We start from the raw sequence: 57,671 nt of genomic DNA, 5'->3' as shown, positions 1-57,671 counted from the left end.
TCCAGGAAACCAAGGCCCAGGTCGAACAACTCAAAGCCGACGCCTTCTGGCCGACAGACTATCATTGCTTTTACCATGACGCCGAGAAAAAAGGCTATAGCGGCGTCGCCATCTACTGCAAAAAAAAGCCCTGCGCGATCAACGAGGGCATCGGCTGGAAAAAGCTGGATGCCGAGGGCCGTTACATCGAAGCACAATTCGACAATTTAAGCGTTATCTCCCTATACCTGCCTTCCGGCTCTTCCGGCGAAGAAAGACAGGCGATTAAATTCAACGTACTGGATTATTTGCTGCCTTATTTACAGGAAATCGGTCGAAATGGCCGCGACTACATCATTTGCGGCGATTGGAATATCGCTCACAAGGAGATCGACCTGAAGAACTGGCGAGGCAACCGAAAAAATTCAGGTTTCCTGCCGGAAGAGCGGGCTTGGCTGGATCGCTTATTCGACGACAAACTCTGGTTCGACGCTTTCCGCCTGATCAACCAGGAAGCAGAACAATATACGTGGTGGTCCAACCGCGGTCAGGCTTGGAGCAAGAATGTCGGTTGGCGCATCGATTACCAGGTGATCAACAAGACGCTGAGGGACAAAATCCGCTCGACGTCGATCTATAAGAATGAACGCTTTTCCGATCACGCCCCGTTGATCATCGATTATGACTATCCGTTCTAGCAACCCGCTGTAACGCCAACAGGGTGGCGGCCAGAATGATCGCAGGCAAACCGACCACGGCGGCATAGATGAAGAACGATTCATAGCCGTATTGCTCCACCACCCGCCCGGACAGGCCGCCCAGCAATTTTGCCGGCAAGGTCATCAGAGAGCTGAACAAGGCGTATTGAGTCGCGGTATAAGTACTGTTGGTCATGCTCGACAAATAGGCGATAAAAACCGCCGAGGCGATCCCGCCACTCAAGTTATCGGCGCTGATCACGCCGGCCAGCAGCATCAAACTAGGCTCACTCACGGCCAGCAACGCAAACAACAGATTGGTCGACGCCACCATCACCGCCCCCAACAACAAAGGTCGCATGATGCCAAAACGCACGACCAGCACTCCGCCTAATGAGGCGCCCAAAATGGTCATGACAAAACCGAACAGCTTGCTGATTTCGGCAATTTCTTTTTTGCTGAATCCCAAATCCAGATAAAACGGATTCGCCATCACCCCCATGGTAATGTCGCTCAACCGGTAAGTCGCGATCAAACACAATATCAACAAGCCTGTTTTGCCATTACGGACAAAAAATTCGACAAACGGACTGACGACGGCATCCGAAAACCAGGCGATCAGCTTCATCGGCCCGCCAATCTTCCTATCGACACCCAGCGCAGACTCGACACTTCCTTCTATCGCCTCGGCTTGCTGATCACTTCGATGCTCGGGCTCGGCGACCAGCAAGGTTGCGACGATCCCGACCGACATCGCTGAGGCCATCGCATAATAAGCCGTCCGCCAATCACTGAAGTCGGCAATATAGAACGCACCCGCGCCAGCCACCAACAGCGCCACGCGATAACCGAACACATAAGCCGCCGCCATCGCGCCCTGATATTCGGGCACGGCCGCCTCAATCCGGTAAGCATCGACGACGATATCCTGAATGGAGGAACAAAACGCCACGGCAACCGCCAGCAAGGCGATTTGCTGCAGTTGCTGATGCACATCGGAGCTGCCCATGCCGACCAAACCCAATGCGATCCCCAGCTGCGCAATCAGCATCCAGCCACGCCTTTTACCCAGCAAACGAGTCAATCCAGGCAGCGCCATGCGGTCGATCACCGGCGCCCAGAACACCTTGGTGGAATAGGTGACCCCGACCCAGCTGAAATAACCGATGACGGAAAGAGCGATGCCTTCATCGCGCAACCAGGCCGACAGGGTGGAAAAAACCAATAAAAAAGGAAGACCGGCGGAAAAGCCGAGGAAGATCATACCCAGCACGCGTGGCTGGACATAGACGGAGAAAGCCTGACGCCAACCGCGATTTCGCTTGGCCATCAGGCTTCTCCTATAGGCTTCGCAATCAATAGCGAAATAACCGAACTACCCGTTAACCAGGTAGTGAACAAAGATACTGGCGGCATAACCACCCGCAATCGCCGGAGTCCACTTCAAATGACTGAAGAAGGTGTATTTATGTTTCGACTGCCCCATCAAGGCGACGCCGGCCGCCGAACCAATCGACAACATCGAACCACCGACGCCGGCGGTCAACGTCACCAACAACCATTGATAGAGGTCCATGTCCAGGTTCATGCTCAGCACCGCGAACATCACCGGAATATTATCAACGATTGCCGACAATATGCCGACCAGGATATTGGCGCCGGTTTGACCCAGACCGTCGTACATCGCGCCGGACAACAATTCCAGATAGCCGATATAACCCAGGCCGCCGACGGCGAACACCACGCCGAAAAAGAAGAACAGCGTATCCCATTCCGCATCACGCACCTTATTGAAAATATCGAAGGGGTCGTTCTCATCGGAATGATACAACAGCTTCAATCTAAAACCGTAAATCAACAGGAATGACAAGCCCGTCATCATGCCCATGAAAGGCGGCAGATGCAGGAACTGCTTGAAGCTGACCGCGGTCACGATAGTCAATAAAAACAAAGCGCAGACTTGAATCGCGCCTGGTTTCATTTGCACCGCTTCCTCATGAGTGGCTTCAGGACGCTCGTCGGGGACCGCCATGTACATGAAGACCGCCGGCACCAGATAGTTAACGGCGGAAGGCACGAACAATTTAAAGAAGTCGAAAAACTCCGCATAGCCGGCTTGCCAGACCATCAGCGTCGTGATATCGCCGAACGGACTGAAGGCGCCGCCGGCATTGGCCGCGACCACCAGATTGACAAAACCGATGGTGACGAATTTTTCATTGTTCTTGCCCACCGCCATCACGACCGCGCCGACCAACAATGCCGAGGTCAGGTTATCGGCAACGGCGGACAGGAAGAAGGTGATCACCCCGGTAATCCAAAACAACTTCCGATAACCAAATTGTTTCCTGACCAGCCAGGAACGCAGCGCCTCAAACACATCGCGTTCAGCCATGGCGTTGATATAAGTCATCGCCACCAGCAGGAACAGCATCAATTCGGCATACTCTTTCAAATTGAATTCGAAGGCCTCATGCACCGCTTCGACCGAAACCCCCGCATTGCTGGCCAACACGGCGGCATGGGCCCAAATAATCCCGGCCACCAGGATGACCGGTTTGGATTTGCGCAGACCGGTAAATTCTTCCGCCATGACAAAGCCATAGGCGATGATGAAAATCAGCACGGTGTAAATGCCCCTTTCCGTGCCGGTCAGCCCCAGATTGGCGAATTCCGCGGCCATAGCCATTTCCGGCACCACAAAAAGACCCATAAAGATCAATAATAAGCGCGACAAAGCAACCCCCTACCCTTAATAAAGTTAAAAATTATTATCTACAGCAAATCAAAACAACCGCGTATGGTATCCCATCTAATTAACTTTGTCATTTAATCGCGTCCGGTATATCATGGGCGGCAAAAATCTAACTCGCTACCCATAGCGCACAACGCCCATGTATCAGTATAACGACAACGATCAAACACTCATTGAAGAACGCGTCGCCCAGTTCAGGGGGCAAACCGAACGGTATTTAAAAGGCGAAATCGGCGAAGATGAATTCCGCGCCTTACGCTTGATGAACGGCCTTTATATCCAGACACACGCTCCGATGTTGCGAGTCGCGATTCCCTACGGCCTCTTGTCTTCCAAACAGGTGCGCAAACTGGCCAGCATCGCCCGCGACTATGACAAGGGTTACTGCCACTTCTCGACCCGTCAAAACGTTCAATACAATTGGCCGGAATTAAAGAAGGTCCCGGACATCCTGGCCGAACTGGCGACCGTGCAAATGCATGCCATCCAGACCAGCGGTAACTGCATGCGCAACACCACCACCGACCATCTGGCCGGCGCCTGCCCCGACGAACTGGAAGACCCTCGCCCGTACTGCGAGATCATTCGTCAATGGACCATTTTGCACCCCGAATTCGCCTATTTACCGCGCAAATTCAAGATCGCCGTCAGCGCCTCGCAACAAGACCGCGCCGCCACGCAATTCCACGATATTGGCGTACATATCGTCAAAAATGCCGAAGGCGAGACCGGGTTCAGAATTTTGGTTGGCGGCGGACTCGGCCGAACACCGGTGATCGGTCAGGAAATCAAACCGTTCCTGGAAAAGAAACACTTATTATCCTACCTGGAAGCAATCGTCCGCGTTTACAACCTGCACGGTCGACGCGACAACAAATACAAAGCCAGAATCAAGATCCTGGTGCGGGAAACCGGGCTCGACAAATTCGCCGAGCAGGTCGAACAAGAATGGCGGCAAATACGGGCTGATCTGGAATTAAACGAAGACCGCATTCGCGCGATGCAGGCGCAATTTCAAGCCCCCGCTTACGAAGAGAACGCAGCCGAGGACCTAAGTTTCGAGACCTATCGACAACAAGATCCGGCATTTGCTCGCTGGGTCGAACATAACACGGTCGGCCACAAGATAGCGGGATACCGTAACGTCTTCATTTCCCTGAAAGCGCCGGATTCACCTCCGGGCGACATTACCGCCAACCAACTCGATGCCGTGGCCGACTTAGCAGACCAATACAGTTTCGGACAAATCCGGACCACGCACCGACAAAACCTGGTCTTGGCCGACGTCAGACAAGCCGACCTGTTTGAGCTATGGCAACAATTGGACGCGCTGACCCTGGCGACGCCGAATATCGGCACCGCGACCGACATGATTTGCTGTCCAGGCTTGGATTTCTGCGCATTGGCTAACGCCGGCTCTATCGGCGTCGCCAAGGAAATCAACGCAGCCTTAGACGACCTCGATTACCTGCACGATATCGGCGAAATCAAAATCAACATGTCCGGCTGCATGAACGGCTGCGCCCACCAAAGCGTCGGCCATATCGGCATACTCGGCGTCGATAAAAAAGGCGTGGAATGGTATCAAATCACACTGGGCGGCTCATCGGAAAATGAGGCCGCCATCGGTGAACGCCTAGGCCCCGCCGTCGCTAAAGACCAAATTACCCCGGCGATCACGTCAATTCTTGACGTTTACCTCAAGCAACGCGCCGATGACGAGGAAAACTTCTTACAAACCGTCAAGCGCATCGGTCTCACCCCATTTAAAGAACAAGTCTATGCAAATCATTAAAGACAAACAGATTACTGATAACACCTGGACTTTTGTCGCCGACGATGATGCGCTGAGCAATGGCGACATCAGCGTCACATTGACCCGCTGGAAAAAGGACAAGGAGCGGATTTTAAAGCGCGAGGGAAAAATCGGCATACGCTTGGCTACTAGCGATGAGGTCGCGGATCTTGCCGAAGACCTGGACAAAATCAACCTAATCGAGCTGGAGTTTCCGGTCTTTACCGACGGCCGCGCATTTTCCCAAGCACGACTGTTGAGAGGGCGCTATCACTACCAGGGTGAAATTCGGGCAATCGGCGGCTTCATGGCCGACCAGGCTTTTTATCTGAGCAGAGTCGGCGTCAACGCCTTCCAACTGGACAACGCCGAAGCACTGAATACCGCACTATCCACGCTGAATGATTTCTCGGTGCACTACCAAGCCTCAAGCAACTAAATCAGCATCGGCCGGGAGTGATCAAGCCCCGGCCCCACCCACACATTCCCATTCGCTTGTACTCAGTCATGTTATATATGACGGGTGCGGCAGGCGCCAGCAATTTCCAGTTTGAGTATTTTTACTGCGTTTAACCTGAATTCGGGTTAAAAAGCCCACCTGTATCAGGTAGCTCCTCCAGAACTACCTGATACTCCCGAACTGAGGCTAGTTAAGGATGCTGAGACCTTTTAATAAGGTCAAAGCCTCATGCAAGGGGTAATCACGAATCTCTTCGCTCTTTTCACCCTCGCCATCCCCCTTGCTTTTATCAGCATCATCTTTGCCATTGCCGTTGGCCAGATGGTGCGACAAATCGGCTTCCTTGATCGGTTCAAACTTCGCTTTTTCCATCGATTCCAGCTTAACCCTAGCTAGCTTAACATCCGGCTCGATGCCTTCGGCCTGAATCGAACGTCCCGAAGGCGTGTAATAACGCGCCGTGGTTAATTTCACCGCCGTGCCATTGCTGGTCGGCAAGATGGTTTGCACGGAGCCCTTGCCAAAGGACTTTTCGCCCATGATGATCGCTCGTTTATGATCCTGCAAAGCGCCCGCGACGATTTCCGAGGCCGAGGCCGAACCGGCGTTAATCAACACCACGATCGGCGCGCCGGCAATGATATCATCGGGCGAGGCATTAAAGCGCATTTCCGAATTTTTAATCCGGCCCTCGGTGAAGACGATCAAACCTTCTTCAAGAAAGCTGTCACTGACTTCTACGGCCGCATTCAACACGCCGCCGGGATTGTTTCTCAAGTCGAGCACCACCCCTTTCAACTCACCGCCGTTCTCCTTTTTCAACTCGGCCACCGCATCCAGCAAATTCTGCCCGGTTCGAGACTGAAAACTGCTGATGCGCAAGTATCCATAGTCTTGTTCCAGGAGCTTGCTTTTGACGCTTTTCACCTTGATGATGGCGCGAGTGATCGTAACGACCAGCGGCGAAGTCTCTCCTTCCCTGATCACGGTCAACACGATATCGCTGCCGGGCTCGCCGCGCATGATCTTGACCGCATCGACCAGGGTCATGCCCTTAACAGGCTGATCATCCAGCTTTACGATCAAATCCCCAGCCTGCATGCCGGCCCGTTGCGCTGGCGTGTCATCAATCGGCGCAACAACCTTGATGAAGCCGTTTTCCATCGTCACTTCGATGCCTAAGCCGCCAAATTGGCCGGTCGTCCCTTCTTTCAACTCCTGGTACTGCTCACCGGTAAGATAAGCCGAGTGAGGATCCAGCTCGGCCAGCATCCCTCGAATCGCGCCTTCCAGTAATTTCTTGTCGGTCACCGACTCGACATAATCCTGCTTAATGCGTCCAAACACCTCGGTAAATGTACGCAACTCCTCGAAAGGCAGGCTCTGCACATCCTTCGGCAATGCAGCGTCCTCTCTCTCCGCCATGACACTGCCACAAGTGCTGAGAAAAACACCGAGCAAAAAGCCGAGAGTCAGGATTAATAAATTTTTCTTTCTTAACATGTGTATAAAACTCCAACTACCTGATTTCCGAAACAGATAAACCTACTATTTCAGGTCAATTAACATAACGAGCCTTGCCAATAAACAAACTTCAAACTTCGTAACTATTCAGCTTGATACTGAGAAAATATTTCTTTTACTATCAATTGCTTGCGGAAGAAGTGTATGCGACAGGGATGTCGCATCCAAGCCTATAGGGACATATTTACGGCGTCTTCTGGAGCAAGTAACTGATAGTAAAAGCATTTTTATACTGAATAGTTACCAAACTTCTTATCCAACTCTATCCTTATGTATTTTTCTACACCATCTGAGCGGGTCGACGGGTTTGCCTTTTCTTCTGATGCCAAAATACAACGCGGGATGCGACCGCCCACCGCTACTACCGACCGACGCAATCACCTCACCCGCTTCGACCCAATCGCCTTCAGCCTTGTACAAACTCTGATTGAAAGCATATAAGGTCATATAGCCTTTGCCATGGTCAATAATAGTCAACAAGCCATAACCTCGCAACCAGTCGGCATAAACGACTCGCCCGCGAGTCACCGCATGAATATCGGCGCCTTCTTTGGCATTGATCAAGACGCCATCCCAGCGGCTTTCGGAACGCCGACTGCCGAACTTCTTGACCATTCTACCTTTTAACGGCCACGGCAACCGACCTTTTAATTGGGCAAAAGGCTTATCCGGCGTCCCTTGAAAAATGGTATCGCTGCTGCGGCGTTGCAATGCGGCAATCAACTGCTGCAATTCCTTTTCATTGCTTTTCAGTCGTTCCAGCTGCGATTTCTTGGTCGAATACTGCCGCTCCATCTGCACCAACAATGTTTCACGTTCCGATCTGACCTTCTGCAGCTCGCTTTGTTCACGCTGACGCTGGCGCAAGGCGGTGTTCAACGCCTCCGTTTCCTGCCGTTTTTGCTGCTCCAACTGCTTTAAAGCACGATAATTTTTTTCCACCGCCTCAAGCTTGCGCAGCCTAGCCTTATTCAGATAATCATAATAAACCATGATGCGACTGGATAAGGCCGGATCCTGTTGATTCAAGATAACCTTCAAGCGCTCCCGCCCCCCCATCGCATGGGCCGACCGAATCTGGCTTTCCAACTCGCCTTTCTGACCATCGATCGCCTTTTGCGTGAGCGCCATTTTCCGGCCGATGTCCTGCAAGGCCTTACGCTGACGACCGATGTTATCTTGTAAGATTTTCACGGTGCGAGCAACTTCGCCATACTGAACCTCCAGCGCTTGCAATTGCCTGAGCAAGCGCTCTTTTTCACGCTTAAGACCGCCGATATCGGCATCGACCTGCTTGATCTGTCGCTGGAGCTGATTTAACTGTCTTTCTTTGCTTGCCGAAGCCTGCTCTCCCCAGCAGACAGAGCAGGTCATCAGCAATCCGGCAAAAAAAATCAGACCGCCACTTTTTGTCATTTTCAGTCGGCGATTAAAGAGCGGCCCGTCATTTCGACGGGTTGTTTCAGATTCATAATCGCCAACATCGTAGGGGCTAAATCCGATAAACCGCCGCCTTCCAGCAACGGTTTGCTACCGCCGACATGCACTAAAGGCACTTTGTTAGTCGTGTGCGCGGTATGCGGTTGTCCGGTCTTCTCATTAACCATCAATTCGATATTGCCATGATCGGCGGTTAGCAACATCTGACCCTTCACCGAATTCAAGGCGTCGACAACTTGCTGCAGCGATGCATCGATCGTTTCAACAGCCTTGACCGCGGCCTCCAGATTGCCGGTATGACCGACCATATCACAGTTGGCGTAATTACAAATAATCACGTCATACTGATCGCCCTTAACGGCTCCGACCAGATGCTCGGTCACTTCAGGCGCACTCATTTCAGGTTGCATATCGTAGGTTTTGACTTTAGGCGACGGCACCAAAATACGCTCTTCGCCTTCAAAAGGCTCGTCCCTGCCGCCGTTGAGAAAGAAGGTCACATGCGCGTATTTTTCCGTCTCGGCCAGCCGTAATTGTTTCATACCTTGGTTCGACAAGGTCTCGCCCAAACCATTTTTTACCTCGGCCGGCGGAAAGGCGACAGGATAGTCAAAATCCTGGTGATATTCGGTCAGCGTTGCATAATAGCCGCGATGAGGCTCACATCCCCTGTCAAAGCCATCGAACCCCGGCTCGGTCAGGGCGCGAGAGATTTCTCTGGCGCGATCGGCCCGGTAGTTCATAAACACGACAGAGTCTTCCGGTTCGATCACGGTAACCTGACCTTGTGTATCCAATATCGCAGTCGGATAAACGAATTCGTCGGTTTCATCACGCTGATAAGCCGCCGCCAGACCCTCTTCAGCGGAATGGAAACGGAATTCCGTTTCGCCTCTCGCCATCAGCTTATGAGCCGCTTCGACACGCTCCCAGCGATTGTCGCGGTCCATCGCATAAAAACGACCGATTAAAGAAACGATTCTGCCGGCGCCAAGCTCGGCGAACTTTTCTTCGACCAGTTTGATCGAGGCGGCGGCACTCTTCGGCGCCACATCTCGGCCGTCCAAGAAGGCGTGTAGATAGATTTTTTTCAGACCGCGCTTGGCCGCCAACTCCAGCATCGCCAGAATTTGCCCCTCGTGACTGTGAACGCCGCCTGGCGATAACAGACACAAGACATGCAGAGCCTTATCTTTCTCCAGCGCGCGGTCGACGGCCTGGCATAACACCTCGTTTTCGAAGAAATCACCATCGAGAATGGCTTGATTCACGCGGGACAAATCCTGACGGATTAAGCGTCCACTGCCTATATGCAAGTGTCCGACTTCCGAATTTCCCATTTGCTGATCGGGTAAGCCAACCACGTCTCCCGAACAATCCAATAACGTCATTGGACTGCTTTTCTTCATCTCATCCCAACAGGGCGTATTCGCCATGGCAATGGCGTTATTTGTTTCTTCCTCCCTATAGCCAAAGCCATCAAGAATCAATAACACTAAAGGTTTAGGTCGACTTACCATTGTATCTAATCTCCAAAATTAAATTCGCCAATCTACTATGCTTGGCTTAACATAAACAAAAATAAAAAAACTCGGATATATTCAAAGCGTTTGGCCGACAGTGTTGAAAAACCGTCACAACGCCCACCTCAGACAACGACTAAGCATCGTCTTTACACGACTGACTGGAAGCTCACATCGCCAGAGAGTAGGCGCCGTTAGCCGCAACACTCTGTTTATAAAGTCATTGAATAATAACCATTACTTTGATACATTTTAACATTTTAAATTCGACAATTTGACGAAAGGATTTGTTTTAATGTAATTATTATACAATACATTAGTATTGTCGTAGCTTATGTAGCAGCAATTCCCAGCTCCCAGTTTGGCGTTCAAGAAGGGTATGGGATGTGTTTGGCGAGGATGTCGGCAGCAAGGATGCTGCCGTCAAGCCTCCAGGGATGGGTTTACCCAGCACCTAAATTATCCTGGAATGTAAAATATAGTCCAGTAGACATGGAATTTAGGTGCTGGGTGAACGGCGCTCCTCGACAGACACACCCCATGCCCTAAACACCGCTAAAACGTTCAAACTGGGAATTGCTGCTTATGTAGCCAAATTGAACGAGTTTCTAATCAGTACGGTGAAACTCACCTCCTTTTACCCTTACGGTCAAGTCCTTCCATGGAAATAGAAGAAGAAAATATTCTTTATAATGATGCCGAAATACATCGTGCGGCCCGTTGCTTAAAAGCAATGTCTCACCCTTTGCGCTTAAAAATCCTCTGCGTCTTAGGTAGCAATTCAATCAGCGTACAAGACATCGTCGAACAGGTTGGCACCAGCCAAAGCAACATTTCCCAGCATCTAGCCATACTCAGGGAAAAAGACATCCTAGGCTACAAAAAAGAAGCCAATCGCGTTTACTACTTTATCGACGACGAACGCATGCTGAAACTGATCCGCATGATGCGAGAAGTTTTCTGCACCAACTGCTAATAACCCTTTTTTTACTTTAATTTTGCGACAACATTGCAATGGATCAATATCTAGAATTTATTTCCAATCATTACCTGCTAGTTCTGGCTCTTGCCGCCGTAACTTTCCTGCTGATTCAGGATTTTGTGGAACACTCATTCAACAAATTCACCGGCATCTCTCCGATGATTGCGGTCACCAAGATGAACAGCGACGAAACGAAAATCGTCGACGTCAGAGAACCTCATGAATTCATCAAAGGCCATATAGAAGACGCCATCAACATACCGCTAGGCAAATTTGACGATCAATTAGACACGCTGCAGCCATTTAAAAACAATCCGATCATCGTTGTTTGCCAAAGCGGCACTCGCTCAGTGCCCGCCTGCAAGACCTTAGTCAAATCTGGCTTTGAGCAGGTCTTCAACATCACCGGCGGCATGCAGTCCTGGGAAGACAACAAACTTCCGACCAAAAGCACCAGCAAGAACAAGAATTAAGCCTTATTACATGACTCCGCCTCTGCATCTAACCGAGCAGCTAAGGCGCACGCTTTTAACCATCACTGACGACAATCACGACAACATAATGGCCGAAACAAACAAACCCGAAGAAAAACAGTTTTCTATCCAAAAAATCTATACCAAGGACATTTCTTTCGAAACGCCTAACGCCCCTAAAGTCTTCACCAGCAAATGGGAACCAACCGTCGATTTTAATTTGGGCACCAATGTCGAAAAGCTGGAAGAGAGTGTTTACGAGGTATCATTGACCGTTACCGTGACGGTCAAAACCACCGATACCACGGCTTATCTGGTTGAAGTCACCCAAGCCGGCATCTTTTCAATGGACGGCTTCAGTGACCAGGAAATGGGGCCGATGGTTGGTAGCTTCTGCCCCAATATATTGTTTCCATATGCCCGCGAAGTCGTCTCGGATCTGGTCAGCAAAGGCGGCTATCCGCAATTACTGTTGGCGCCGGTCAATTTCGACGCCTTATACGCCCAGCATCTGCAACAAGCCCAACAGCAAGAAGGCAACTCGGAAACATTAAACTGATAACAGATGACCACCTCGATCAGCATCCTGGGCGCCGGCTCCTGGGGCACGGCATTGGCAATACAGGCGGCCAGAAACGACTGCAGCACCCTACTTTGGGGCCATGACTCGGCGAAAATTAAAAAAATCGAACAGGATAAAAAGAATCAGCGCTATTTACCCGACATCGACTTTCCCGAATTATTGCATGTCACCGACAACCTGGAGCAGGCCGTGCGCTTCAGCTCGATTATCCTGATCGCCGTGCCCAGTCATGTCTTTAAGGATACGCTGATCAAAATCGCGCCCTTTTTAAGCCGCGACAGCAAAATTGCCTGGGCGACGAAAGGTTTCGACCCGGAAGACGGTTCGCTGCTGCATGCGGTGGTTGGCCAAGTCCTGGGCAACCATGTCGCGACTGCCGTGATGTCCGGCCCGACCTTCGCCGGCGAAGTCGCGGCGAAATTACCCACCGCGATTACCATCGCCTCGGCATCACCGCTGTTCGCGATGCAATTGACGGAGATCTATCATAATCAGTATTTCAGAACCTATACCAGTTCAGACATTATCGGCGTTCAAGTCGGCGGCGCAGTTAAAAATGTGCTGGCGATTGCCGCCGGCATCGCCGATGGCCTAGGATTTGGCGCCAACACTCGAGCGGCGCTGATTACTCGAGGGCTGACCGAAATCATGCGACTAGGCACACAATTGGGCGGCCAGCACGACACGTTCATGGGGCTGGCGGGATTAGGCGACCTGATTCTAACATGCACCGATAATCAATCGAGAAACCGACGCTTCGGTCTTGCTCTAGGCCAGGGCAAAAGCAAACAACAGGCGGTAACCGAAATCGGGCAGGAAATCGAAGGAGTATCGGCCGCCCGGGAAACCTACCAGCTGTCGCAAAAACTCGACATAGACATGCCGATCACCGAACAAACCTACCGGGTGCTTTATGAAAATCTCGATCCTCGTAAAGCCGTCCAGAACCTGCTTAACCGTGACCAAAAAGCCGAAGTTTAACATTCTCCTTTGCAGGGTTACAGGCCTTTGCCGGCCGCCGCCTCCCGCCTTCTGAACCACCATACTCCTTCAGTAGCGTCATCGATTCCATGCGATTTCCTCAATGAATATTGCTATTCCGGGGCCAAATAACTTGCATGTTTAGATTATTCTACTAATATAAATATTGCTTATTTTTTATCTAGTTACACGACTAAACTAAAGTATTAATTGAAAAACCATCTCGGAGGTAAGTCATGCTCCATATCATCGACCATTTTCCAATCAAGCATGAAACGTTGGCCAAAACCTCGATCGGCGACACCGTCATTTTTACCGACAATGCCGTCTATGCGGTCAAGCAAGACGATATCGATCAGAATTTGGCGCGGAAGACGTTCGCCCATATCAACTTATGCGTCCGCAAAGCCGATCTACTATTAAGAAACATCTCCAATCGGGAATTATTTAAAGGCGTGGCGGTGCTCGATGACGTTGATTACCGGAATGTCCTATCCGAAGAACCCGCCATCAGGTCATTGAACTAACTGGGTAACTATTCAGCTTGATACTGAGTAACTATTTCTTTTACTATCAATTGCTTGCGGAAGAAGCGTATGCGACAGGGATGTCGCATCCAAGCCTATAGGGATATATTCACCCAGCACCTAAATTCCATAGGCTAATGGCTGCGATAAATCATCTTCGTTTATTTAGGTGCTGGGTGAACGGCGTCTTCTGGAGCAAGCAACTGATAGTAAAAGCATTTTTTTACTGAATAGTTACCTAACGGGTAGCGAAGGAGCAAATGCCTGAGCAAGAAACTCAGTCTATTTGCTCCTTAAAGTAATCAGGCCGCATCCTTGACGCTTAGATTATGTTTCAACCAATCGATCCAGACGGCAAAATTTTCGCCACGAGTCGCCGATAACGGCATCACCTGGATATCCGGATTGACCTGCTTCGCGTAAGCTAGGCAGCGCTCGACATCGAAGTCGACATAAGGCAGCAGATCGATCTTATTAAGCAGCATCAAGTCCGCCGCATGGAACATGTCGGGGTATTTCAGGGGTTTGTCATCCCCTTCGGTCACCGACAACACGACGACTTTATGCGCCTCGCCAAGGTCAAATGAAGACGGACAGACCAAGTTGCCGACATTTTCTATCGCCAACAGGCTGTTGTCTTCGACATTTAACGCCTTCACCGCATGACCAATGCCATGCGCATCGAGATGACAGGCGCGTCCGGTATTGATCTGCAGAGCCGGGACTCCGGACGCCCTGATACGATCGGCATCATGTTCGGTTTGCTGATCACCTTCGATAACGGCGATGCGATAGTCGTTTTTTAAAGCTTTAATCGTCTCGACCAACAACGTGGTTTTGCCAGCGCCCGGACTGGAAACCAGATTCAGAACAAAAATACCATGCCGTTGAAAATAGGCCCGATTCTGTTCGGCATAACGATTGTTTTTACTCAACAGATCCTGTTCGACCCTTACCAGGCGCTCCGTCTCATGCTCGTCATGATGGTGATGCTCGTGACCATGATGAGAATGTTGCGCATGATTTTGTTCGGGCTGACCACAGCCACAGATTCCACACATAACGTTGACCTCTCTATTTATCGATAATAGACCGTGACCGCATTCTTATACAACCAGCAAGTCTTTAATTTTCATATCCGCGCCTTCAATAACGTTAACGAATGGATGAGCACAGTGGCGACACGGCTCGTGCAAACTTTCCAACGACATCCGCTTGTTGCAATTCTGGCAGACGCCTATGCCTTCGCTCACGCTAATGACCAATACCGCATCTTCGGCCAGCGTATCTTTCATTACGACATCGAAGGCAAACCTTAAAGCCTCCGGCTCGACACAGGACAATTTGCCTATATCAAGCGTGACCTGTCTAACCCGACTAAAATGTTGGCGACGAGCCTGCTGCTGCAGGATCTCGCGCATCTCCTCAAGCAGCGATATTTCGTGCATACTCAACCTGCCGCAACCAATCGAGCAAGTCGTTCTGCTTCAGCAGTTGTTCGGAAAAACGGCAAGCCTGCTGTAAATTAGCCTGAGCCTGAACGCTCAACGCCTCGCCTAGCTCAAACGCTACTCCCTGTATGCTCAATAAAAAAGCAGGCGGCGGCGTTTGTCCGGTGATCGACTGATAGACATGCAGCACCGCCGTCGGGCTCAGCGCATGACTGCTGTAACTTTCATCCTTGCATGGGCTAAGACGAGAAAAAACGAAAGCCTGCTCCTGGTTGACCGCCGCATCGACAAACAACACCCGCTGCCTTCCTTGCAGATCCAAGGCATGCTCAATCTGAAGTTGAAAATCGTCGAGGATTTCTATCGTCGATAGATCCATATTACGTTCGATAAATTCCAGCAGCAACGGACCTAGCGCATCGTCACCGCGACTTAAGTTACCGTAGCCGAATAGTAAGACCGGTTTCGTCATCAAAGCCCCTGCTCCAACTCGCCATCGCTGTGCTTGACCAGGCGATCTAGCAATTGCCCCTGCGCATCGACCAGCTCCAATTGCAGCGGCATTTTGCCGACTGCATGGGTAGCGCAGGATAAACAAGGGTCATAGGCCCGTATCGCCACTTCTAAATTATTCAACAAGGGCTCGGTCAGCGTCTGACCGGACAGGTATTCGGCGGCGACCTGGCGCACCGATTCGTTCATGCCCGTGTTGTTGCTGGTGGTCGAAACGATTAGATTGGCTTTCGTGACGATGTCATTGTCGTCGACCTGGTAATGGTGAAACAGTGTGCCGCGCGGCGCTTCGATGACACCGATGCCTTCGTAGCGTTTTTCCCCTTGATGACACAAATCGGACGACAGGATGTCGGCGTCATTGAGCAGCGTCTTGATGCTTTCCGCGCAATGCAAGGCCTCGATCAGTCGAGCCCAGTGAAAAGCCAGCGTGCTATGCACCATCGCCTCGCCGCCATGTTGCTTGAATTCGAGCCGTTCGGCTTCGGCCAACGGCGTATCGATAAAATCACAATTATTGACCCGCGCCAGCGGCCCAACTCGATACCACCCCTGTTCCTTGCCCAGCGCCGTCAGATAGGGAAACTTCATGTAAGTCCAAGATTTGACTTCCTCGTGGATATGCTGGTTATATTGGCAATAGTCGACATGATCGAAGATGGTTTCGCCTTGCTCGTTTTTTGCCCGCAAGCCGCCGTGATAGAGCTCTAGCGCGCCGTTCGGTTTGGTCAAGCCCATATAATTGCTGCGTATCGTCGCGAATTCATCATAATAAGGCAGATTGGAACGATGCACCTTCTTAACTAAGGTCACCGATCCCTGCGCCCATTCGATTATTTGCTCGACATCCGTCAGCAGATAGTCGCGTTCCTGCTTGGTCAATGCCTTGTTCATCCCGCCGGCGATCGCGCCACTGCCGTGTATGCGCTTGCCGGACACCATACGGATCACTTCCTGGCCGTATTTGCGCAGCTTAACGCCTTGCAAACCGATCTCGGGATATTCGGCCAGCACAGCGACAATATTGCGCTTAGCGATATCGCTGTCGAAGCCGAACAACAGATCAGGACTGGACAAGTGAAAAAAATGCAGGGCATGGGATTGCAGCACCTGACCGAAATGCAGCAAACGGCGCAGTTTGTCGGCGGCCGGCGGCAGATTTTCCGGATCGATGCCGACCAGCTGATCGATGGCCTTAGCCGCCGCCAGATGATGACTGACCGGACAAATACCGCAGAGGCGCTGCACCATGACCGGCAGTTCCCAATAAGGTCGCCCCTGAATAAATTTCTCAAAACCGCGAAACTCGACGATATGCAGTCGCGCTTGCTTGACCCGGTTATCATCATCCAGCAACAAGGTCACCTTGCCGTGCCCTTCCACCCGAGAAACCGGATCGACGACGACCCGCTTCAGGTTTTCTGTTTGCTCTGCTGTTTCTAAGTGTTCGTACATAGTCGTTCCCGTTGAGTATAGGCGAATGAGACGGCGCCCTGCTTAATCGTAATGCACCAGCTCATAAGGTAGTTTCGGTTGACGTCCTTCCAACAGATCGGTGAAAAACGTCCAAAACACATCGGCCGAGGGAGGACAGCCGGGTAAGAAATAATCGACTTTAACGACCTCATGAATCGGATGAACCTGATCGAGCAGCAACGGCAATTCCGGATCGCTAGGGATTTGCGCATTTTCGATACCGATGCCGTCTATATAAGCCTCTTTCAGACAATCTTCCAACGCCATGTAATTGCGTATCGCCGGCAGCCCGCCATTGATCGCGCAGGCGCCGACTGCGACCAGAATCTTGCAGTTCTTGCGAAACTCTCTCAGCACATGGACATTTTCCGAATTGCAGACCCCGCCTTCGATCAAGCCGATATCACAGTTCGTGCAATGTTCGATATCGGTAATCGGAGAACGATCGAATTCGACCAAGTCGACTAGCTGCAACATGCGCTCATCGATATCCAGCAACGACATGTGACAGCCGAAACACCCGGCCAACGATGTGGTCGCGACTCTGATTTTATCTGCCATGGCTTTCACTCTCCTGCTCTAACGCCACCTCATCAATCTGATGATGATCATAGATACGCTGCCCGATCGGCACCCGAAAACCTTGCCGTTTAATCAGGATGGCTCCGGTGGGACAGATGTGTACGGCGCTATCGTTGACATCGATATCGCTGTCTTTCAGTTGGCCGCTGCTGGAGTTGACGACCAGGCGCTTATTGATCCCTCGCCCGCTGATCGCGAAGACATTCTTGCCGTCTTTTTCCCGGCTGGCCCGTACACACAGATTACAGAAAATGCACCGATTGTGGTCGATCAGAATATCGGGATGGGAGGCATCCATTTCCCGTCGGGCATAAAAATGGGGAAAATGATTATCCAGCATGTTCAAATAATAACCGACCGCCTGTAACTGACAATTACCGGTCTTTTCGCAACCGGGACAGAAATGATTGCCTTCGACGAACAGCATTTGCGTGATCCTCTGTCTGTCCTCCTGCAGTTCCTGACTTTGACTGATGATGTCCTGACCTTCCAAGGCCGGAAAAGTGCAGGCCGTGCAATTTCGCCCGTTCACCTGCACCGAACACAACTTGCAACTGCCATGTGGGGTGTAATCGGGATGATGACAAAGATGCGGAATATAGACGTCGGCGGCGCTAGCCGCCTCCATGATCGTTTGCCCTTCCTCAAAAGGAATTTCTTTACCATCTATGCGGATCGTCTTACTCATGTTATTCCTCCACCTGAGTCAAATGCGCGCCGGCGTCATCGCGATTGGCCATGCGCCTCGCCACCTCCAAGGCCCCATCGAGATCGAAGCCGGGCTCGTAGCTGATTTTTTTCAACTGCCTCTGATACAGTTCAGGATAGCGTTGCAACGTCGTCAATACCGGATTCGCGGCGGTTTGCCCCAAACCGCAATGGCTGTAATTTTTGACTAACTGGCATAGCTCCTCCAAGGCCGCTACATCGCCCGCCGACCCATGACCGTCTACAATCTTGTCCAGCTGTTTTTTCAACAACGACGTACCGACCCGACAAGGCGTGCAGAAACCACAGCTTTCATGGGCAAAAAAATGAGTGAAATTCTTAACCACGTCGAGCACATGCCGGCTGTTATTGAACACGATGAATGAGCCGCCGGTCGCCAAATCTTCAAACGCCAGTTGACGTTCCAATTCCTGATCGGAAATGAAACTGCCGGAAGGCCCGCCGACCTGCACGCCTTGCACATCGACGGCGCCGCAATCGCTCAATATCTGCTTGATCGCGACCCCAAACGGATACTCATAGATGCCGGGCTTAGCGCAATCGCCACTGATGCTCAATATCTTGCTGCCGGCCGACCGCTCGGTGCCCGCTCCTTTGAACCAGTCCCCGCCGTTGACCGCGATCGCCGCAGCCGCCATGAAGGTTTCCACATTATTGACTACGGTCGGCTTATGCAAATATCCTTGCGTAACCGGATAGGGCGGACGGTTACGAGGAATGCCGCATTTTCCTTCCAGTGATTCGATCAACGCCGACTCCTCACCACAAATATAAGCGCCCGCACCCATACAGATCTCGATATCGAAGTTCAGCTCCTGGCCGAGAATATTCTGCCCCAGCAATCCGTCATCACGACGCTGCTGCAGGATCTTCTGTAATTTGTCCTCCAGGTGCCGATATTCGCCACGCAAATATAAATATCCTTGTTCGGCGCCAATCAATGCGGCACATAGCGTCATGCCTTCAAACACCTGGTCGGCATAGCTGTTCAGTAACACCCGATCCTTAAAGGTTCCCGGCTCGCCTTCATCGGCATTACAAACGACATAGCGGCGATCGCTCTGTGCCTCGGCGCAAAATCGCCATTTCATCGCGGTGCTGAAGCCGGCGCCTCCCCGCCCACGTAGACCGGATTTTTCGATTTCCGTCAGCGTCTCCTTTAGCCCCCTGGCCAAGGCCCGGGTTAATCCTGAGCCAGGCGCTATGGCCTGTTGCAACAGCAAACCGGGTCTCTGTATGTTATCGCTGACCTGAAAAAATTCCGCCGGCCATTCGGAAAGCGGCACCGCTTGCTCTATCAAGACCGCCATATCATCGATCTTAGGCCGATCCAGGCGGGTCAGCGCATAGCCATTGATCAATCCGGCCGGACCCTGGTCACACATGCCGGTACAAGAGGTATTGTTCAAACTGACCAGACCATCGCCGCGAACTGTGCCCACATCGACCTTCAACACCTTGGACAGATAGGACATGATGTTGGCTTTATCGAGCATCCAATCGGTGATCGAATCACTGATCAAGATGTCATAGCGACCCTGAGGCTGTCGATGGAAAAAACTATAAAACTCCACGACGGCGATGATTTCGGTTCGACTAATCTTTAACTGCTCGGCAATGATGTCTATGGCCTGTTCGGGAATATGGCGATACCGATCCTGCACCGCCCGAAGAATTCGCAACAGCCTGACGGGTTGACGTTCGGCCGACTCAAGCACCATATCAAGAAATTGTTTCATATCGCCCCTTGCACCGTGATATTGATTAACGTGTCGTTCTGTAACGGCCGAATCTAACCTAAGACACTGAAGAAATTTTCTGCGCGTCGGCCCCTGGCAAAATGCCGCTTTCGAGTTAATATTACTCCTAACCGTACAATATTAACAATGGAATATCCTTACCGGCTCAGTCCTGGTAGACTATAGAAGCGCTGAACGAAACGGACCCAGGATTTCTCAGCGTCCGGTCAATGCTGTTTTGTCCGGCATTTCCCAGCTTAACGCAACTTTGTGACCAAAACATTACCGAGATGCAATCTCTAACATCTTGCCTGACCCTTTATGCCTAAGCAATCCCAATCTTTCAAGTCGGTTCTGAATTATCCTCAACGATTATTCACTATTTATCAACATAAAATTAACCAGCAAACACAACTGCTCGCACTGATCAAGTCGGCAATACCGGCACAACTTGCCGATCATGCCTTGCATTGTGTGCTTAGCGGGAAGAAAATCCTACTGTATACCGATTCGGCTATCTGGTCATCGCAGTTGCGCTTCTATCAGCAGACCATCCTCGGCCAGTTACATGAGCATGGTTATCGCGGCATCGAAACGCTGCAGATCAAGGTAACCCCTCAGCAAATAGCCGATGAACACCCGTCCAACGTTAAAATACCGTGTCGAAAAAATATAGAATTGATTCGTCAGCAAGGCATGCAGCAAAGCGACGATCGCCTGAATAGAGCGCTGTTAAGGCTCAGTGAGACGCTGGACAGACTGTCAACTCAGAAGGATTAACAGGAGCAATTCCCAGTTTTTCAAAAATGGCATGGGGTGTGTTTGGCGAGGATGTCGGCAGCAAGGATGCTGCCGTCAAGCCCCCAGGGATGGGTTTACCCAGCACCTAAATTCCATGGCTACTGGACTATATTTTACATTCCAGGATAATTTAGGTGCTGGATGAACTTCGCTCCTCGACAGACACTCCCCATGCCCTAAACACCGCAAAAATACTCAAACTTGGAATTACTGGATTAACAGTCTGCCGCAGCGCTCCGTTAATTAGCCGGCGGAATAGGTGTATGTGCCGAGCGCATGAAGGAAATCGGCGCATCCTCATCGTTTTCGAAGGTGACCATTTCCCAAGCGTCACGATCCGCCAACAATGTCAGCAACAGCTTATTATTCAAGGCGTGCCCCGATTTAAAGCCTTTGAATTCGCCGATCAAGCTGTGTCCCAGCAAATAGAGATCGCCGATGGCGTCGAGAATCTTGTGTTTGACGAACTCGTCGGCATAACGCAAGCCATCTTCATTTAACACCTTATCATCATCGACGACGATGGCGTTATCCAGGCTACCCCCTAGAGCTAGATTTCTCTCGCGCAAGAATTCGATATCCTTCATGAAACCGAAGGTACGCGCCCGACTGACTTCCTTGACGAAGGTGGTCGAGGAAAAATCCATCACCGCAGTTTTCAAATGATCGGAAAAGGCCGGATGCTCGAAATCAATCGTGAATGTCACCTTAAAGCCATCAAACGGTTCGAAAGCCGCCCATTTGTCATTATCATCGACACGAATCGACTTCTTGATCCGTATATATTGTTTAGGGCATTCCTGCTCGGTGACACCGGCGGATTGCAATAAAAACACAAAGGGACCGGCGCTGCCATCCATGATCGGCACTTCTGCCGCACTGACATCGATAATGGCGTTATCGATCCCGAGGCCGGCCAAGGCGGATAAAAGATGTTCGACGGTGGCGACTTTAACGCCATCCTGAATCAGCGTCGTAGACAACATCGTTTCGCCGACATTTTCCGGCTTCGCCTCGATCATAACCGGTTCAGCCAGATCGATGCGACGAAAACGGATACCGGTATCAGGCTCGGCGGGATGCAAGGTCAGGTAAACCTTGTCTCCAGTATGCAGCCCTACACCGGTGGCCCGTATCGTATTTTTTAATGTTCGCTGTTTAATCATATAAAGTGCAGCTTTTTAAGGCAAAATAGCAATTTTAGCATAATTTTACCTTTTGAAGCCGCCAGCGAAGCGGTTAATCAGCCTGTCGTCTTAAAAAGGCCGGTACGTCGAGATAATCTAGATCCATATCGCTTTTCGGTTGCGCCCCGAAGCGTGTTTCCCGATTCTCCGGTCTGTTCTTACGAATCACGGTCGGCTTATCCAGCACATCGTAATTCAGTTCGCCGGTGGCGGCCTTTTGCACCAGCTTGACCGGCGCCGCGGCAATCGCCTTTTCGCCCATGCCGGTCGCGACCACGGTCACCTTAATGGCATTGCCCATCTCCGGATTAATCGCGGTGCCGATCTTCATGTCGGCCTCTTCCGAGGCAAAGGTATGCATGATGCTGCCGATTTCATCGAACTCGGTCAGATCCATTTCCGCCGCGGTGATATTGACCAGTATGCCTTTGGCGCCTTGCAAACTGATGTCTTCCAATAACGGGCAGGCGATCGCCTTTTCCGCCGCCTCTCTAGCCCGATTATCGCCTTCAGCAATCCCAGAGCCCATGATCGCGGTGCCCATGCTGCTCATCACCGTTTTGACATCGGCGAAATCGACGTTTATCAGCCCTGGATGGGTAATCAGTTCGGTGATGCCTTGCACCGCATCCAGCAACACATCATTGGCCGCCTTGAAAGCATTGGTCAGCGATAAGTTATTGCCTAACACCGGCAGCAGCTTCTGATTCGGAATAATAATCAAGGAATCGACATGCTTTTCCAGCTCTCTGATGCCCGCTTCCGCGACAGCCTTTTTCTTCTTACCTTCAAACTCGAAGGGTTTGGTCACCACGGCTACCGTTAACACCCCCATCTCCTTGGCCACTTCGGCAATCACCGAGATAGCGCCGGTGCCGGTGCCTCCGCCCATGCCGGCGGTCAGGAACACCATATCTGCCCCTTCAATCTCTTCTTTGAGGCGTTCCTTATTTTCTTCAGCCGCCTCTTTGCCTATTTCCGGCTTGGTGCCGGCGCCGAGGCCCTTGGTCAATTCCACCCCTAACTGGATCTTGGTGTCGACATTCAGGCCTCGCAACGCCTGCGCATCGGTGTTGGCGCAAATAAAATGCACCCCGTCGATGCTGCCTTCGACCATGTGATCCACGGCATTTCCACCACCGCCACCGACACCGATGACCTTAATGACGGCATTTTCGCTACACATATCCATCAATTCATATTTCATTGTTACGCCCTCTAAAACCTCAAGTTCTAAAAATTACCCTGAAACCAATTTTTCATCGTCGCCAACAGACCAACGCCCTCATCGTTCAGTCCCTCGGCTCGACCCTGGTGTTCCCTTCCATACAACAACAATCCTACCCCAGTAGAATAAATTGGGTTTTGCACCACATCGGTCAATCCCGACACATGTTGTGGCATACCCATGCGGACTGGCATGTGAAAAATTTCTTCCGCCAATTCCACTAACCCCTTGACCTTTGAACTGCCGCCGGTCAAAACCATGCCAGCCGCAATTAGGTCCTCATAGCCGCTACGACGCAATTCTGCTTGCACCAGCAACATCAGCTCTTCGTAACGCGGCTCGATGATTTCCGCCAGGTTTTGCGCGGAAATCTTTCTCGGTTCCCGGTCTCCAATACTAGGAACATCTATCGTTTGCTGCGCATCGGCCAACTGCGTCAATGCACAGGCATATTGCTTCTTAATTTCTTCGGCATTTTTAGTCGGCGTCCGCAATGCCACGGCGATATCGTTACTGACCTGATCGCCGGCAATCGGAATCACCGCGGTATGCTTAATCGCACCCTCGGAAAAAATCGCGATGTCGGTGGTGCCGCCGCCGATATCAATCAGACATACCCCCAAATCCTTTTCATCATCGGTTAACACCGCTGTACAGGACGCCAACTGCTCGAGCACGATGTCATCGACCTCCAAACCGCAGCGGCGGATGCACTTAATGATGTTCTGCGCCGCGCTGACGCTACCAGTCACCATATGCACCTTGGCCTCCAACCGAATGCCGGACATTCCGATCGGTTCCTTGATGCCGTCTTGCTGATCGATGACAAATTCTTGCGGCAGAATATGCAGTATCTTCTGGTCGGCCGGTATCGCCACCGCTCTAGCCGAATCAATCACCCGGTCGATATCGTATTGCGTCACCTCCTTGTCCTTGATCGCAACGATACCATGTGAATTCAGGCTCTTGATATGGCTGCCGGCTATCCCGGCGAACACCGACCGGATCTGACAGCCCGCCATCAATTCCGCCTCTTCCACCGCGCGCTGTATCGACGTCACGGTAGACTCAAGATTCACCACCACCCCTTTCTTTAATCCTCTCGATGGCGCGGTGCCAATGCCGATAACCTCAAGGTCATCGCCTCCAGTGAATTCACCGACGACGGCGGCGACCTTGGAAGTACCGATATCCAAACCCACCAATAAATTACGATCTGTCTTTTTAGCCATTTTTATGCTCTGTCAGCGTTATGCTCGGTTCGATTCTTTATTCACAATGTCTTCCCAATCTATTTTTTCAGCATTGGCTTTCCATGTCACTGCGTAGCCATTCGGATATCTCAAATCCACGGTCGCCATCATCGCCACTCGTTCCGGCCCCAACAGCTCGACAGTCCGCAAAAACCGCTGAATATTCGCCAGCGGCGCCTTCCTACCCAGCTTAATTTCCATGCCGTTCGTCAACACCACCTTCCAGGCTCTCCTTTCATTGACATAAAATTCTTTTAACACCATCGCCCGATCCCGCAAGGCGATCGACAGCCCCTTCATCACTTCCAATAATTTCTGCTCCTGCCCTTCGGGACCGGTGATGACCGGCAAACTTTCAAATCCTGCAACGCTAGCCGGCACGAACAATTCCCCTCGAGCATTGAGCAGACTGTCGCCGCCCCAGCGCGCCACCGGCCGTTGCTCGCGAATCCGAACCTTGATCGCATCCGGCCACACCCGTTGCACCTCGACCTTCTCCACCCAGGATAGCGCCGTCACCGAGTCCTGTATCCGTTGCAGGTCGGCATTGTAAAAGCCGTGCATCAACTGTTTCGCCAATACCTTTTTAATCTCATCCCGACCGATATACTGAAACGCTCCTTCGACCCTGACATAGTTAATCGGCATCAGGTCGGCGCCTTGGGCCTTTATCTCCACCCAGCCGTAACTCAGCGTCACGCCCAGCAGGCCGACAACAGAGGCGCCCCTGATTACGGTAGACTTAGTCATCGAAACTGGTTTCCAATATGCGCCAAACCAGCTCGTCAAAATCGATGCCGGCCGCCTTCGCCGCCATCGGCACCAGACTGTGATCGGTCATGCCAGGCACGGTATTGACTTCGATCAATTGAGCCTGACCATTATCGTCGATAAAGGCATCGACCCTGGCCCAACCGCGCACCGCCAATCCGGCGCAGGCCTTAACAGCCAGCTGTTGCAAGGCCTGCTCTTGGCCTTTATCCAAACCGCACGGGCAATGATATTCGGTCGTGTCGGCGCGATATTTAGCCTCGAAATCATAAAATTGATTCGGCGTCTGCAAACGAATAACCGGTAACGCCTCGCCATCCAATAACGCTATCGTATATTCGCAGCCTTGCACCCATTGTTCGGCGTAGACATCGCAGCGATAGCCTGTCGCCAATCGAAACGCCTGGACCAACTCCTCCCGATCGGCGGCTTTGCTCATGCCCAGACTGGATCCTTCCTGGGCCGGCTTGACAATCAGCGGCGCCCCCAATTGCTCGATGCAAGCATCGATATCGTCGTCACCCTCTAACAATCGCCATTCGGGCGTCTGCAACCCCATGCCTCGCCAGCAAAGCTTCGTCCTCAGTTTATCCATCGCCAACGCCGACGCCATGACGCCGGAACCGGTATAAGGGATGCCCAGCACCTCCAAAACCGCCTGCAAGACGCCGTCTTCGCCGCCGCGCCCATGAACGATATTGAACACGCGATCGACGTTTAGTCCGGCCAAAGCCGCAATCGGATTATCCTTGACGTCGATCGCCAGCGCCTCCACGCCTTGCCGCCGCAAGGCCGAATACACCGCGCCACCGCTGTTCAGGGAAATCTCGCGTTCCGCGGCGCTGCCGCCCATCAACACCGCGACCACCCCGAAATCCGCCGCCTTATTGATCCGCCTCGCTTTCATATCCTCTCTCCGACGATACAGACTTCGGTTTGCAGGCTGACCCCCTGTTTTTCCTCGACCTGGGTGCGAATATGGTCAATCAGTGTTTCTATGTCCGCCGAAGTCGCATGCCCCTGGTTCTCGATGAAATTAGCGTGTTTCTCCGATACACAGGCCCCACCGATGCAAAATCCTTTCAAGCCACAGGCCTCGATCAGTCGCGCGGCATAATCGCCGGGCGGATTCTTGAACACCGAGCCACAAGTAGGCTTGTTGGTGGGTTGGGTCGTGGCTCGTCGTTCCAGCAAGGCCTTGATTTTCTGCTGACTCAGTACCGATTCGCCCTGAGTCAATATCAACTCCACCGACAAAAACCATTCACCGGCTAGCCCTTTCACCGAACGATAAGCGACCTCAAAGTCATTTTTGTCGCGCTTGCTGACCTCGCCGCGATGATTGATCATCTCCACGCAGTCGACAATATTCCAGGTCTCGCCTCCGAAGGCGCCGGCATTCATTCTCAACGCCCCGCCCATCGTGCCTGGGATACCGGCCAGAAATTCGGCGCCGGTCAAGCCTAAATCGCTGCAATAGCGGGCCACATGGGCACAGGGAACGCCGGCTTCGACATAGACCCGGGCCGAATCAAGCAGCTTCATTTCCTTCAATCGTCCCCGACTGTTGATCACGACACCTTGTATGCCGCCGTCTCGAACCAGCAAATTACTGCCCAGTCCCAGCCAGAATATTTCTTCATGCTCGGGCTGGGCGGCGATGAATCGTATCAGATCATCCTTATCGCTCGGCAGATACATCTTCTCCGCCGGCCCACCGACCCGCCAGCTGGTGTATTTCGCCAGCGGCTCGTTTGCCAGCAATTTTCCGGCCTTAACCATGTTGTAAAGCCTCCGCCAATTTCTGCGGCAATTCCGCGGCTATCTGACCGACATTGCCGGCCCCCATGGTCATGATCACATCGTCTTTCTGCACCATCGCGGCCAGGATTTCTGGAAGTTCCTCCCGGTTCTTGACGAATACCGGCTCCACTTGCCCGCGCACCCGTATCGCCCGGCACAAGGTTTGTCCATCGGCGCCGTTAATCGGCTCCTCACCGGCCGAATAAATATCCAGGATGATCAACATATCAACCGTCGAAAGCACTTCGACAAATTCCTCAAACAGGTCGCGTGTTCGGGTATAACGATGCGGCTGAAAAACCACTAACGACCGCCTATGCGGCCAGGCCTGGCGCATCGCCTCCAGCGTCGCCGCCACTTCCCGAGGATGATGACCATAATCATCGACCAAGGTCAGTTTGCCGCCCTGATAGTCGATGTCGGCATTGATCTGGAACCGCCTGCCTATGCCCTTGAAATCGAGCAAACTATTGATTATCGCGCGATCATCGACGCCCAAGGTCGTCGCGATAGTGATCGCGGCCAGGGAATTCAACATGTTGTGCCAACCCGGCATATTCAACGTGACTTGCAATGGCGCATAGGGCGCCCAACGCAACACGGTGAAGCGAGTCTGCATACCGTCCTGTTCGATATCAACGGCGCGCACATCGGCTTCTTCGTGGACGCCATAGGTTCGAATCGGTTTCGACACCTTAGGGATAATCTCCCCGACCCCGGCGTCATCCATACACAAAACCGCCAAACCGTAAAAGGGCAGATGATGCAGGAATTCGAGAAACGTCTCTTTTAAGCGCTGATAGCTGCCGCCATAGGTTTCCATGTGGTCCTGATCGATATTGGTCACCACCGCCATCATCGGTTGCAGATACAGGAACGAGGCGTCGCTTTCATCGGCTTCGGCGACCAGATATTTACCCAGGCCGAGCTTGGCGTTAGAGCCGGCGCTGTTTAGACGCCCGCCGATGACAAAGGTCGGATCCAGGCCATCTTCCGCCAGCATGCTGGCAATCAGGCTGGTAGTCGTAGTTTTGCCATGGGTGCCGGCAACCGCTATGCCGAAACGAAAGCGCATCAATTCGGCCAACATTTCGGCCCTGGGAATCACCGGTATTCTGCGGGCAATAGCTCCTTTGACCTCCGGATTTTCGTGATTCACCGCGGTCGAGGTCACTACCACATCGACGCCATCGATATGGCTGTCGCTATGACCGTAATGCACCACGACGCCCATGTTTTCCAGTCTCCGCGTCACCGAGCTTTCCTTGAGATCGGAACCGGACACATGGTAGCCCAGATTTGACAACACCTCGGCAATGCCGCTCATGCCGGTGCCGCCGATGCCGACAAAGTGAATCCTGTCGATATTGCTTAAAACCTGGGCCGGGTGTAAGTCTGGCCTATTCATGACCTAACCTCCGCCGCACAGCGATCAGCTACGGCTTTCGTGGCGTCTAACCGCGCCATGCTTCTGGCTGCCCGACTCATCGCCGCCAATCCACTTATCATTTTTTCTACTGCGTTTTTCAATGTTTCTTCGCTCAATTCATGCTGAGGCAACAAGATACCCGCCCCGGCTTCGGTCAAATAACGCGCATTCGCCGTCTGATGGTCATCAATTGCATGGGGTAACGGTATCAACACCGCCGGCAACCCGGCCGCCGCTATCTCGCTCACCGTCATCGCGCCGGCCCGACAAATGACCAGATCGGCCCATTGATAGGCGGCCGCGATATCGTCGATGAAACTCAATGTCTGCGCCTTGATGCCCAATGCTTGATATTGCTGACTGACTTGTTCAGCCATCGCGCGACCGGCTTGATGCTTTATTTCCACGTCGCCCAGCTTCGCCAGCGCTCTCGGCGCCACTTCATTCAGCACCTGCGCGCCCTGACTACCGCCGACAACCAAAATTCTCAAAGGCCTGCCCGATGCACTGGACCATGGTTGTTTAGCCGTCATGTCTCGAAATGCCTTTCTTAACGGATTACCGGTGCAAACCGCCTTGACGTCGTCGGCAAAACTGCCCGGAAACGCCTCCATCACGATTTTCGCTCGCGCCGCCAGCAATCGGTTAGTAGTCCCGGGCACACGATTTTGTTCATGTATCAATAACGGTATGCCCAATGCCTTGCTCATCAGCCCGCCGGGCGCGGCGACGAATCCACCCATACCTAACACCACATCGGGTTTGCAGCGACGCAAAATCAGCAGCGCCTCAGCGCAGGCTTTGAACAACTTCAGTATCCCTGTCAATTTGCCGAACGCGCCTTTTCCGCGTACGCCTTCGACCGATAACCACTCGATATCTATGCCATGCTCCGGAACCACACGGCTCTCGATGCCCTTGCGGGTGCCCAACCAGCTAACCCGCCAATCGCGTTCGCTTAATTCCTGGGCAACCGCCAGTGCCGGGAACACATGTCCACCGGTGCCCCCAGCCATGATTACGATACGCTTGGCCATTCCCGCTTACCTTTAACGTTGTTCTTCAAGTGCTCGATCACTTCGCTGTTCACCCTAAACAGCACAGCCATCGCCCCACACATTACGATCATGCTGCCGCCGCCATAACTCATTAACGGCAAGGTCAAGCCCTTAGTCGGCAAGATCCCCATATTGACGCCCATGTTGACGAAGGCCTGAAAACCAAACCATATCCCCAAGCCGTAAGCGACATAAGCCGAAAAAACCTGTCCGGCCTGCTCGGCCATCGCGCCAATCTTAAATGCTCGCCACAGCAACAGCGTAAATAGACTAATCACCACTAACACGCCAACCAGCCCCAGCTCTTCGGCCAGCACCGAAAATAAAAAGTCGGTATGTGCTTCCGGCAAATAAAATAACTTCTGAATGCCATTACCTAAACCGACGCCAAAAACGTCGCCGCGGCCGAATGAAATCAGCGCCTGAACCAACTGAAAACCGGTGTTTCGCGCATCAGCCCAAGGATTGATGAAGGCCGTCACCCTCGCCAAACGATAGGGCGACACCCAGACCAACAGGCTGGCCAGCACCGCAACCAGCGCCACTAAAACTAAAAACTGCTGTATCCTTGCCCCTCCCAGAAACATCATGCCCATGGCAATAGTCAATATCACCACCGCAGAGCCGAAATCCGGTTCTTTCAGCAACAAAGCGCAAGCGATCGAAAACAATAACAGCGGTCGCAACAAGCCATAGGGGGACTGCCTGACATCCTCTTGGTGCCTGACCACATAACCCGCCATATAAATCACCGAAATAAACTTCACGACTTCGGAAACCTGAACTCTCAGGCCGGCGACCGATAACCATCGCATGCTGCCGTTAACCTTGACTCCGATCCCGGGAATCAACACGATAGCCAGCAACAGCAGACCACCGATAAACAGCCATGATCCGGTTTTTTCCCACAGCGCCATCGGAATAGCCGACGCTACCGCCGCCGCCATCAAGCCTGCGATGATGTGCAACATCTGCCGTAACGGATAATGCATGGCATTGCCGGTCATCTTGACGCCCAAATGCAACGATGACGAGGCCACCATGACATAGCCGATCAATAGCAACCCTAAGCACACCAACAACAGCAGTTGATCGCAATGAAACTGGATCTGACTGACCGACTTCAGCACCCGGTTAATCATGCCGCCAACTCCATCACCGCGGCGGTGAATTTTTCACCACGGTCTATATAATTCTTATATTGATCCAAGCTGGCGCAGGCTGGCGACAATAAAACATTATCGCCCGGTTCGGCCAGTCCGGCGGCAATCCTTACCGCTTCCTTCATGGTGCTGGCAAAATAAACCGGCACGCAATTGGCCAATGCCTGGTCGATCAACGGCACATCCTTACCCATCAGCACCACGGCCTTGGCCTTTTCTTTGACCACCGGAACCAAATCATGCATATCCGCACCCTTAGCATCTCCGCCGGCGATCAGCAGGACTTTGTGCTCATAGCCCTGCAAAGCCGCGATGCAGGCGCCGACATTGGTGGCCTTCGAATCATTGACCCAGCTGACGCCTTTGATTTCGGCCACTTTCTGCATGCGGTGCGCTAACCCCTTGAACGTTTTCAACGCCTTGCACATCGCCGCCACGTTCAGTCCTACCGCGCTACCCAAGGCCAAGGCCGCCAAGGCATTGGCGACATTATGCCGGCCTTCCAACGGCAAGTCGGCTCTCGCCATCAAGTCCTGTTCGCCCTGCTTCAGCATGCCGACCTCATTATCCAGCCAGAAATCAGCAGGACCATTGATCGAAAAGGTCAGGCATACTCTGTCGGCATCGCTCATCGCCATGACCAATGGGTCATCGGCATTCAACACCATCACGCCGTCGCCGCGAAAAATTTGTCGTTTCTCCTCGGCATAAGTGTTGATATCTATGTGCCTATCCAAGTGATCTGCCGAAATATTCAACACCGTTGCCGCCTTAGCATTTAGGGCGCAGGTTCTTTCCAATTGAAAGCTGGACAACTCCAGCACATATAAATCCGCGTTCTGCGCCAACAAATCCAGGGCCGGCGTTCCCAAATTCCCGCCGATGGCGGTTTTGACTGCCGCGGCATTGCCCATCGCCCCAACCATCGTCGTCACCGTGCTCTTGCCGTTCGAGCCTGTGATCGCCAAAATCGGCCGATCGATAGCGCTGACGAACAGATCGATATCGCTGATGATGCTGACGCCGGTGACTGCAGCCTTATGGATGGCCTTTTCGTGCAGCGAAATGCCGGGACTGACGATCAAATGCGTCGCCACCTCCAACGCCGCCTTGTCGAAACCGCCGGTAAAAACCGGTACATCCGGCATTTCCGTGGCCAGTCGGTCGATCAACGGCGGTTTATCGCGACTGTCTACGATAGCAAAGCGGATGTTCAGTTCGCGCAAGAAACGGGCGACGGAAAAACCAGTCGCGCCAAGACCGACAATCAGAACCTTCGCATCCTCCCGATTCAGCGCAAACCTTTCATCCAATGCTCTCAACAACGCCACAGTATCCATGACTATCTCAATTTCAACGTCGCCAGACCGATCAACACCAAAATCACCGTAATAATCCAGAAACGCACGATGATCCTAGGTTCGGGCCAGCCCTTCAATTCATAATGGTGATGAATCGGCGCCATCAAAAAAACTCGCTTGCCGCGCATTTTATAGGACACCACCTGAATAATGACCGACACCGTTTCGACGACAAAGACGCCGCCCATAATCATCAGGACAATTTCCTGCCGCACTAGCACCGCCATGATTCCCAACGCCGCGCCTAACGCCAGCGCGCCTACATCGCCCATGAACACCATGGCCGGATAGGCGTTAAACCACAGAAAGCCCAGGCCAGCGCCGACTAAGGCGGCGCAAAAGACTATCAGTTCACCGGATAGCGGCAAATAAGGAATCGCCAGATAATTAGCGAAATCCACATGCCCTGACAAATAGGCGAAAATAGCCAATGCCGCGGCAATCATCACCGTTGGCATGATCGCCAGACCATCAAGGCCGTCGGTCAAATTCACCGCATTACTGCTGCCGACGATGACAAAATACGTTAACAGCACGTATAGCCAACCCATATCGAGCATGACATCCTTAAAAAAGGGGACGATAAACTGGGTTTCCGCCGCCACTTCCGCGCTCTGAAACAAATAAATGGCCGCGCTCAAGGCCACGACCGACTGCCAAAAATATTTGCTCCGCGCCGATAAACCGTCACTATTGCCCAATGCGACTTTGCGATAATCATCGATGAAGCCGATCACGCCATGGCTCATCGTGACGAAGAAAACCACCCAGACATAACGATTCTGCAGATTGGCCCACAACAACGTGCTGACGGCGATGGCCACCAAAATCAGCGCGCCGCCCATGGTCGGTGTGCCGGCTTTTTCATAATGGCTCTGCGGCCCTTCTTCGCGCACGCTTTGGCCAATTTTGTTGCGCGTTAATTTTCTGATCATCACCGGGCCGACCATGAATGAAATCATCAATGCCGTTAGCGCACCTAGAATGGCCCGGAAAGTCAGGTATTGGAAAACCCTGAAGCTACTGTCGAACTGAATCAGATATTCCGTTAAATAAAGTAACATTGTTATGCTCTGAAGTTTTCCACTAACGCGGCAGCCACTTGTTCCATCTTCCGGGCTCGCGAACCTTTTATCAATATTGTTTCGTTACCGGTCAGCTGTTGTTGCAAGCTTGCTATTAGCTCATCCAGTGAATCAAAAAACATGCCTCCCTCACCGAAACCCTCGACACAATGCTGAGCGTCGGCGCCAATCGCGAACAATCTGGCGACCTTCATCGTCTTGCACAATTGCCCCATTTCCCGGTGTAAGCGTGCGCTATCCTCACCGAGCTCGGCAAAAGCGCCCAAAACCAGCCACGGCTCCCCTTGGCATAGTCCCAGCACCTCCAACGCCGCTTGCAACGAAGACGGATTGGCGTTATAGCTGTCATCGATGACGATGCTTCCTCGCTTTCCGACCCAAGGCTGCAGCCTACCGGTCACCGGCCTCATCGTCGCCAAACCTTGCCTGATCTGTGCTAAACCGATACCAAATTGCAGACAAACTGTCGCCGCCGCCAATGCGTTGCTGACATTATGAACGCCGGCCAACTGCATCTGTACCGTCTCCCGCCCGGCGCCACTGTCGATATCAAACTGGGTGACGAACTGATCATTGCTAATGCGCATGCCGATATTCACGGCGCGCACATCGGCCGTCTGTCGAAAACCGAATGACACGGTCCGGCGCTGGCCCGCCAATCTCTGCCAGAACGAATAAAATTCATCCTCTGCATTCAACACCGCAATCCCGTCATCGACCAATGTTGCGATCATTTCGCCCTTGCTTGCCGCCACCGTTTGCAGATCGCCGAAACCTTCGATATGCGCGGCGCCGACATTGGTGATCACGGCGACATCAGGCTGCGCGTAGCGACTGCTGTAAGCGATCTCGCCGGGATGATTGGCGCCCATTTCTATCACCGCATAACGATGATGATGATCGAGCCGCAATAACGTCAGCGGCACCCCGATATCGTTATTCAAATTGCCTAATGTAGACAGCACGGGATCGCTCACCGACAGAATCGCCGTAATCATCTCCTTGACCGTAGTCTTGCCGTTGCTACCTGTAACACCAGCTACTTTCAACGGTAATTTCCTGCGCCAGGCTCCCGCCAGTTCAGCCAACGCGAGACGACTATCGGAAACGACCACTTGCGGCAACTCGATATCGACGCGTCGCTCGCCGATGACGGCGGAGGCGCCGGCGCTTACAGCCATGTCGATAAAATCATGGCCATCGAAGTTTTCACCCTTGATCGCGATATATAAATCACCGCTCTGTAAGGTGCGACTATCGATGCTGACTGCTTCGATCGTCCGCTCGGCGCCAATTAATCGACCCTGCACCGCTGTCGCAATATCACTCAATTTAAATTTCATTGTTCTTCATGCCACTCGGCCAGCGCCTGTTCGACGACCCGTTGGTCGCTGAAAGGCTGTCGAATACCGTTTATTTCTTGGTAATGCTCATGACCCTTGCCGGCAACGACAACGCAGTCTTGTCGTCCTGCACTTGCAATCACCTCGTGTATCGCCTGTTTTCGGTCATGCACCACCTTCTTATCGCCGCGACAGCCCTTTAAAATATTCGCTATAATCTGCTCGGGCGGCTCTGTGCGCGGATTGTCATCGGTTAGCACCATGTCATCCGCCCATTTTTCCGCCACTGCCCCCATCTGCGTGCGCTTGCCCCGATCCCGCTCACCTCCGCAGCCAAACACGACCCTGAGTCTGCCTCGGCAATGCGGCTTTAATCCGGCCAAAACCTTTTCCAGCGCATCGGGACTGTGGGCGTAATCGACAAACACCGACGGCCGGCCATGGCCGCCGAAATTTTCCATTCGCCCCGCAACCGGCTTTAAGCCGGCCAAACGGTCAACGGCCTGCTCCAACGACATATCCATCGCCAACAATACGGTCAGCACCGCCAAAATGTTTTCCACATTGTAAAGACCGACGATCCCACTATGCAGCGAGACTTCCGCCTCCCGCCAGACGACATCCATGCGTATCCCGTCCAGACCCTCTACGATGTTTTTCGCATAAACCCGTTCATCAATCGCTAGCTCGACGGCCTGTTGCGTAAATCCCCACACCGTCACAGCGTCGGCGATTCTGTTTAATATCCGCTCGGCGCGCGGATCGTCCATGTTTAACACCGCGAACTCGAGTTCCGGCCGTGCAAACAACTTTATTTTTGCGGCCAAATAATCATCCATCGAGCCATGATAATCGAGATGATCTCGACTCAAATTGGTAAACAGCGCCCCCCTGATACGAACCCCGTTCACCCGTCCCTGCTCCAAGCCGTGCGAGGAAACCTCCATCACGACGTTTTTTTTCTCGCTGACCAATAACTCATGCAACATGCCCTGTATCGCCAGCGCATCCGGCGTCGTGTTGAGAGTATGGCGTAATTGCCCCCAACAGCCCCAGCCCATCGTGCCGATCACGCCGCAAGCCGGCAAAACCTGAGCCAGAAACTGACTGCAAGTGGTCTTGCCGTTAGTTCCTGTCACGCCGATCACCGCCATCGACTGCGACGGATGCCGATAAAAGCGAGCGCCTATCAGGCCGAGCCGCTGCGTCAAGTCGGGTATCGCGACCATAACTGCGCTCCCCGTTTTGTTCGCCTGCGCTTGGCCCCCTGCAGCCGGATCGTAAATAACCGCGATGGCACCGTGGTCTAGCGCCTGTTCGACATGCGCGATGCCATGCTGAGCCGACCCTGCCAATGCGATAAACGCGAAACCCGGCTTAACTTGCCTGCTGTCCAACGCCAGTCCGGCTATTTCAACCTTTGCAGCGACGTCAGCCAGTCCCGCCAGTAATTCAGTCAACTTCATTATCGTTTCGCTCAAAGCAATCGGCGACGGACGCTCATCTTCTTGTTAACAACACCGGCATCGTATCTTCTTTATCCGGCGTCACGCCGTAAACTCGCAATGCCCCCGCCATCACTTTTGCAAACACCGGCGCCGCGACTAGGCCGCCATAGTAGTCGCCGGCGCTTGGCTCATCGACCATCACCGCAATGACAAAACGCGGTGAGCTGACCGGCGCCAAGCCGACAAATACAGCAAAATAGCGCTTATCCGCATAGCCGCCGGCAGTCGCCTTCTTTACCGTGCCGGTCTTGCCCGCGACCCGAAAGCCGGCGACTCTGGCCTGATAGGCCGTACCATCCTTCTTGACGACATGCTCGAGCATTTCCCTGACTTTTTGCGCATTGGCCGCGCTGTATACCCGCCGCGCCTGATAGTCTTCATCCCGTTGCAACAGCGTCACCGAATGGACTAGGCCGTCATCTGCGAGGGCGGTATAAGCTCTCGCCAGTTGCAGCAGCGAAGTCGATAAACCGTAGCCAAACGACATCGTCGCCTGTTCGAAACTGCTCCATTGCCGATAGTCTTGCAAAGCGCCACTGGCTTCGCCCGGAAACCCGACGCCAGGCGCACTTCCAAATCCCAGGCCGCGATAGACGCTCCAAAAATGTTGCGGCGGCATACGCAAGGCAATCTTGCTGGCCGCCACATTGCTGGATTTTTTCAGCACATGGGTTAAATCCAAATCGCCATAATTGTGGACATCGCGAACCAGATTACGTCCGACCCGATGAAAACCATGGGTTTCAATGATCTCGTCCGGCGCCACATAACCACCATCCAGTGCCGCCGCGATGACAAACGGCTTGACTGTCGAACCCGGTTCGAAGACATCGACAATGGCTCGGTTGCGATAAAGCCTGCCGCTCAATCCCCTGCGCGTATTAGGATTGAAGGCCGGCTGATTAACCGCCGCCAACACCTCTCCCGTTTTCGCATCCAAGACTACTAAAGAAGCCGAATGCGCCTGATGTTTAATAAAGGCCGCCTGCAACTCTCGATAGGCCAGATATTGAATGCGCTGATCTATCGTCAGTGTCAGGTCTTGCCCCGCCACCGGTTCGGCAATATTTTCCACATCCTTAATGATCCGCCCCTTGCCATCTTTAATGACATGCTTTTTACCTGCAATGCCGCGCAGACTGGCTTCATAGGCCCGCTCCAAGCCTTCCTGGCCCACATCGTCGATATCGGTAAATCCGACCAAGTGGCCGGAGACTTCACCAGCCGGATAAAAACGTTTGAATTCCTTTTCGAAATGAATGCCGTCGACACCGAGTTCCTTAATTTTTGCCGCCAAATCCGGATTGATCCGTCGTTTCAAATAAACAAAACGGCGATTCGATTTTTTACTAATCAGCGCCTGTAATTTATTACCCGACAAACTCAATAATCGGCCGACCTGTCTGATTTTTTCCCGGTCTTCCGTGTTGATTTGTTGAGGATTCGCCCAGACCGACTGAACCGGCGTACTGATCGCCAACGGCTCCCCATGTCTATCCTTGATCTGCCCGCGGTAGGCCGGCACGACGACTTCGGCCACGTGCTGACGTTGCGCCTGTTGCTGCAGAAAACTTTTATTAAATATCTGCAAATCCACGGCCCTAATCACCAAGGCCAGCATGCCGAACAACATCAGACCTAATAGAAGTTTACGTCTTAAGGCGAAATCACTAGAGCGGACTCGACGCCTGACATCTCCATTGGCAATATGCATTTAAGGCTTTATGTAAATAATTTTATCCCGCTCGGGCATGATCAACTTCAATCTATTTCGGGCTTCAATCTCAACCCTGTTTTCCTCGGTCAGCATCGTCAGCTCCAGCTGGAGACGCCCCCATTCGACCTCATAATGGTCCAGCAGCTTTTCCATTCGCTGAATTTCGATAAATATCCGCCGGGTCTGATATTTGCTGTAAATAACCGACAGCGCAGACAACAACAGCATGACGCTCAACCCCGCTAAAAAAACGCCTTTTAACTCACTCATTCAGCGCTTCTCCGCGACACGCATCACCGCACTCCTTGCCCGCGGGTTATCGCGCATTTCTTCCTTTCCGGCCCGTATGGCCTTACCGATCGTTTTCAAGCGACCCTGCTCGATATCCTCTTCCTTAACCGGCAGCCGCCCGGGATTATATTTACGCCCCGATTCCGCACGGATGAAGCGCTTGACGATTCTGTCCTCCAATGAATGAAAGGAAATCACCACCAGCCGGCCTTCCGGCCTCAACATCTCGACAGCCTGCTCCAAGCCGTCGCTGATTTCCTGCAACTCCCGGTTTATTTCGATCCTGATCGCCTGGAAGGTGCGAGTGGCCGGATGCTTATGCTTGTCCCGGAAAGGTATGGCTTCTTCAATCAGCTTCGCCAATTGAAGCGTCGTCTGCAGCGGCGTCTTCCGCCTTGCTTCCACGATCGCTCGGGCTATTTTTCGGGCAAATCGCTCCTCACCATATTCGAACAGCACCCTGACCAGTTCTTTTTCCTCGACCTGAGCCAACCACTGCGCAGCCGTTAAAGCGGAATTCCCATCCATGCGCATATCCAGGGGGCCATCCCGCAAAAAACTGAAACCCCTTGCCGGATCATCTAATTGCGGCGACGAAACGCCGAGATCCATCAGCACTCCGTCGATGGCGCCTGCGCCGCCTTGTCGCCTAACCACCTCAGCGAGCTGGGAAAAACAGCCGTAATGAAGACTGAATCGACTATCTGTATTCAGTTCCCGAGCATATTCCGAATCAATCGCGTCCGGATCCCGGTCAAAGGCCAATAGCTTGCCTGATTCGCCCAACAAATTCAGAATGCCGCGACTATGCCCACCCCGCCCAAACGTACAATCCAGATACCATCCACCAGGCTTAATATCGAGGGCTTGCAACGATTCTTCATATAAAACCGACAAATGTTCCATAAAATCCCTGTTTAAAATGACAATGAGCCTAGGTCTTCCAAGCCTTCATTATCATCGCCATTCAGCCAATCATCCTCTTTGGCCTGCCAAGCTAGCTCGTTCCAAATCTCAAATTTATTCAACTGTCCAACCAGCATGATGTGTTTATCCATACCGGCGAACTTTCTCAATTTCTCAGGCAACAGCAACCGCCCCTGCTTATCCATTTCACATTCTGAAGCATTACCGATCACGAAACGGCGCAATTTTCCGGCCATTTTGTTCAGCGTAGGCAACTTGCTGATGGTATGTTCCAAGCGCTCCCATTCCGGCAACGGATACAACCATAGACATCCGGCCTCGCCAACGCATTTCTCGTCAACGGCCACGGTCACCACCATTTGTCGCTCGCAGCAATCCTGCAACTCCCCCCGATAGCGGGTGGGGATCGTAATACGCCCTTTCGCGTCTAAGTTGATTGCGCTTATCCCCCGGAACAACAGAGCCCCCAATAGTCCAAAAAATTCCCTTTTTTTCCACTTTACCCCACTTACGTTCCACTATAGATTTCAAACCTGCTTTAGTCAAGACCGATTAACTGTTAAATTCTTTCTTTTTCTACAATGACTTACATGATATTCCCCTAACACTTTCAGGTATTGCAAATTAACAACATCAAAATCTTTTTCCTATCAAAAAGTTAATTGCTTTTATTGATGCGATTTGTATAAATACAACAGCAATACATGCTAATTTTCTAACGCTTTACACCGACCCCCGCTTTCTTTAACACGACCGCCTCTGTCACACACCCGCACCACCAACAAAAAATTTTGGCGCAAACAACTTTCGAATCAATACCTTAAAGACCTAGCACATAGTCAATATTATTCTGTCGGCAATTGTGAATGTAGGCGCAGATTTAGCCGCGCCAAGCGAATAAATACGCAGCTAGCGCAGCAATGCCCAGTATCTCGGGATAAAAGAATCTTATACTGCAAAGAATTAAGACAGCATCAGGCCGCTCTGGAAGAAGTGCGCGCAGCATCATGGCCGATTTTTGTTCTAACCGCCAAGGAAGGCGGAAATGTAGAAAATGCAGGAACAATTTTCTACCTGCAAAATCGGCATTGCCACCCCACGACAGGCAGATGTCGCATCCAAGCATGCGCCGCACAGGGAAGTGCAAGTGCCGCGTGAGACAGGAAATTGGAAGCGGCCGCCGCACAGGGAAGCGCAAGCGCCGCATGAAACAGAACGCTAGGCAATTAGCTTCGATCAATAATCTTCGTTAATTTAGGTGCTGGGTGAACGGCGTATTCTGGGACAGGCAACTGATAGTCAAGGAAATATTTTCTCAATGCCAAGCCGAATAGCTACGATTGTTTTTCACACTCGATCCCTATTCATACCATTACAATATAACTATATAACTTAACGCTTCACTCCCTAACATCAAAGATAAGCGGCATGGCGTAAACGTCGATCAGCACAAAGAAAGAGTTGGCCTATAAGCCGGGTTCTGTCTTGAACAGCCATTCATCTAGGCCGCAAGTCACCTCACGGCTCAAGCAATCTACCCGGGAACCGCGCGGGCCGCGCGTCTGCTCCTCTATTTGATCTTGCTCCGGGTGGGGTTTACCCTGCCACCGCTGTTGCCAGCGGCGCGGTGCGCTCTTACCGACACCATTTCACCCTTACCCCTCACCTAGCGTTAGGTGAGGGGCGGTATATTTTCTGCGGCACTTTCCGTAGGCTTGCGCCTCCCAGGCGTTACCTGGCACCCTGCCCTATGGAGCCCGGACTTTCCTCCGCTTTATTTTGCAATAAAACAGCGACTGTTCGGCCAACTCGGCGGCCATTATACCCTATAAAGCCGCCGTCATTCAGCGAATTTTAGACTTATCCGTCATTCGCCAGCGTTAATGCGGCCTGATACAACAATTTTTTTCGTTGCCCGGTCATTTCCACCGCCAAGGTCACCGCGGTCTTGATCGAGCAGTGCTGCAACAGCAGCGCCAGTATCCGCCTCTCCTCCTCGCTGATCTCTTGTTTATGCTTATCGACTTTTGCTCCCTCCACGACGACGACAAACTCTCCCTTGCGCATATTGCCATCATTTTTGACGCGTTCGAAGACCACCGCCAATTGATCCTTGACTATAGTCTCATGTAGTTTGGTCAATTCCCGGGCCAACACGATCTGCCGATCGGCAGGAAAAATCTCCAACATATCCTCCAGCGCCGCCTGTATGCGGTGACTGGACTCATAAAAAACCCAGGTTGCCGGCTCCAACAGCCTTTCCCGAAAAAACGCCTTTCTGGCTCCCGTCGTTCTGGGCAAAAAGCCCTCGAACGTAAATCGAGACACCGGCAAGCCCGACACCGACAAGGCGGCAATCAACGCACAGGCCCCTGGCACCGGTGACACGTCGATCCCTTGCTCCCTAGCCAATCTAACCAAAGGCAGCCCAGGATCGCTCAATAGTGGCGTACCGGCATCCGAAACCAAGGCGATGGTCAACCCTTGTTGCATTTTCTCCACGAGCTTCGGCGCGACCTTGTCTTCATTATGCTGATGCAATGAAATTAAGCGCTTGGAAATACCGTAATGCTGTAACAACATCCTGACATGTCGCGTATCCTCGGCGGCGATCATATCGACCTGTTGCAAAATTTCCACAGCTCTATGGCTAAAATCTGCTAAATTACCTATCGGTGTTGCGACAACGTATAATTTGCCCGGCATCTGTGTTTTTGTCCTCTTGTCTGATTTTTACTGATAAAGGTTTAACTATCATCATGATCCGCCTTCACCTGACGCTCTGCTGTTTATCCCTGACCCTGCTTTCCGCCTGCACCGCTGTTCCTCCCAAAGACCAACCCTATTTTGAAGACGCCGCTCAGGCGGAAACCCTGATGACCAGCGGTAAACACAGACAAGCCGCCAAATTGTACCAGAACCTAGCCGAAACCTATCCTCTTCGGCAAAGTCAATTCCGACTACTGGCCGCGGACGCACTGGTGCAGTCAGGCGAGAGCGACAAAGCCAAACAATACGCCGACAGCATCGACCCAAGCGGCTTATCGGAACCCCAGCGCCAACAGTTGAATCTGATATATGCCCAAATCAACCTGAGTTACGGCAATGCGGAACAAGCTTTGAATCGGCTCAATCTTGTTCGCTATGACAAACTCGCTCGCGAGGATCAAAAAAAATATTACCGCTCGTTAGCCTTTGCCCACTCCTTGACCGGAAACTTATTAGACAGCGCCCAGGCACGCATCAAATTGAGCCCTTTGCTGACAGCCCCCGAACAAATTTCCACAAACAACGCCGCGATACTCGAGACTCTCAGTCTGCTGCCTCGACAAACATTGATTCTGAATCAACCACCGGCGCCCGATGTGTTAGGTGGCTGGATGGCGTTGGCCAACCTGCTGAAACAAAAACCCTTGGACGATGCCGAGCTTAACAACGCCCTTGCCTCTTGGCGGCAAGCATTCCCGAATCATCCGGCCAATAACGAATTTCTGCTCGACTATCTGACCAAGCCGCGACACGCCTTCAAACAACCTTCTGCGATCGCGATCCTGCTGCCTGAATCGGGTCCTTATGCCCAGGCCGCCAAAGCCATACGAGAAGGCATTATGGCCGCCTACTATCATCAGCAAGACACGGCGTCCCAACCTTCGATTCGTTTTTATGACAGCATGCAAGGCAGCCCAGCCACCGTTTATGACCAGGCTGTCGCCAATGGCGCCGAGCTGATCATCGGCCCGCTCAACAAGGAAAAAATCGCCGAACTGGCCGCCGGAAGCGACCTGAAAATTCCGGTGTTAGCCTTAAATCACGTAGACAATCTCAGCAAGAGCAACCTTTATCAATTCGGCCTGAGTCCGATTGACGAGGCCCAGCAAGTTAGCGCCAAGGCTTGGCAGGACGGCCATCAAAAAGCCGTCATTCTGACACCGGCCAGCGAACAGGGCGAACGCATAGCCAACTATCTGACGGAAGCCTGGCTACAAGCCGACGGCAAAATGTTAGAGGTGCAATCTTATAACCCTAAAGAGCATGATTTTTCCTATCCCATCAAGCAACTGCTCAACCTGAATGAAAGCGAGCAACGCTATCACCAATTACGCCGCCTATTGGCCAGAAAATTGGAATTCACGCCAAGAAGGCGTCATGATGTGGATGCCATCTTCATCTACGCCTCCCCGACTGTCGCCCGCTCGCTGAATCCGCAGCTGCGTTTCTACCACGCGACCGATGTACCCGTATACGCCACCCCACATCTATATAGCGGTGTACCCAATCCCAGCCAGGATATCGACCTGAACAACATCACCTTTTGCGACATCCCTTGGCTTTTCAGCGAAGTCTATCAAGGAGAACTGAATCAGGAAGCGCTGCGCAGCAACTGGCAGCAATTCCCCAACATTTATTTACGCCTGATCGCCCTAGGAATTGATGCTTACAATCTGGTCGCCCATCTGGACAAATTAGATACGGCAAAATATCAAGGCGCCACCGGTAATTTGCTGCTGAACAAAGAAAACCGCATCACCCGTCAATTGATCTGCGCAAAATTCAAAGACGGCATTGCGGTCGTCAGCGGCTATCTCGATCGAGCCGCCGAAGATTACCAGAGTATTGCCGTCGATCCGCCGCCAGCAGAAAAGGATTCGGCTTTCTCCAATGTTCAATAAGATACGCGCAGCCCATCTGAACCGCGGCGATCAGGCCGAACAACAAGCCTTGGATTTTCTGGTCAAGCAAGGCTTGCGCTTGGTCGAGCGAAACTATCGCTGTCGACGCGGAGAACTGGATTTGATCATGCAGGACCGCCAGACCTTAGTCATCGTCGAGGTTCGCCTACGTCGATCCAATCAATACGGTGGCGCCTTGGAAAGCATTACCGCACGAAAACAATCCCGTATAATAGCGGCTACCGAACACTACATAATGAGTCACCGCATCAACTCAGCGATCCGTTTTGATGTTATTGCCATTTCCGGTGACCACTCCCTCAACTGGATACAGAACGCATTTCATTAATCTCTATGAGTCTACAAGACAGAATCATCAACCATTTTTCAGACAGCATACAAACCAAACAGGATGCCATGGCTAGCTTGTGCGAACTGATCGAGTTCGCCTCTCAGCGCATCGTCGACGCACTGGTCAACGACAAGAAAGTCTTGACTTGCGGCAACGGCGGATCGGCTGGTGACGCCCAACACTTCTCCTCGGAAATGCTCAACCGCTTCGAGCGTGAACGCCCCGCATTGCCGGCGATCGCCTTAAGCACCGACACCTCGACCATCACCTCAATCGCCAATGATTACCATTTCGACGAAATCTTCGCCAAACAGCTGCGCGCATTGGGCCACGGCGGCGATATCCTGCTGGCTTATAGCACCAGCGGCAATTCGGCCAACATCATCAAAGCTATCAATGTCGCCCATGAAAAAGACATGCTGGTGATCGCGCTAACCGGCAAGGACGGCGGCATCCTCTCGGGCGTCCTGAACGAAGTCGATATAGAGATCCGGGTTCCATCGGAATCCACCGCCCGTATTCAGGAAGTGCATTTGCTGATTTCCCATTGTTTATGTGATTTAATCGACCATCAACTATTTGGCGGCTGATATGAAAACACTGATCCCGATATTATTGATCCCCATCCTCACCACCGGCTGCACCACGCTAGCGACCGGCAGCGCCGAAGTCACCGGCCTGTCCTTGCTGCATGACCGCCGCACTAGCGAAGCCTTGCTGAACGATGAGCGCATTGAAATCAATGCCGGCATAGAACTCAATGCCAATGACGCCATTCGTGATCGCTGCCATTTCAATGTCACCGCTTATAACGGCAAGGTATTGCTGACCGGAGAAGCGCCGACAGTCGAATTACGCGACAACATAGTCGCCATCGTCCGCGTCATACCCGGCGTTAAAATGGTGCATAATGAAATGGCCATCGCCGAGCCCACTACACTCGCCAGCCGCTCCAATGACACCCTGATCACCGCCAAGACCAAGTCGTCGCTGAGCGAGGTTAGAAATCTGCCCGGTTTTGATGCAACCCGGGTCAAGGTCGTCACCGAAAACGGCGTGGTTTTTCTAATGGGTCTGCTACACCCTAACGAAGGTAATGTCGCGACGGAAATTGCCCGCCGGCAAAACGGCGTCAAACAAGTCGTTAAGGTGTTTGAATACATCGAATCAGGGAGCAAGGCAAACGCCGATTGACGGCAAGGCTACATTGGCATCGCAACAGGGTGGATTCGCCGCCAGGCAATCCGCCTGGATACGCACAATGGCCAATTTTGCCCCTGTGGCGGTTTTTGGCGGCTTGCTTCGCGAAGCCGCCCTACGATGCTACGGTGCGGGTAGGGTGTGCTGACGAGAGGAAGCGCACCGGTTTTTGATGCGCTTCACGTTCCCGCCAGACGTGCATTTTATGCACCGAAAACACCGACCTTAACGAGATTCAAAAATGGTGCATGCAATGCACCCTTGTCTACGCGAATTTGTGTGGCCCAAGACCGATATCGGGGGCGGGTTAAATAACCCGCCCCGCTCCAGAGGAGTCCATATCATCAATTTGGAGTTCAAAAAGGGCATGGGGTGTGTTTGGCGAGGATGTCGGCAGCAAGGATGCTGCCGTCAAGCCCCCAGGGATGGGTTTACGGCGCTCCTCGACAGACACATCCCATGCCCTAAACACAGCAAAAATGCTCAAACTGGGAATTGCTGGCCCCGCCCCAGAGGGATGACGCGATATTAACCATATTAACCAACCCCCTGTGTTAGTTCAGGTATTTTTTAATGAGGGAGTCCTGCGATTGACGGCAACAGCGACTGTTAGATAGACTCATTGATTTTTCTAGTCAGCAGTCACCACCATGAACTTAAGCAAACTGATGTTACTACCCACCTTACTTGCCTTATTAACCGCCTGCGCTCCAGAAGTCGGTAGCGAGGCTTGGTGCCAGAACATGAAAGAGAAACCCAAAGCCGATTGGACCGCCAACGAAGCAGCGGATTTCGCCAAACACTGCTTGTTTAAATAATCGAAACACTCAGTCCGCTTTCGCCAACTGCATTTCCACCAGTTTCACCCAATAGCTGGCGCCGATCGGTAAGATTTCGTCATTGAAATCGTAATGCGGATTATGCAGTAAACAACCGCCTGTGCCGGGACCATTACCCAGCCAGATATAACAACCCGGCTTTTGCTGCAACATGAAGGCAAAATCCTCCGAACCCATGCTCGCTGCCGGTTCTAAATTCAGCGCCTGATTCCCGACGACGGCGCGGGCCGCCTCGATCGCGCAAGCCGTTTCATGCTCGCTGTTCACGGTCACCGGGTAGCCAGGATTTTCCGGATTGAAGCGAATTTCGGCTTGCAGCTCAAAACATCGCGCGGCGGCCTCGGCGATGTGGCGAATCTTATCCTGAACCTGCGCCTGTACGCTCTGGCTGAAGCAGCGATAGGTACCTCTTAATACGATTTCTTCGGGAATCGCATTCCAGGTATTGCCACCATGAATCTGGGTGATGCTGACCACGGCCGCTTCGGCCGGGTCGATATTACGACTGACGATCGATTGTAAAGCCGTGACCAACTGAGCGGCGCCCAGCATCACGTCATTGCCCAGATGCGGCATCGCCGCATGGGTGGCCGTGCCTCTGTAAGCAATCTCGAAACAATCGAGAGACGCCATCATCGCCCCGCTTTTGACGGCGAAATGCCCGGCGGGGATGTCCGGAAAATTATGCAAACCGTAAACCGCCTGAACCGGAAAGCGTTCGAACAAGCCGTCATCGAGCATTTTCTTCGCCCCGGCTCGCCCCTCTTCGGCCGGCTGAAAAATAAAGTAGACCGTTCCGTCAAAATGCCGCCGCTCTGCCAAATATTTTGCCGCCCCCAACAACATCGCGCTATGCCCGTCATGACCGCAGGCATGCATTTTCCCTGGATGACAAGATTTATATGACAAATCATTGCGCTCCTCGATAAACAGCGCATCCATATCGGCGCGCAGAGCGATCTTTTTGCCACTCGCACCTGCCGTCAATGTCGCAACAACGCCGGTCATGCCCAGGCCCTGCACGACATCCAAACCGAAACTCTGCAGCTTTTTTCCGATAAAGGCCGCTGTCTGCACCTCTTCGTAAGCGGTTTCCGGAAAACTATGAAAATAACGTCGCCATTGCCGCATTTCATCGTGCATCGCCGCAATGCCTGCATAGACCCCCATCATATTCCCCCTTAATTTTCAAAAATTTACAAATTCATCGCCAAGATTCGGCGGCAAAAACTTGTTCTCCTTCCGTTCTTTCTCTATGATTAAGCAAAACTAATGGAGAACAAGATGAGTTACCCTGACCCTCTCACCCGAAAACAGCAGGAAGTCTTTGAATTCCTGCTTGCCAATCAAAACAAATTTCCTCATCCGCCGACCCTGGACGAGCTCTGCCTGGCGATGGGATTGAAATCGAGAGGGTCGCTACACAAACATATTCAGGGCCTGATCGCCGCCGGCCTGGTTGAGCCCCCCGAACGCAAGCAACGCGGCGTGCGCCTGACTCAACAAGCGTTGATGGCCATGGCGGATGAAGACGGACTGCCGCTGGTCGGCGCCATTGCCGCCGGTCAACCCATCGAGGCGATTGAAAACATCAACCACATGGTGGTTCCGGAGCAACTGAAAACCGACAACCCATGCTATGTCTTGCAGGTCAAAGGGGATTCGATGATCGACGCCGGTATTTTTGACGGCGATTGGGTCGTGATCGAACAACGCAGTCACGCCAGAAATGGCGAAATTGTCGTCGCCCTGATCGATAAAAATAATGCCACGCTTAAATATATTGAACAATACCCCCACGAAACGGTATTAATCCCGGCCAACAAAACCATCAAGCCGATGCGTTTTCACCCGAACCAAGTCGAAATCCAAGGGGTGCTGGTTGGTCAAATGAGAAGTTATCAACATCGCTAATCATTAGAGGTAAATCACATGATGTCTCGTATCCACATGCAGGATCAAGTTCACAACAGAATCCAAGAACTGATGAATGAAGCCCCCCGCCATAATTGGGATGAGATTTTACAAAATATCGCCACTTTGGCTCTGGTGACCATATTCATGACGCTAGGCTTATGCTGGTAGCATCGTTGAATCTAACGGTATAATCAGCTATTTATACGCTATCGGGAATTCCCATGCTCAAATTGATCCATGTTTTTTTTATCCTCGCCTCTTTCTCCAGTTTTATCGGTCGGGTCGCATTATTGCAATTTAACGCGGAGCTATTGCAACGTAAGCTGTTTAAAATTGCTCCGCATATCATCGACACGCTGCTGTTGCTGAGCGGCATCGCATTGGTGTTTCAAGGCAACTGGTTGGCGGGCGAATATGGCTGGATCATCAGTAAACTGATCGTGCTGGTGCTGTACATAGCGTTTGCCATCATGACGATGCGCAGCAGCGGCAATAAACGTTGGCTGGCCTTTGCCGCGGCAGTCGCTAGTTTTATCTTAATTTTCGTCATCGCCATCACGAAGCAAGGATTTATTTAACCATTCAGCATCAAAACTCTTTTCTATCCGTTACTTGCTACAGAAGACGCCGTTCACCCAGCACCTAAATAAACGAAGATGATTTATCGCAGCTATTAGCCTATGGAATTTAGGTGCTGGGTGAATATGCCCCTATAGGCTTGGATGCGACATCCCTGTCGCACACACTTCTTCCACAAGCAATTGATAGTAAATCAAGCTGAATAGTTACCTTATACCGAACTCGGCTTATAAATAGAACGACCGACCGGCTATCTGTCGTTCCAACCAGCGCAATAACTGTTTAGCGTCGCTAAACGCTTGCTGATCGAACGTTAGCGGCGCTCTATCGCTGACGACCTCCCAGCGCTGCAACAAGGATTTCAATTTGATTCGTCCGCTGACGCTAAAGTGGTAACGTTCGATTAAGCTTTGATAATACTTCGGCGGCAGTTCCGTCGTTTGCTGTCTGCACGCAAGCAAGCGGGCGATGATCGCATCGGTCGCCGGCAATTGCTTCGCCACCCAGCTGCTCACGGCTTTTGCATTGATGTGCTTAGCCGACTGATCGAGGTTGTCGGAAATCACTTTTATACAATGAATCAATTCACTGCTGCTGAATTTAAGCGCTATTTGATAAAACGCAGCCCCTTCCATGTCATATAAAGAATCGCCCGAATAGGAAAAATCAGGTTGCGCCAGCGTAGATAGTGGCCTGCTTTGACAAGGCCAGCGTCCGATCCATTGAGGATAAAACCTTTTCTCTTGATTATCCGCATCAATGACGGTATCGGCCATGACCAAGGAACCTGTCGGGATGTCTCTATGCCCGGCAATGCCCAAGTTGATCAACACCGGATTAAGCGGCTGAAAGATAGCCATCGCATAGCCAACCGCGCCGGCCATCGCGGTTTTACCGACACCGCTGACGACCAGCACTCTGTCCTCCGCGCGGTAAATGGCAAACGAATGCGGCTGCCGCCATTTTTTCAAACCGTATTGGTTAAGCAATGGTTTTGCCTCGCATTCCAATGCGCAAAAAATAAACACCGCGGGCTCCATAATGTTCATGCCGCTGTGAAACGTTCAATCAATTGCTGATAATGGCTAGCTTCTTGTTGCTTGTCACGTTTTAACGCACCCTGCCGGTAGATTCGACATTTTTTCACTAGCATCTGCATGGCGGCGACGCGGTCGTCCTTGGACAAGCCGCCTTCATCAATAATCTTCTCCAATGCATAGATTCTGAATCGATCCATGCCCCAATATTTTCTCGACAATTGATCTTCGTGCCCCCCGTATTTGATGATCTGCGCCTGTTCAACGAATAACACCGGATAGCGAGCCGTGATACGCAACCATAAATCGTAATCCTCACAAGCCGGCAGGGATTCATCGAAGCCCCCCACCGCGGCAAAAACGCTGCGCTGAATCATGATAGACGAAGGCGACATCGCGCATAAAGGCAGACAATTGCGAAAGATCCAGCCGCCTGCTTTACGATGTTTGCGCATCGGATTCACCCGTTTATCATTACGCATCCAGATTTCCTCGGTATGACAGACCTTGATATCGGTCTGCTCGCTTAGCCTTGCAACTTGTGTAGTCAATTTATCCGGCAACCACTCGTCATCGGAATCCAGGAAGGCGATCCAGTCACCTGTCGCAAGACCGATGCCGACATTGCGGGCGGAACTGACGCCTTTATTAGCCTGATAATGATAACGCACCGATGGGAAAAGTTCCTCGACCATCGCCCCGCTCCCGTCGGTCGAGCCGTCGTCAACGACAATCACTTCGCGGGCGGCATAGCTCTGCGCAAACACCGAAGCTAGCGCTCTTTGCAGACGATCACGGCGATTGTAGGTGGGAATGACCACGGACACAGCTAACATATTTTCCTTAAATTTTAATTAATTGTTGAATTTTCTTGATATTTGACATAAATTTAATTTCGCTAATTCCAACGGAGGTCAAAATGTCTGCTGCAATCAAATTCCACCCTGAAAGGCGTCAACATATCCAGTGTTTGATCACAGAATTACAGCAACAAAGACAAGAACTCTGGTCTTTGTATTGCCAAATTGGACGTTTAAAGCCTTTCGACGACCATGCCGCCCTCAAACCGATACTGAAGCAATTTGCCGAAATCATCGTTGACTATGTATCGCTGGGACACTTCGGGATTTACGATCGCTTGCTGGCGGGATGCGAACGCAGGGCGCGCCTGCTAACCGACGCCCAGAACATTTATCCTGAATTCTCCAAAACCACCGACGCGGTGATCACCTTCAATGACCGCTACGACCAAGGTAAACGCAAATTCACCGTCGATAAACTGGAAGCCGACTTGTCCAAACTGGGCGAAAGCCTAGCCTATCGAATGGAAATCGAGGACAGACTCTGCGGCATGCTGCTTAGTTAAGGCCTGTCATCGGAATCCCCCTCCCGGAGCAAGCCGCTAGTCTCCAACGGTGGTGCCGGAACCGGCGGCATCTTTGACTTCCTTGATAAACAGCTTTTTCAGGCGATTGAAGGCCGACCATAATGTCTTGTCCATCACCACCTGGTTGCCAATCGAAACGATGACCCGCGTTAATTCCGGTATCCTGGTTTTGGTCGACAACATATAGATCGGCTGAACATAGAGTATCGAATTCCCCATCGGCAAGATCACCATCCTGCCACGCTGAACGCTGGATCCATGCTGATCCCATAGCGTGAACTGTTCGGAAACATCAGGATCCTGATCGATCAACGCATCGACCTGAGCCGGCCCGTTGACCTGAACATCCTTGCTAAATTTGTAGATGGTCACGCCAGGGTCATAGGAGACGCCACACTGCTCTCTATTCAGGGTGCCGGCAATCCCAATCATACTGAGGTTGTCGCGATTGATCGGCGTCATCGGGTTGATCATCACAAACTCTTCCCGATCATTGCAGTTCCCGAAATCCATCGTGATGAAATAGGGCCTGACTTGTTGTTTGTTGACGGTCGCGTGCTGCCAAGTTTCCGCCTGCTCATAAAACAGCTCCGGCGTGATCTGGTGATATTTGGCATAGACCTTCATTTGCATATAAAACAAATCACGCGGATAACGCAGATGTTTTTTCAATTCCAGAGGCATTTCATCCAGGTCTTTAAACAAGCCCGGATAGGCGAGATTGTAGCCCTTAATGATCGGATCATCGGGCTCCGAAATATAAAAATCCACCGAACCATCATAGGCGTCGACGACGATCTTCACCGAGTTGCGGATATAATTAAAGTCCAGTTTAGCGTCGAGGAAATCATCCGCCGCCGGCTTGGAGACGGGATACTTATCCGAAGTCGTATAGGCATCTTGAATCCAATAAAAGCGGTCTTTATCGATGACCAGATAAGGGTCTTTGTCCAGATGCAGAAACGGCGTCAGCGCATTGATCCGGTCGATGAGATTGCGCCGTATCATCATCTTGCTTCTGGTCGAGATATTGGTCGAAAAGAAGATTTTTTCGTCTTTGAAATAGAACGCGAACAGGATCTTTCTGAAATAGCCCGGAATGGGCACACCGCCGGAGCCGACATATTGACTCCCGGTCCCCGGATCTGAGCTGGATAGGCCGGCGACGGTCAGCTGGTTCGGCATGATCGCGTAATGATACGGCTCCTGGCCGTAATAAATGTCGGGATACTTGACCTTAAAACCGGCGTCGGAAGTCATGTTCAGGTCGCGCAGATACCAGATTATCGGTTTGCCGGCATCTTGGGCGGCCGGCGTCACGACCGCGCCATAACCATGGGTGTAGCGTAAATGCGTGTTTTCCCAGTTTTGCGCTTCCGCCGGCAATTTCTTGATATTCATTTCCCGTGCCGCCAAGTTGACCTGTTGATAATGATTATTCAGAAAATAGCGATCCTCATCGACAGCCGGGAAACGATAATAAGGCCGGATCCCCTGCAATTGCATATAGACATCGGTCAAAAACTCCCTGTCCCAGACCGGAATGTTTTCGAAATGTTTTTTCGTCGACCACTCTTCGATGTCCTTAGTCGCATCCAAGCTGACCGTGGTCTCGATGGTCTTGATATTGTTCAAATCATAGGCATCCAGCGTCGCATCGATATTATGCTGCATGAACACGCCTTCCGTTTTGACCGGATTCGGCTTGACGATGAAGGTCGTCATCAATTGCGGGATGAACTCCACTTTCCTTAAGCCGACGACGCAAACGAAACCGATAGCGCAAATAATCAACGGCATCTTGATACGGTGCTTTTCGGAAAAAATAAACACCATCCCGGCAACGGCCATCGCCAGGAAAAATAAGATCGACAACCAAATCAGCGGTAATTGATAACGCATTTCGACAAAACCCGGGCCGAAAAAAACCGGCTCATGCGAATCGACATACAATAGCGAGTAACGTTCCAGCAAGAAGCCCCAAATCACAAACAGCACGATGAAGCCGAGCAGCATCGTTAGATGGATCTTCGCGCCTAATGGATATTCCTTGCTTTGATTCGGCACAAAGATGTGCTCCAGCCAATACAACCCTCCAACCAGGAAAAACAGAATAATCGCCGTCGACAACAGCTCCTGTTGAATCAGCATAAAAATCGGATAGGAGAGCATATAGAAACTGACGTCCTGCTCAAAAACCGGTTCGACGATACCGGAGGCGCTGCCGAAGAAAAACAACAGCGCCTTTTCCCACTGCTCGTAAAACGGAATCGCGATGAACACGGCCAGAAAAAAAGATAACGGCGTATAAACTTTCGACGAACCGCTCATGAAAACATCGGCAAAACTTTGAAAACGTCGTCTTTTATCGGCATCGAGCAACACCGCATCGGGCGGATTCAGCCCCAGGTAACGCGAGGCGATCCAGAAATGAAAAAAGAATACCGCGAAGAAAAACAGCGTGACGCCGCCGGAAAGAATAAAGCGATACAACAATCTCAGCCAGAAATAGGCTTCATATTGCAGCGAACGGAACCACCAGAGATCGACAAAAAGATCGAGAAATACGAAATAGAACGCAACGTATAAAACTATAGCGATAACGATGGTCGCACCCACCAAGGCAGGCAACAGTTTCCGGATTCGCATAAATTCCTCTTTTTTACTCTAGACTGTTTATTATTATAGGGTCGATTGTATCAGAACCCGTTCAATACCGTTACGAGCCGGCGTCAGCGCTGGCAACCAAAAAGCACCATTTATTATCCTGTCAATGAGGATTTCAGGCGGCGCCCGACCATGACGAACGGTGGCGTGATGATATTACACGACTTGCCAGGTCATAGGCGCAAATTATACTTTGATATCGCTATGAACAAACCGCCAGGTGAATTTGATTTAAGCCGTTTCCGATTGGTTTTCAAGACAGCCGTCAAGGCTAAGCCACACAAAGAGGAGTCCGTGCAACGTGAAGCAGGGGCTGCTAGTGCGGCATCCATTGTCCTCTGTCGAGTTATCGGCTTAAGCAAGCACATGAATTCTTAGATATTTTTTAATACATTTACTCGACATTACAATAATGGTGTTGTACTAGTACATAGTCAATATCATTCTGTCGGCAATTATGAAAGTAGGTGCAGATTTAGCCGCGCAATACGAATAAATTCGCACCTACCTCAGCATTTCCCTTATATGTTCAAAAATGCTCAACCCGGGAATAACTGGCGCCTGCCGAGTACCCGTCATATATAAATTGACTGAGTACTAGTTGGCAAGGCCATATTCACGCCGGATCTTGAAGGCCAAATAGGAGAAACAATCCGCAACAGATTATAATCATATTATCTTTTTTAATTTTAACACCCAATAAGCGCTTATGGTTGAGACGGTTGCACGTTGGACGCCATGTCTTTTTTATAGCCTTTCGGCCGAATCGCCACCCGCGCCCTGATTAACGTGCATAGACTGCCATCGGCCTGATAATAACCATACTCAAATTCCGGCGTGCTTCGACCTTTTCTTTCCAACTCACGCCTGATCTGCTGCTCCTGCTCCGAGCTCATGGCGAAACGCAATTGTAGATCGCTCAAGCCTTCGCGCCTGAAATCCAGATGCAGTGAACGCGTCCAAACCGAATAACCGGGAAAAACCTTCAAACAGGACATCGCCGCGATCGGATCCGCCAGGCAGGCCTGAAAACCGCCAAACATGCTGCCGCCGGTATTGGTCGCAATCCAGCTATGCGGCAATAAAATGGTGACCCGCCGCCAACACGGTGACAATTCCAACACCTTCAGCCGCATCAGCCAGAAAGCCGGATACCATTTGATGCGTTGCTCATCGCTGAGCCAACGGGCATTCCAGATCAGTTTGCGCAAATTCATTTAACGCCACCTACCCAGCCGATGACGAGTCAGGCCAAACTCTTACTGGCCGTTTCGAACACATCCGTGGAAATCGCCTCAGTGTCGATAATGCGCTGCAATACCGCCTTCATCAGCTGTTGCCTTTCATCATCATACCGTCGCCATTGCGTCAATGCCGTCACCATGCGCGAAGCCACCTGAGGATTCAGCTTGTCCAGCGCAATCACCTGGTCCGCCAGAAAATGATAGCCGGAGCCGTCGCGGGCATGAAAATGCACGGGATTGGCTTGACTGAAGGCCCCGACCAATGACCGGACCCGATTTGGATTTTTCATATCGAAAGCCGAATGCTGCAATAATTGCTGCACCTTGGCAAAGGTCCCGGGCCAGTGACTGCTGGCCTGCAATGCAAACCATTTATCGATGACCAAGTCCTCATCTTGCCATTGCCGGTAAAACTGCTCCAGGCAGGCCTGCTTGGCCGGATGCCGGCTATTGACGATAGCCGAAAGCGACGCCATCTGATCGGTCATATTTGCCGCACCCTCAAACTGCCTCAGACTTAAGGACTGGCTGTCGCCCGTTTCCAGTGTCGATAAATAGTGCAGGCAGGTATTCTTAATCCGCCGCCTGCCGATCGCGCCGGCGTCGAACTGCCCCGATTCTTCGCGATGATTTTCCCGATACAGACGTAAGAAATGCGCCTGCAAGCGTTCGGCCAAAGATTTTTTGACGAATTCCCGGGCCTGATGAATCGCATCGACATCGATCACATCCATTTGGCTGGCCAGATAACTTTCATCCGGCAGCGCTAATAACAAGGAAAAGTAGCTTAAATCATCCCACTGCTGTTCCAGGAGCTTTGTATAGGCTTCGACGATCACCGGGTTGAGTGTCAGTTCTCGTCCTTGCTGGATATCGGCAATCAAATCGGCGATCACCTGTCCCGCTAATTGCTGGGAGGCTTCCCAGCGATTAAAGGTATCGGAATCGTAACTCAACAAAAAAGCCAGTTCTTCGAGGCTGCGCTGCATTTTTACGATGACCGGCGCGGAGAAACCGCGCAACCATGACACCGTCGGCTGCTCAGCCAGGCCGGACAGGGCAAAGCTTTGTTCGGCCTCGGTCAGCTCCAGGACCGTTTCCTCGACCGGGGGACGCCCATCCAGTTTGATGAGCTCAACCTGGCCGCGGGAATTCAACAAGCCGATCTTGACCGGGATATGCAACGGCGGCTTATCGGTCTGCCCGGGTGTATCGGGGCAGTGCTGCCTAAGCGTCAATTCCAACTGTCCGCTCTCGGCATCATAGTGCTGCTCGACATTCAGTTGCGGCGTGCCGGCTTGGGAATACCAGCGCCTGAATTGAGTCAAATCCCTGCCATTGGCGTCTTCCATCGCCGAGACAAAATCGTCACAAGTCACGGCCTGGCCGTCGTGACGCTGAAAATACAGATCGCAGCCCTTGCGAAAACCCTCGCCTCCCAACAAGGTGTGCAACATGCGCACGACTTCGGCGCCTTTTTCGTAAACGGTCAAGGTATAAAAGTTATTGATCTCGATATAGGCTTCCGGCCGAATAGGATGCGCCAAAGGCCCGGCATCCTCGGCGAACTGACGGGCTCTGAGCATGTTGACGTCCTCGATGCGCTTGACGGCCTTCGAGGCGCGATCGCCACTGAACTGCTGATCGCGAAACACGGTAAAACCTTCCTTCAGGCTGAGCTGAAACCAATCCCGACAGGTCACGCGGTTGCCACTCCAGTTATGGAAATATTCATGTCCGATGACCCCTTCGATATGCTCATAATCGCTGTCGGTCGCGGTATCCGGGCGCGCCAGCACAAACTTGGTGTTGAAGATGTTCAATCCCTTGTTTTCCATCGCCCCCATATTGAAATGGCCGACGGCGACGATCATATACAGATCCAAGTCATATTCCCGGCCATAGACTTCTTCATCCCAACGCATCGCATTTTTCAGCGACTGCATGGCATGGTCGCATTTATCAACATCATGCGCTTCGACATAAATTTGCAGGCTGATTTCGCGGCCACTCATTGTCACAAAGCGGTCTTCGATACATTCCAACTGACCGGCTACCAACGCAAATAAATAGCAGGGCTTGGCAAACGGGTCTTCCCAGCTCACCCAATGACGGTTGCCCGCCAACTCCCCTTGCTCCACCTTATTGCCGTTGGACAGCAACACAGGGTACTTGTCCTTATCGGCGACCAGGGTAGTTTTAAACCGACTCATCACATCGGGACGATCGAGAAAATAGGTGATTTTTCTGAAACCTTCCGCCTCGCATTGGGTGCATAACATCGTGCTGGACTGATATAAGCCTTCGAACGCGGTATTCGCCTTCGGATTGATGCTGTTTTCTATCTTTAATACAAAAATGCCGTCCTGCGGCGCCTGATGAATAGTCAGCGATGTATCCGTCTGCACATACTGTTGCGCGTGTAGCGCCGTACCGTCCAGCTCGACGCCGAGCAGATTCAGGTCCTCTCCCATTAAGGTCAATTCCTGGTTCGGGCTTTGGCTCTGGGGGTTACGCTGCAGCGTCAGCCGCGCTACGACGACGGTATGCTCCTCGCCAAGGTCAAAGTTCAAATCAACCTCGTGAATCAAATATTCAGGAACCGAGTAGTCTTTCAGATATATCGTTTGGGGATTGGCGTCAC

The 57,671-nt window shown here is 51.9% G+C and carries 54 protein-coding genes and 1 other RNA gene (2 of these 55 only partly in view); 18 read left to right on the top strand and 37 right to left on the bottom strand.

Features of this window, described 5'->3' with window-relative positions:
* Positions 1 to 677, top strand: the 3' portion of a protein-coding gene (locus tag Q9L42_RS06480) for an exodeoxyribonuclease III (RefSeq protein ID WP_349432353.1). The gene continues 97 nt to the left of window position 1, outside the view; the window shows 677 of its 774 coding nt (coding positions 98–774); its start codon lies beyond the left edge, outside the window; its stop codon occupies positions 675 to 677.
* On the opposite strand, the gene Q9L42_RS06475 is transcribed toward Q9L42_RS06480, so the two are convergent.
* Both Q9L42_RS06475 and nhaD read right to left on the bottom strand, forming a co-directional pair.
* Positions 652 to 2,007, bottom strand: coding sequence for an AmpG family muropeptide MFS transporter (locus tag Q9L42_RS06475; RefSeq protein WP_349432352.1), 1,356 nt, complete (start codon positions 2,005 to 2,007; stop codon positions 652 to 654). The two genes, Q9L42_RS06480 and Q9L42_RS06475, sit on opposite strands and share 26 nt — an antisense overlap.
* A 45-nt stretch (positions 2,008 to 2,052) precedes the next feature.
* Complete coding sequence (nhaD, locus tag Q9L42_RS06470) at positions 2,053 to 3,360, bottom strand: sodium:proton antiporter NhaD (protein ID WP_305910276.1); 1,308 nt, start codon at positions 3,358 to 3,360, stop codon at positions 2,053 to 2,055.
* Between the two features lie 211 nt (positions 3,361 to 3,571).
* Between nhaD and Q9L42_RS06465 the strand changes: the two genes are divergently transcribed.
* On the top strand, positions 3,572 to 5,227 hold the full coding sequence (locus tag Q9L42_RS06465; RefSeq protein WP_305909242.1) for a nitrite/sulfite reductase: 1,656 nt from the start codon (positions 3,572 to 3,574) through the stop codon (positions 5,225 to 5,227).
* Positions 5,214 to 5,666, top strand: coding sequence for a DUF934 domain-containing protein (locus tag Q9L42_RS06460; RefSeq protein ID WP_305909243.1), 453 nt, complete (start codon positions 5,214 to 5,216; stop codon positions 5,664 to 5,666). Before Q9L42_RS06465 ends, Q9L42_RS06460 begins: the two co-directional genes overlap by 14 nt.
* A gap of 207 nt (positions 5,667 to 5,873) precedes the next feature.
* Here the strand turns inward: Q9L42_RS06460 and Q9L42_RS06455 are convergent, their stop codons facing one another.
* From Q9L42_RS06455 to gpmI, 3 genes are all read right to left on the bottom strand, one after another.
* Positions 5,874 to 7,190: a S41 family peptidase gene (locus tag Q9L42_RS06455; protein ID WP_305909244.1), complete on the bottom strand. Its 1,317-nt coding sequence runs from the start codon at positions 7,188 to 7,190 to the stop codon at positions 5,874 to 5,876.
* 273 nt (positions 7,191 to 7,463) lie between these two features.
* On the bottom strand, positions 7,464 to 8,627 hold the full coding sequence (locus tag Q9L42_RS06450) for a murein hydrolase activator EnvC family protein (protein ID WP_349432351.1): 1,164 nt from the start codon (positions 8,625 to 8,627) through the stop codon (positions 7,464 to 7,466).
* Positions 8,628 to 8,629: 2 nt separating this feature from the next.
* The gene (gpmI, locus tag Q9L42_RS06445; RefSeq protein ID WP_349432349.1) at positions 8,630 to 10,171 is read right to left on the bottom strand and encodes a 2,3-bisphosphoglycerate-independent phosphoglycerate mutase; all 1,542 of its coding nucleotides are present in this window, start codon (positions 10,169 to 10,171) and stop codon (positions 8,630 to 8,632) included.
* 664 nt (positions 10,172 to 10,835) lie between these two features.
* Here gpmI and Q9L42_RS06440 point away from each other — a divergent pair.
* From Q9L42_RS06440 to Q9L42_RS06420, 5 genes are all read left to right on the top strand, one after another.
* Entirely contained in the window at positions 10,836 to 11,150 is a 315-nt protein-coding gene (locus Q9L42_RS06440) for an ArsR/SmtB family transcription factor (RefSeq protein ID WP_305909249.1), read from the top strand.
* A gap of 38 nt (positions 11,151 to 11,188) precedes the next feature.
* Positions 11,189 to 11,629: a rhodanese-like domain-containing protein gene (locus Q9L42_RS06435; RefSeq protein WP_305909250.1), complete on the top strand. Its 441-nt coding sequence runs from the start codon at positions 11,189 to 11,191 to the stop codon at positions 11,627 to 11,629.
* An 88-nt stretch (positions 11,630 to 11,717) separates the two neighbouring features.
* Positions 11,718 to 12,188, top strand: coding sequence for a protein-export chaperone SecB (gene secB / locus Q9L42_RS06430; RefSeq protein ID WP_305909251.1), 471 nt, complete (start codon positions 11,718 to 11,720; stop codon positions 12,186 to 12,188).
* Between the two features lie 6 nt (positions 12,189 to 12,194).
* Positions 12,195 to 13,193 (top strand): NAD(P)H-dependent glycerol-3-phosphate dehydrogenase, encoded by a 999-nt coding sequence (locus Q9L42_RS06425; RefSeq protein WP_349432346.1) that lies wholly within the window; start codon positions 12,195 to 12,197, stop codon positions 13,191 to 13,193.
* Positions 13,194 to 13,429: 236 nt separating this feature from the next.
* Entirely contained in the window at positions 13,430 to 13,720 is a 291-nt protein-coding gene (locus Q9L42_RS06420; protein WP_305909252.1) for a DsrH/TusB family sulfur metabolism protein, read from the top strand.
* Positions 13,721 to 14,022: 302 nt separating this feature from the next.
* Here the strand turns inward: Q9L42_RS06420 and hypB are convergent, their stop codons facing one another.
* The 7 genes from hypB to Q9L42_RS06385 are packed head-to-tail and all read right to left on the bottom strand — an operon-like array spanning position 14,023 to position 20,210.
* Complete coding sequence (hypB, locus tag Q9L42_RS06415; RefSeq protein ID WP_305909253.1) at positions 14,023 to 14,781, bottom strand: hydrogenase nickel incorporation protein HypB; 759 nt, start codon at positions 14,779 to 14,781, stop codon at positions 14,023 to 14,025.
* A 45-nt stretch (positions 14,782 to 14,826) separates the two neighbouring features.
* A complete protein-coding gene (gene hypA, locus Q9L42_RS06410) occupies positions 14,827 to 15,168 on the bottom strand; it encodes a hydrogenase maturation nickel metallochaperone HypA (protein WP_349432344.1) in 342 nt (113 codons plus the stop codon).
* Complete coding sequence (locus Q9L42_RS06405; protein WP_305909255.1) at positions 15,146 to 15,643, bottom strand: hydrogenase maturation protease; 498 nt, start codon at positions 15,641 to 15,643, stop codon at positions 15,146 to 15,148. Before Q9L42_RS06405 ends, hypA begins: the two co-directional genes overlap by 23 nt.
* The gene (locus tag Q9L42_RS06400; RefSeq protein ID WP_305909256.1) at positions 15,643 to 17,139 is read right to left on the bottom strand and encodes a Ni/Fe hydrogenase subunit alpha; all 1,497 of its coding nucleotides are present in this window, start codon (positions 17,137 to 17,139) and stop codon (positions 15,643 to 15,645) included. The genes Q9L42_RS06405 and Q9L42_RS06400 overlap by 1 nt, the downstream gene beginning before the upstream one ends.
* A gap of 42 nt (positions 17,140 to 17,181) precedes the next feature.
* Positions 17,182 to 17,721 (bottom strand): NADP oxidoreductase, encoded by a 540-nt coding sequence (locus tag Q9L42_RS06395; RefSeq protein ID WP_305909257.1) that lies wholly within the window; start codon positions 17,719 to 17,721, stop codon positions 17,182 to 17,184.
* Positions 17,711 to 18,430, bottom strand: coding sequence for a 2Fe-2S iron-sulfur cluster-binding protein (locus Q9L42_RS06390; protein ID WP_305909258.1), 720 nt, complete (start codon positions 18,428 to 18,430; stop codon positions 17,711 to 17,713). Before Q9L42_RS06390 ends, Q9L42_RS06395 begins: the two co-directional genes overlap by 11 nt.
* Before the next feature lies 1 nt (position 18,431).
* Positions 18,432 to 20,210, bottom strand: a complete 1,779-nt coding sequence (locus tag Q9L42_RS06385) for an NAD(P)H-dependent oxidoreductase subunit E (protein ID WP_305909259.1) — start codon at positions 20,208 to 20,210, stop codon at positions 18,432 to 18,434.
* A 321-nt stretch (positions 20,211 to 20,531) separates the two neighbouring features.
* On the opposite strand from Q9L42_RS06385, the gene Q9L42_RS06380 reads away from it, so the two are divergent.
* Positions 20,532 to 20,990, top strand: a complete 459-nt coding sequence (locus tag Q9L42_RS06380) for a DciA family protein (RefSeq protein WP_305909260.1) — start codon at positions 20,532 to 20,534, stop codon at positions 20,988 to 20,990.
* A 260-nt stretch (positions 20,991 to 21,250) separates the two neighbouring features.
* Here Q9L42_RS06380 and lpxC read toward each other — a convergent pair whose 3' ends face one another.
* The 19 genes from lpxC to rsmI all read right to left on the bottom strand — a co-directional run bounded on the left by lpxC (position 21,251) and on the right by rsmI (position 41,841).
* Positions 21,251 to 22,177: a UDP-3-O-acyl-N-acetylglucosamine deacetylase gene (lpxC, locus tag Q9L42_RS06375; protein ID WP_305909261.1), complete on the bottom strand. Its 927-nt coding sequence runs from the start codon at positions 22,175 to 22,177 to the stop codon at positions 21,251 to 21,253.
* A gap of 73 nt (positions 22,178 to 22,250) precedes the next feature.
* On the bottom strand, positions 22,251 to 23,405 hold the full coding sequence (gene ftsZ / locus Q9L42_RS06370; protein WP_305909262.1) for a cell division protein FtsZ: 1,155 nt from the start codon (positions 23,403 to 23,405) through the stop codon (positions 22,251 to 22,253).
* A 26-nt stretch (positions 23,406 to 23,431) separates the two neighbouring features.
* Entirely contained in the window at positions 23,432 to 24,658 is a 1,227-nt protein-coding gene (gene ftsA, locus Q9L42_RS06365; protein WP_305909263.1) for a cell division protein FtsA, read from the bottom strand.
* 18 nt (positions 24,659 to 24,676) lie between these two features.
* Positions 24,677 to 25,429, bottom strand: a complete 753-nt coding sequence (locus Q9L42_RS06360; RefSeq protein WP_305909264.1) for a cell division protein FtsQ/DivIB — start codon at positions 25,427 to 25,429, stop codon at positions 24,677 to 24,679.
* Positions 25,422 to 26,357, bottom strand: coding sequence for a D-alanine--D-alanine ligase (locus tag Q9L42_RS06355; RefSeq protein WP_305909265.1), 936 nt, complete (start codon positions 26,355 to 26,357; stop codon positions 25,422 to 25,424). The genes Q9L42_RS06360 and Q9L42_RS06355 overlap by 8 nt, the downstream gene beginning before the upstream one ends.
* The gene (murB, locus tag Q9L42_RS06350) at positions 26,354 to 27,232 is read right to left on the bottom strand and encodes a UDP-N-acetylmuramate dehydrogenase (RefSeq protein ID WP_305909266.1); all 879 of its coding nucleotides are present in this window, start codon (positions 27,230 to 27,232) and stop codon (positions 26,354 to 26,356) included. The genes Q9L42_RS06355 and murB overlap by 4 nt, the downstream gene beginning before the upstream one ends.
* Entirely contained in the window at positions 27,225 to 28,661 is a 1,437-nt protein-coding gene (murC, locus tag Q9L42_RS06345; RefSeq protein WP_305909267.1) for a UDP-N-acetylmuramate--L-alanine ligase, read from the bottom strand. The genes murB and murC overlap by 8 nt, the downstream gene beginning before the upstream one ends.
* Positions 28,658 to 29,719 carry an undecaprenyldiphospho-muramoylpentapeptide beta-N-acetylglucosaminyltransferase gene (gene murG / locus Q9L42_RS06340; protein ID WP_305909268.1) on the bottom strand — a complete coding sequence of 354 codons (1,062 nt, stop codon included), beginning with the start codon at positions 29,717 to 29,719 and terminating at the stop codon, positions 28,658 to 28,660. Before murG ends, murC begins: the two co-directional genes overlap by 4 nt.
* Positions 29,701 to 30,882: a putative lipid II flippase FtsW gene (ftsW, locus tag Q9L42_RS06335; protein WP_305909269.1), complete on the bottom strand. Its 1,182-nt coding sequence runs from the start codon at positions 30,880 to 30,882 to the stop codon at positions 29,701 to 29,703. The genes murG and ftsW overlap by 19 nt, the downstream gene beginning before the upstream one ends.
* The gene (gene murD, locus Q9L42_RS06330; RefSeq protein WP_305909270.1) at positions 30,879 to 32,243 is read right to left on the bottom strand and encodes a UDP-N-acetylmuramoyl-L-alanine--D-glutamate ligase; all 1,365 of its coding nucleotides are present in this window, start codon (positions 32,241 to 32,243) and stop codon (positions 30,879 to 30,881) included. Before murD ends, ftsW begins: the two co-directional genes overlap by 4 nt.
* 2 nt (positions 32,244 to 32,245) lie before the next feature.
* A complete protein-coding gene (mraY, locus tag Q9L42_RS06325) occupies positions 32,246 to 33,328 on the bottom strand; it encodes a phospho-N-acetylmuramoyl-pentapeptide-transferase (RefSeq protein WP_349432337.1) in 1,083 nt (360 codons plus the stop codon).
* A 2-nt stretch (positions 33,329 to 33,330) separates the two neighbouring features.
* Positions 33,331 to 34,692: a UDP-N-acetylmuramoyl-tripeptide--D-alanyl-D-alanine ligase gene (locus Q9L42_RS06320; protein WP_305909271.1), complete on the bottom strand. Its 1,362-nt coding sequence runs from the start codon at positions 34,690 to 34,692 to the stop codon at positions 33,331 to 33,333.
* A complete protein-coding gene (locus tag Q9L42_RS06315; RefSeq protein ID WP_349432335.1) occupies positions 34,689 to 36,158 on the bottom strand; it encodes a UDP-N-acetylmuramoyl-L-alanyl-D-glutamate--2,6-diaminopimelate ligase in 1,470 nt (489 codons plus the stop codon). The genes Q9L42_RS06320 and Q9L42_RS06315 overlap by 4 nt, the downstream gene beginning before the upstream one ends.
* Before the next feature lie 34 nt (positions 36,159 to 36,192).
* On the bottom strand, positions 36,193 to 37,914 hold the full coding sequence (locus tag Q9L42_RS06310) for a peptidoglycan D,D-transpeptidase FtsI family protein (protein ID WP_305909273.1): 1,722 nt from the start codon (positions 37,912 to 37,914) through the stop codon (positions 36,193 to 36,195).
* Positions 37,915 to 38,187 carry a cell division protein FtsL gene (gene ftsL, locus Q9L42_RS06305; RefSeq protein ID WP_305909274.1) on the bottom strand — a complete coding sequence of 91 codons (273 nt, stop codon included), beginning with the start codon at positions 38,185 to 38,187 and terminating at the stop codon, positions 37,915 to 37,917.
* Positions 38,188 to 39,114: a 16S rRNA (cytosine(1402)-N(4))-methyltransferase RsmH gene (gene rsmH / locus Q9L42_RS06300; RefSeq protein WP_305909275.1), complete on the bottom strand. Its 927-nt coding sequence runs from the start codon at positions 39,112 to 39,114 to the stop codon at positions 38,188 to 38,190.
* An 11-nt stretch (positions 39,115 to 39,125) separates the two neighbouring features.
* A complete protein-coding gene (mraZ, locus tag Q9L42_RS06295; protein WP_349432332.1) occupies positions 39,126 to 39,593 on the bottom strand; it encodes a division/cell wall cluster transcriptional repressor MraZ in 468 nt (155 codons plus the stop codon).
* A 995-nt stretch (positions 39,594 to 40,588) separates the two neighbouring features.
* Positions 40,589 to 40,947: RNase P RNA component class A (gene rnpB, locus Q9L42_RS06290), an RNA gene on the bottom strand.
* 48 nt (positions 40,948 to 40,995) lie between these two features.
* Positions 40,996 to 41,841: a 16S rRNA (cytidine(1402)-2'-O)-methyltransferase gene (rsmI, locus tag Q9L42_RS06285; RefSeq protein WP_305909276.1), complete on the bottom strand. Its 846-nt coding sequence runs from the start codon at positions 41,839 to 41,841 to the stop codon at positions 40,996 to 40,998.
* 53 nt (positions 41,842 to 41,894) lie between these two features.
* Between rsmI and Q9L42_RS06280 the strand changes: the two genes are divergently transcribed.
* From Q9L42_RS06280 to Q9L42_RS06260, 5 genes are all read left to right on the top strand, one after another.
* The gene (locus tag Q9L42_RS06280; protein ID WP_349432330.1) at positions 41,895 to 43,805 is read left to right on the top strand and encodes a penicillin-binding protein activator; all 1,911 of its coding nucleotides are present in this window, start codon (positions 41,895 to 41,897) and stop codon (positions 43,803 to 43,805) included.
* On the top strand, positions 43,795 to 44,154 hold the full coding sequence (locus Q9L42_RS06275) for a YraN family protein (protein ID WP_305909278.1): 360 nt from the start codon (positions 43,795 to 43,797) through the stop codon (positions 44,152 to 44,154). Before Q9L42_RS06280 ends, Q9L42_RS06275 begins: the two co-directional genes overlap by 11 nt.
* A 5-nt stretch (positions 44,155 to 44,159) precedes the next feature.
* Positions 44,160 to 44,747 (top strand): phosphoheptose isomerase, encoded by a 588-nt coding sequence (locus tag Q9L42_RS06270; RefSeq protein WP_305909279.1) that lies wholly within the window; start codon positions 44,160 to 44,162, stop codon positions 44,745 to 44,747.
* A gap of 1 nt (position 44,748) precedes the next feature.
* Positions 44,749 to 45,351, top strand: coding sequence for a BON domain-containing protein (locus Q9L42_RS06265; protein ID WP_305909280.1), 603 nt, complete (start codon positions 44,749 to 44,751; stop codon positions 45,349 to 45,351).
* Between the two features lie 656 nt (positions 45,352 to 46,007).
* Positions 46,008 to 46,175 (top strand): DUF3012 domain-containing protein, encoded by a 168-nt coding sequence (locus tag Q9L42_RS06260; RefSeq protein ID WP_305909281.1) that lies wholly within the window; start codon positions 46,008 to 46,010, stop codon positions 46,173 to 46,175.
* Between the two features lie 9 nt (positions 46,176 to 46,184).
* On the opposite strand, the gene Q9L42_RS06255 is transcribed toward Q9L42_RS06260, so the two are convergent.
* The gene (locus Q9L42_RS06255; RefSeq protein WP_349432326.1) at positions 46,185 to 47,366 is read right to left on the bottom strand and encodes a M20 aminoacylase family protein; all 1,182 of its coding nucleotides are present in this window, start codon (positions 47,364 to 47,366) and stop codon (positions 46,185 to 46,187) included.
* A 114-nt stretch (positions 47,367 to 47,480) separates the two neighbouring features.
* Here Q9L42_RS06255 and lexA point away from each other — a divergent pair, with 114 nt between their 5' ends.
* Genes lexA through Q9L42_RS06240 form a run of 3 tightly spaced genes read left to right on the top strand, consistent with a single transcriptional unit; the run spans position 47,481 to position 48,691 of the window.
* The gene (gene lexA, locus Q9L42_RS06250; protein ID WP_349432324.1) at positions 47,481 to 48,110 is read left to right on the top strand and encodes a transcriptional repressor LexA; all 630 of its coding nucleotides are present in this window, start codon (positions 47,481 to 47,483) and stop codon (positions 48,108 to 48,110) included.
* An 18-nt stretch (positions 48,111 to 48,128) separates the two neighbouring features.
* Positions 48,129 to 48,281: a hypothetical protein gene (locus Q9L42_RS06245; protein WP_305909283.1), complete on the top strand. Its 153-nt coding sequence runs from the start codon at positions 48,129 to 48,131 to the stop codon at positions 48,279 to 48,281.
* 53 nt (positions 48,282 to 48,334) lie between these two features.
* Positions 48,335 to 48,691: a SirB2 family protein gene (locus Q9L42_RS06240; protein WP_349432322.1), complete on the top strand. Its 357-nt coding sequence runs from the start codon at positions 48,335 to 48,337 to the stop codon at positions 48,689 to 48,691.
* Positions 48,692 to 48,919: 228 nt separating this feature from the next.
* Here the strand turns inward: Q9L42_RS06240 and Q9L42_RS06235 are convergent, their stop codons facing one another.
* Both Q9L42_RS06235 and Q9L42_RS06230 read right to left on the bottom strand, forming a co-directional pair.
* Entirely contained in the window at positions 48,920 to 49,741 is an 822-nt protein-coding gene (locus Q9L42_RS06235) for a hypothetical protein (RefSeq protein ID WP_305909285.1), read from the bottom strand.
* Positions 49,738 to 50,565 carry a glycosyltransferase family 2 protein gene (locus Q9L42_RS06230; protein ID WP_349432320.1) on the bottom strand — a complete coding sequence of 276 codons (828 nt, stop codon included), beginning with the start codon at positions 50,563 to 50,565 and terminating at the stop codon, positions 49,738 to 49,740. The genes Q9L42_RS06235 and Q9L42_RS06230 overlap by 4 nt, the downstream gene beginning before the upstream one ends.
* 83 nt (positions 50,566 to 50,648) lie before the next feature.
* Between Q9L42_RS06230 and Q9L42_RS06225 the strand changes: the two genes are divergently transcribed.
* Positions 50,649 to 51,095: an Rsd/AlgQ family anti-sigma factor gene (locus Q9L42_RS06225; protein ID WP_305909287.1), complete on the top strand. Its 447-nt coding sequence runs from the start codon at positions 50,649 to 50,651 to the stop codon at positions 51,093 to 51,095.
* 36 nt (positions 51,096 to 51,131) lie between these two features.
* On the opposite strand, the gene Q9L42_RS06220 is transcribed toward Q9L42_RS06225, so the two are convergent.
* The 3 genes from Q9L42_RS06220 to pepN all read right to left on the bottom strand — a co-directional run.
* Complete coding sequence (locus Q9L42_RS06220; RefSeq protein WP_349432317.1) at positions 51,132 to 53,765, bottom strand: UPF0182 family protein; 2,634 nt, start codon at positions 53,763 to 53,765, stop codon at positions 51,132 to 51,134.
* A 725-nt stretch (positions 53,766 to 54,490) separates the two neighbouring features.
* The gene (locus Q9L42_RS06215; RefSeq protein ID WP_305909288.1) at positions 54,491 to 55,000 is read right to left on the bottom strand and encodes a PaaI family thioesterase; all 510 of its coding nucleotides are present in this window, start codon (positions 54,998 to 55,000) and stop codon (positions 54,491 to 54,493) included.
* A 29-nt stretch (positions 55,001 to 55,029) separates the two neighbouring features.
* A protein-coding gene (pepN, locus tag Q9L42_RS06210; RefSeq protein WP_305909289.1) for an aminopeptidase N crosses the window boundary here: on the bottom strand, positions 55,030 to 57,671 show its 3' portion. Its footprint extends 4 nt past the window's final position; 2,642 of the gene's 2,646 nt are visible here — the last part of the coding sequence; the start codon falls outside the window, past its right edge; its stop codon occupies positions 55,030 to 55,032.

Origin of the sequence: Methylomarinum sp. Ch1-1, assembly GCF_030717995.2 — a bacterium.
Classification (GTDB): domain Bacteria; phylum Pseudomonadota; class Gammaproteobacteria; order Methylococcales; family Methylomonadaceae; genus Methylomarinum; species Methylomarinum roseum.
The sequence above is the reverse complement of the archived record's forward strand: the minus strand, read 5'-3'. Positions and strand labels throughout refer to the sequence as shown.

Bases quoted from the DNA above. Each gene is read 5' to 3' on its own strand.
- murB (WP_305909266.1), bottom strand. From the start codon at position 27,232: ATGGTTAAGGCCGGAAAATTGCTGGCAAACGAGCCGCTGGCGAAATAC.
- rsmI (WP_305909276.1), bottom strand. From the start codon at position 41,841: ATGCCGGGCAAATTATACGTTGTCGCAACACCGATAGGTAATTTAGCA.
- hypB (WP_305909253.1), bottom strand. From the start codon at position 14,781: ATGTGTGGAATCTGTGGCTGTGGTCAGCCCGAACAAAATCATGCGCAA.
- Q9L42_RS06260 (WP_305909281.1), top strand. From the start codon at position 46,008: ATGAACTTAAGCAAACTGATGTTACTACCCACCTTACTTGCCTTATTA.
- mraY (WP_349432337.1), bottom strand. From the start codon at position 33,328: ATGTTACTTTATTTAACGGAATATCTGATTCAGTTCGACAGTAGCTTC.
- rsmH (WP_305909275.1), bottom strand. From the start codon at position 39,114: ATGGAACATTTGTCGGTTTTATATGAAGAATCGTTGCAAGCCCTCGAT.
- Q9L42_RS06400 (WP_305909256.1), bottom strand. From the start codon at position 17,139: ATGTACGAACACTTAGAAACAGCAGAGCAAACAGAAAACCTGAAGCGG.
- Q9L42_RS06475 (WP_349432352.1), bottom strand. From the start codon at position 2,007: ATGGCCAAGCGAAATCGCGGTTGGCGTCAGGCTTTCTCCGTCTATGTC.
- Q9L42_RS06425 (WP_349432346.1), top strand. From the start codon at position 12,195: ATGACCACCTCGATCAGCATCCTGGGCGCCGGCTCCTGGGGCACGGCA.
- Q9L42_RS06315 (WP_349432335.1), bottom strand. From the start codon at position 36,158: ATGAAGTTGACTGAATTACTGGCGGGACTGGCTGACGTCGCTGCAAAG.
- Q9L42_RS06395 (WP_305909257.1), bottom strand. From the start codon at position 17,721: ATGGCAGATAAAATCAGAGTCGCGACCACATCGTTGGCCGGGTGTTTC.
- Q9L42_RS06390 (WP_305909258.1), bottom strand. From the start codon at position 18,430: ATGAGTAAGACGATCCGCATAGATGGTAAAGAAATTCCTTTTGAGGAA.
- ftsA (WP_305909263.1), bottom strand. From the start codon at position 24,658: ATGGCTAAAAAGACAGATCGTAATTTATTGGTGGGTTTGGATATCGGT.
- Q9L42_RS06455 (WP_305909244.1), bottom strand. From the start codon at position 7,190: ATGTTAAGAAAGAAAAATTTATTAATCCTGACTCTCGGCTTTTTGCTC.
- Q9L42_RS06310 (WP_305909273.1), bottom strand. From the start codon at position 37,914: ATGCATATTGCCAATGGAGATGTCAGGCGTCGAGTCCGCTCTAGTGAT.
- gpmI (WP_349432349.1), bottom strand. From the start codon at position 10,171: ATGGTAAGTCGACCTAAACCTTTAGTGTTATTGATTCTTGATGGCTTT.
- Q9L42_RS06450 (WP_349432351.1), bottom strand. From the start codon at position 8,627: ATGACAAAAAGTGGCGGTCTGATTTTTTTTGCCGGATTGCTGATGACC.
- Q9L42_RS06360 (WP_305909264.1), bottom strand. From the start codon at position 25,429: ATGACTAAGTCTACCGTAATCAGGGGCGCCTCTGTTGTCGGCCTGCTG.
- Q9L42_RS06255 (WP_349432326.1), bottom strand. From the start codon at position 47,366: ATGGGGGTCTATGCAGGCATTGCGGCGATGCACGATGAAATGCGGCAA.
- Q9L42_RS06240 (WP_349432322.1), top strand. From the start codon at position 48,335: ATGCTCAAATTGATCCATGTTTTTTTTATCCTCGCCTCTTTCTCCAGT.
- Q9L42_RS06435 (WP_305909250.1), top strand. From the start codon at position 11,189: ATGGATCAATATCTAGAATTTATTTCCAATCATTACCTGCTAGTTCTG.
- Q9L42_RS06385 (WP_305909259.1), bottom strand. From the start codon at position 20,210: ATGAAACAATTTCTTGATATGGTGCTTGAGTCGGCCGAACGTCAACCC.
- Q9L42_RS06320 (WP_305909271.1), bottom strand. From the start codon at position 34,692: ATGAAATTTAAATTGAGTGATATTGCGACAGCGGTGCAGGGTCGATTA.
- lexA (WP_349432324.1), top strand. From the start codon at position 47,481: ATGAGTTACCCTGACCCTCTCACCCGAAAACAGCAGGAAGTCTTTGAA.
- Q9L42_RS06245 (WP_305909283.1), top strand. From the start codon at position 48,129: ATGATGTCTCGTATCCACATGCAGGATCAAGTTCACAACAGAATCCAA.
- Q9L42_RS06355 (WP_305909265.1), bottom strand. From the start codon at position 26,357: ATGAAAGCGAGGCGGATCAATAAGGCGGCGGATTTCGGGGTGGTCGCG.
- Q9L42_RS06280 (WP_349432330.1), top strand. From the start codon at position 41,895: ATGATCCGCCTTCACCTGACGCTCTGCTGTTTATCCCTGACCCTGCTT.
- Q9L42_RS06225 (WP_305909287.1), top strand. From the start codon at position 50,649: ATGTCTGCTGCAATCAAATTCCACCCTGAAAGGCGTCAACATATCCAG.
- Q9L42_RS06465 (WP_305909242.1), top strand. From the start codon at position 3,572: ATGTATCAGTATAACGACAACGATCAAACACTCATTGAAGAACGCGTC.
- Q9L42_RS06405 (WP_305909255.1), bottom strand. From the start codon at position 15,643: ATGACGAAACCGGTCTTACTATTCGGCTACGGTAACTTAAGTCGCGGT.
- ftsW (WP_305909269.1), bottom strand. From the start codon at position 30,882: ATGATTAACCGGGTGCTGAAGTCGGTCAGTCAGATCCAGTTTCATTGC.
- nhaD (WP_305910276.1), bottom strand. From the start codon at position 3,360: ATGGCCGCGGAATTCGCCAATCTGGGGCTGACCGGCACGGAAAGGGGC.
- Q9L42_RS06230 (WP_349432320.1), bottom strand. From the start codon at position 50,565: ATGTTAGCTGTGTCCGTGGTCATTCCCACCTACAATCGCCGTGATCGT.
- Q9L42_RS06265 (WP_305909280.1), top strand. From the start codon at position 44,749: ATGAAAACACTGATCCCGATATTATTGATCCCCATCCTCACCACCGGC.
- lpxC (WP_305909261.1), bottom strand. From the start codon at position 22,177: ATGATTAAACAGCGAACATTAAAAAATACGATACGGGCCACCGGTGTA.
- Q9L42_RS06420 (WP_305909252.1), top strand. From the start codon at position 13,430: ATGCTCCATATCATCGACCATTTTCCAATCAAGCATGAAACGTTGGCC.
- Q9L42_RS06220 (WP_349432317.1), bottom strand. From the start codon at position 53,765: ATGCGAATCCGGAAACTGTTGCCTGCCTTGGTGGGTGCGACCATCGTT.
- murG (WP_305909268.1), bottom strand. From the start codon at position 29,719: ATGGCCAAGCGTATCGTAATCATGGCTGGGGGCACCGGTGGACATGTG.
- Q9L42_RS06460 (WP_305909243.1), top strand. From the start codon at position 5,214: ATGCAAATCATTAAAGACAAACAGATTACTGATAACACCTGGACTTTT.
- Q9L42_RS06235 (WP_305909285.1), bottom strand. From the start codon at position 49,741: ATGAACATTATGGAGCCCGCGGTGTTTATTTTTTGCGCATTGGAATGC.
- hypA (WP_349432344.1), bottom strand. From the start codon at position 15,168: ATGCACGAAATATCGCTGCTTGAGGAGATGCGCGAGATCCTGCAGCAG.
- Q9L42_RS06380 (WP_305909260.1), top strand. From the start codon at position 20,532: ATGCCTAAGCAATCCCAATCTTTCAAGTCGGTTCTGAATTATCCTCAA.
- Q9L42_RS06215 (WP_305909288.1), bottom strand. From the start codon at position 55,000: ATGAATTTGCGCAAACTGATCTGGAATGCCCGTTGGCTCAGCGATGAG.
- ftsZ (WP_305909262.1), bottom strand. From the start codon at position 23,405: ATGAAATATGAATTGATGGATATGTGTAGCGAAAATGCCGTCATTAAG.
- murD (WP_305909270.1), bottom strand. From the start codon at position 32,243: ATGGATACTGTGGCGTTGTTGAGAGCATTGGATGAAAGGTTTGCGCTG.
- Q9L42_RS06275 (WP_305909278.1), top strand. From the start codon at position 43,795: ATGTTCAATAAGATACGCGCAGCCCATCTGAACCGCGGCGATCAGGCC.
- Q9L42_RS06440 (WP_305909249.1), top strand. From the start codon at position 10,836: ATGGAAATAGAAGAAGAAAATATTCTTTATAATGATGCCGAAATACAT.
- Q9L42_RS06270 (WP_305909279.1), top strand. From the start codon at position 44,160: ATGAGTCTACAAGACAGAATCATCAACCATTTTTCAGACAGCATACAA.
- murC (WP_305909267.1), bottom strand. From the start codon at position 28,661: ATGAATAGGCCAGACTTACACCCGGCCCAGGTTTTAAGCAATATCGAC.
- secB (WP_305909251.1), top strand. From the start codon at position 11,718: ATGGCCGAAACAAACAAACCCGAAGAAAAACAGTTTTCTATCCAAAAA.
- ftsL (WP_305909274.1), bottom strand. From the start codon at position 38,187: ATGAGTGAGTTAAAAGGCGTTTTTTTAGCGGGGTTGAGCGTCATGCTG.